The following is a 41,301-nucleotide window of genomic DNA, read 5'->3' as shown; positions in this document are numbered from 1 at the left end:
TGACTGCTACGAATCCTTCCGGTGCGTATACTTCGTGGAAGCGATAAGTGCCTGCCTCCAGATTGATGACTGTGCTTGTTTCTAAGCTATTCCACTGCTCGATTTTCGTATCGCCCTTGTAGATTTCGATGCGTGCGCCCGGCAGCTCCTCGCCACCAAGCTTCACCTTGCTGAATTCCACTTCATGCTTTTTCGCGTTGTCTGTTACGGTGATCTTGCCGTTTTCAGCTACAACAGTTTCTCCCTGGGCAATCGTGCCGAGGGTAACGCTGCCGTCTGCCTTTACGGTGAACTCAAAGTCCGTCACCGCGACAAATCCTTCCGGTGCGGCTTCTTCGTGGAAGCGGTAGGTGCCTGCTTCCAGGCTCAGCGTGTGGCTGTCGGTGGTGCTTTCCCAGCCGTCCACCTTGTCGGTGCCTTTGTAAATCTCAATCTTAGCACCTGGCAGTTCTTCGCCGCCCAGTTTCACCTTACTGAATTCTACTTCCACCTTTTCATCATCCGGAGTGGGCGGAGTAGTTTTCGCATTATCCGTTACGGTGATCTTGCCGTTTTCGGCTACAACAGTTTCTCCCTGGGCGATCGTGCCGAGAGTGACGCTGCCGTCTGCCTTTACGGTGAACTCAAAGTCCGTCACCGCGACGAATCCTTCCGGTGCGGCTTCTTCGTGGAAGCGGTAGGTGCCTGCTTCCAGGCTCAGCGTGTGGCTGTCGGTGGTGCTTTCCCAGCCGTCCACCTTGTCGGTGCCTTTGTAAATCTCAATCTTAGCACCTGGCAGTTCTTCGCCGCCAAGCTTCACCTTACTGAATTCTACTTCCACCTTTTCATCATCCGGAGTGGGCGGAGTCGTTTTCGCATTATCCGTTACGGTGATCTTGCCGTTTTCAGCTACAACAGTTTCTCCCTGGGCAATCGTGCCGAGGGTAACGCTGCCGTCTGCCTTTACGGTGAACTCAAAGTCTGTCACCGCGACGAATCCTTCCGGCGCGGCTTCTTCGTGGAAGCGGTAGGTGCCTGCTTCCAGGCTCAGCGTGTGGCTGTCAGTGGTGCTTTCCCAGCCGTCCACCTTGTCCGTGCCTTTGTAAATCTCAATCTTAGCGCCTGGCAGTTCCTCGCCGCCAAGCTTCACCTTGCTGAATTCTACTTCGTGCTTTTTCGCGTTGTCCGTTACGGTAATCTTGCCGTTTTCGGCTACGACGGTTTCTCCCTGGGCAATTGTGCCGAGGGTAATGCTGCCGTCTGCCTTTACGGTGAACTCAAAGTCCGTCACCGCGACGAATCCTTCCGGGGCGTATACTTCGTGGAAGCGATACGTGCCTGCCTCCAGATTGATGACTGTGCTTGTTTCTAAGCTATTCCACTGCTCGATTTTCGTATCGCCCTTGTAGATTTCAATACGTGCGCCCGGCAGCTCCTCGCCGCCCAGCTTCACCTTGCTGAATTCTACTTGATGCTTTTTCACATTGTCTGTTACGGTAATCTTGCCGTTTTCAGCTACGACGGTTTCTCCCTGGGCAATTGTGCCGAGGGTAACGCTGCCGTCTGCCTTTACGGTGAACTCAAAGTCCGTCACCGCGACGAATCCTTCCGGGGCGTATACTTCGTGGAAGCGATACGTGCCTGCCTCCAGATTGATGACTGTGCTTGTTTCTAAGCTATTCCACTGCTCGATTTTCGTATCGCCCTTGTAGATTTCGATGCGTGCGCCCGGCAGCTCCTCGCCACCAAGCTTCACCTTGCTGAATTCTACTTGATGCTTTTTCACGTTGTCTGTTACGGTGATCTTGCCGTTTTCAGCTACGACGGTTTCTCCCTGGGCAATCGTGCCGAGGGTAACGCTGCCGTCTGCCTCTACGGTGAACTCAAAGTCGGTGACTGCTACGAATCCTTCCGGTGCGTATACTTCATGGAAGCGATAAGTGCCTGCCTCCAGATTGATGACTGTGCTTGTTTCTAAGCTATTCCACTGCTCGATTTTCGTATCGCCCTTGTAGATTTCAATACGTGCGCCCGGCAGCTCCTCACCGCCCAGCTTCACCTTGCTGAATTCTACTTGATGCTTTTTCGCGTTGTCCGTTACGGTGATCTTGCCGTTTTCGGCTACAACAGTTTCTCCCTGGGCAATCGTGCCGAGGGTGACGCTGCCGTCTGCCTCTACGGTGAACTCAAAGTCCGTCACCGCGACGAATCCTTCCGGTGCGGCTTCTTCGTGGAAGCGGTAGGTGCCTGCTTCCAGGCTCAGCGTGTGGCTGTCGGTGGTGCTTTCCCAGCCGTCCACCTTGTCCGTGCCTTTGTAAATCTCAATCTTAGCGCCTGGCAGTTCCTCACCGCCAAGCTTCACTTTGCTGAACTCTACGCCGAATTCTTCTTCGTGGGGTTCTGCTTTGTCCGTTATGGTGATTTTTCTTCCTTCTAATTTAACCACATCTCCAGGAGCAATATCACCAAGCAAGATAACGCCGTCTGCTCCTAAAGTGAAGTTAAAGTCTTTCACTTTAATGTAACCACCCGGTGCATTCGTTTCAGAAACTACATAGAGTCCAGGTTTAAGAGTGAGAGTATGTACTTCAGCATTCGTATTCCATGTATATGTCTGAGCTGTGAGCTGATTCTTCACAGTCAGCGTCGCATGGGACAGAGGATTTCCACCTTCATCAACTTTCAGAAAACTTATTTCGTACTCAGAAAATTCCTGTGGCTTACTTTTGTCTGTTACGGTGATCTTGCCGCCTTCGGATTTCACAATATCTCCGTTCTTGATCTCGCCCAGTTCCACCTTGCCGTCGGCATCAACGGTGAAAGTAAAGTTGGTGACAGCGAGATAACCATCGGGAGCTGCTTCCTCATGGAAGGTATAGGTACCGGCTTCCAGCTGTAACTTGTGGGAGGTGTTGCCGCTTTCCCATTCCTTTACCATGGTGCCGGTTGTGTCGCTGCCCTTGAAAATCTGAATGGTTGCGCCGGGAAGTTCTATACCGCCGATCGTGGTTTTGCTGAAATCAATGGTATGGGTCTCTGTTTTATCGGTGATGGTGATTTCTCTTTCTTCTAATTGCACCTTATCTTCTGGAGAAATATAGCCTAAAGAGACAATGCCTTCTGCACTGAGTGTGAAAAGAAAGTCAGTCACTTTATCGTAACCATCCGGCGCTTTCGTTTCAGAAACCACATATAATCCTGGCGTAAGCGATAAAGTTTCTGCTTCCGTATCCGTATCCCACTCATACATCTCAGCTGTTAACTGGTTCTTCACAATAAGTGTCGCGTCAGACAACGGGTTTCCGGAGCCGTCAACTTTCCGGAAACGAATCTCGTATTCAGGATTATCTTCTTCCTCATCGACAGGATCCAACCACATCACTCGCTGTGTGAAAGTGCCGTCAGTAGAGGGTTTCCCAAGAAAGATATTAGCCCTAAGCAGGCCAAGAGCTTCTTCACCTGAGGCAGGGTCTTGATCAATCAGTTCGAAGAAGGCTTTATTAAGATTTTGATTCCACGGGACAGGGCCGGCATGGGTCTGATAAATCTCGTCAGTCCAAAAGTGGATGGCCATCTGCGTAGCAGCATACAATTCCCAATCGGAAAGATTATATTTGTCTTTCAAACCTAGCGTGTCGTGCGGGAAACCACGGTATAAGGCCTGAAACACCCCTTGCGCTGCGGAGAACCCGTTCTCACCTGTGTGAGGAGCTTGAAAATAATTATTTTGAATCCAAGCGCCGTCGTTTGCATCAAATAGATACACATCATAGGGATTGTCAGTACCATTTGGACCGTTATCAGGAGCTTTCTTTTTCGCATTGATGCAGTAAACCCAAGGACTGTCATAACCGGGGTCTTTATAACGAATCTTCAACGGATCAACATCGTTAAACTGTGCTTCTTGAAAAGTCAAGGCATAGTAAGGATACCAGGATGCTTGGTCGCCAATAAGGGAGCCAGCCGCTCCATTACGATCACGGTACTCTGTTAAAAGAGGTGCCGCCCGGAACATAAGTTCCGAAGGGGTAGCCACCGGCATTCCATTCTCTGGGACTTCTGTCTCTGACAGCTCCGGTTCTTCCGGTGCTGCTTCTTCCGGTGTTTCTTCCTTTTTTTCTGCCGTTTCGACCGCTTCTTCCGGTTGTTCCTCCGTTTCTGCCGTTTCGACAACTTCTTCCGGCTGTTCCTCTGTTTCTTCCGGCTCCTCACTTGGCTCCGCCTCACTTGGCGTAGCCAGGAGCGCTTCGTCCTCGGCCATTTCATTGGTCGTTTCTTCTGCCGATATGGCCGGGCCATCGGCGGTCTGCGCATAAACAGATGGCCCATTGCCAAGCAATGTCACCGCCATCAGCAGCGCAAGAAGAAACGATGTAACTCGTTTTTTCATTTTCATAGGATTCCTTATTCCATTCTGTAAATTTTTCTTAACTGATATATGCGTCCCAAATCGGCAGGTGCCCCAGTCTTTGCTAAAACACCTGCCGAAATAGGGGGAACGCAGGCTTCTGATTCGATGCTTACTTTAAATGCTCGCTGTGATAGCGCTCTTTCCGGCGCTTCCCGCTCATCATCAGCCCCCCAAGAGACAAAGCGGAGCATACAGCAAGAAGCACCCAAAGCCCCAGATTGCTGGCATCCTCTGTTTTGGGGACGTTATCCAGCGGACGGAGCGGCGCAGCCGGGGCCGGGGCCGTACCATTGACAGGCGACGGGGCATGGTCGCTTCCGCTGCTGTTTCCGCCACCGTTGTTTCCGCCACTGCTGCTTCCACCGCTGCTGCTTCCGCCGCTGCTGCTTCCGCCGCTGCTGCTTCCGCCGCTGCTGCTTCCGCCACTGCTGCTTCCGCCACTGCTGCTTCCGCCACTGCTGCTTCCGCCACTGCTGCTTCCACCGCTGCTGCTTCCGCCGCTGCTGCTTCCTCCACTGCTGCTTCCGCCGCTGCTGCTTCCACCGCTGCTGCTTCCACCGCTGCTGCTTCCACCGCTGCTGCTTCCACCGCTGCTACTTCCGCCGCTTCCAGAACCGCCCGTGTGGTTTTCAAGAGACTCTTTTGCTGCTTTCAGCTTGCTCAATGCTTCATCAATTTCCGCCTGTGTCGCATCCGCTTTTGCCAGCACGGCTTTTGCTTCTGTGATGGCATCATCATAAGCTTTCTGCTTATCGGCATCCGCTTTCGTGTAGGCGTCATCCTGCTTTACAAGGGACTCTTTATCCGCCTCCGCTTTCAGCTTTGACTTATCAGCTTCGATGGCCGCGATTCCTGCTTCTTTTGCAGTTTCTACCGTTTCTGGTGTCACTGCGTTTGTTACAGCTTCTAATGCCTTTTCCTTATCTGCTTCGATTTCTGCTTGGGCGTTCGCTTTTTCTGCCCCGGACAGTGTCGTATCTGCTTCCACTTTTTGAAGCTCTGCTTTTGCCGCCGCTTCGATAGCTGCTTCTGCTTGTTCTTTTATGTCCGGATTACCATCTTTATCTGTATCTCTTAGTACAATGACTTTTACAGTATCTTCAATCGTATCCGTATCTTTAATCAAGGCTTGCCCAGTAACTTTAAGTACTAATTCTCTTGATGTTTCACCATCTTTCCAATCGGTGATTGGATCGACATAGAGTTTTACTGCATCTTGATAGCCAGCTTGTGTTTTCAAGGTTAGACCATTATCATAAGCTGTAACTTTGAAATCTTTATTGCCATATACGATGATAAAGTTATTTTTAGCTCCATCGACAAATGCGCTTCCAGCTTCCGGATATTCATTTAGGGATGAATCATATTTTGTAAATTCTAACTCATCATAAACTTTCGGATTCTTATCTGCTTTATCCGGAGTTGTATATCCTGGATCTAAGATTCCATCATTGTCACCATCAGGATCTGATGAATCCGGGTCTCCGTCCTTATCTGTATCGATAAAGAATGCATCTTTTGCTTCTTGTAGTTTCAAAAGAGCACTATCAATTGCTTTTTGGTCGGCTTTGTCATCAGCTAACAAGGCTTTTGCTTCTGCTAAGACGGTATCATAGGCTTTCTTGTTAGTCTCGTCTGCATTTGTATAGTCGATTGAGCCTGTCACAGTTTTTTCTTTATCGACTTCTGCTTGAAGTAAGCTCTTATCAACTTCGATGGCTGCCAGTCCTGCATTCTTTGCGGTCTCTACACCCGCAGCATTGTCTGCCTGAGCAATGGCTTCCTTTGCCGCGGCTGCGTCGCTGTCCACTTCCGCCTTGGCCGCGTCCTTTTCAGCGTCGGTCATATCGCTGTTGTCGATTGCTTCTTTCTTTGCCTGAGCCGCATCGTCAATGGCTTTTTTCGCCTTCGCTTTGCTATCATCTACAAAATCACGAATAGGAAGGGTATCACTAGTTCCATCCTCATAAGTTATAGTCACATTTGAAGCATCTGCTGTAATGGTTGCAGAATTATACCATGGAGCATTTTCGTTTGCTTTCTTGACGGCTTCCTCAACAGCTTTGATATTCTCACTTGTTAAAGAAGCCGCATCGTTTACTACAACTTTAGTCGGTAAGCTTGGGGTATATGCCCCTGCTTGTGTTTTGACTACAAGGGTAAGCATAGATGGCTGTCCATCAGAACCGGTGGCATTTAAAATCTTTCCTGTTTTTCCTTCACCGTCATAGAGAGCAAGATATTTTGTCCATTTTCCCCCTTCTTCAGGAGTTACCTTGTCAGGGAAGTTACCATCAGCAAAATCTTTCGGAAGCTTAAATTTAACTTCTACATATTTGCCATTCGCGTCTTTACCCAATGTAATTTCTGTATTAGGGTTAAATGCATTATCCGGTTGATTCCCTCCGCCAACAAAGCCTGCGGATTTAACATGATTATTTCCATCTGTATAATAGAATTTTACGGTTTTTTCTACACCACGAACCAATTCTATATTTTCTGAGGTTGGCTGTATTTCGATACCGCCGTTCAATGCAGCTTTTGCTTCTTCCAAGTTATCAAGGGCTTTGTCGATGGCCTCTTGATTTGCTTGTGCATTAGCCAATACAGCTTCCGCTTCTGTTAAGGCTTGGTTGTAAGCTGTTTGCTTTTCCGTATCTGCCTCTGTATAGCCGTCGCCTGTCTGTACCTCATCTTTTTTGGCATACTCTGTCTCCAGCTTTGACTTATCCGCTTGGATAGACGCCAAACCCGCATTCTTTGCAGTCTCTACACCCGCTGCATTGTTTGCCTGAGCAATGGCTTCCTTGGCTGCGGCTGTGTCGCTGTCCACTTCCGCCTTGGCCGCGTTTTTTTCAGCGTCTGTCATATCGCTGTTGTCGATCGCTTCTTTCTTTGCCTTGGCAGCCTGGTCGATGGCTTCCGCTGCATTCTGTTGTGTTGTTTCTAACTTTTGAGGCTTAACCTTAACTGTAAACGCAACGTCTTTCGTCTGGCCCCAATCACTTGTTACTGTTACGGTAACTGTGTAGTCGGTATCGTTCGATAAATCTCTTTCCAGATTGTAAGTTTCACCCGTTAGTGGAACATTACTGTTGTCTCCGTCTTTTACAACAGATTTTATCTCTTTCTGTATTGTTCCTTCATAAGCTTTCTCAGTGTAATTATAGAATGATAAATTGACATTATCGAGGAGTTCTGTCTTTGTAACAGACGGATCATCATTTTCCTCTTTGGTGATTGTGGACTCTGCCGCGGACGGATTGTATACAACGATTCGATAGGTTTTTGAGTCCGCTGTATTATTATTAAAATCCGTAGCGATTAACGAGCGTCTGAGCAGGTTATTTTTACTCCAATCAACCTCTCCAGGATCAAGTTGCTGCGCAATACCATACCAGGCATAGGCGGTTTTAGAGTCGTTGCCATCAACTTCAAACCGAACCGTGGTGCCTTTGAAGTCTTGTATATTTGGCTTGTAACCAGAGTCATCCGGGAGGCGTTCATGCCCTAATCCGATAAGTTTAATTCCCGCATTGTCTGTAACCTTTATCTTGGCGCTTTCCTGCACCAAATCATCAACGACCGGTTGGCCTTCCATCAGAAAGATGGGCCCGTCATCGTTTGTAAAGACCGGCTTTTCCGAATCCGCTAAGTATCTAACTTTTACATAGACATCTTCAGATACTCCGCCGGGCAAGGTTACCTTTACAGTAGCATACCCATCGCCCGCTTGTGATGGATCGATAGAATTGATATACTCGTACTCAATCTCATCTTTAATGCTATCCGGCAAAGAATTCCCTGTGTCCACCAGTTTTTTCGCTTCTTCTACCAAAACATTTTCTGATACCGGAACCCCGACTATACTTTCTGTATAGTCAGTATCCTCATTCACAAATATGACCCACAGGGAGAACTGCTCAGAATATACATCCTCTTGATCCTTAGATACATGTATTCTGCGTGTATATCTGTCTGTTATCTTCTTCGGAAGATCAGGCACATTTCCGCTTAATAAAATCGTTCCGTCTTGAATAGATAAGTTTAATCCATCAACATTGTCACTGTAAGGATTATGACCGTGCCAAAATTCTATGTTGGCTCCGTCCCCATTTTCTACTGTTCCTATTTCCACATTATTGACTGTCTTTCCGGCGAAGCCTGCCACAATGTCAGTACCAAGATCCAGAGCTAAGCCTCCGGCATTCCTGGACATAGGTGCAATTTCCGACGGGGTAGACACGGGTATCCCATCCTCTGGCGCTTCTGTCTCTGGCAGCTCCGGTGCTTCCGCCGTTTCGGCAGGTTCTTCCGGCTGTTCCTCTGTTTCTTCCGGTTCCGCACTTGGCTCCGCCTCACTTGGCGTAGCCGGGAGTGCTTCGTCCTCGGCCTTTTCATTGGTCGTTTCTTCTGCCGGTATGGCCGAGCCATCGGCAGCGGCATAAACAGACGGCCCATTGCCAAGCAATGTCACTGCCATCAACAACGCAAGAAGAAACGATGTGATTCGTTTTTTCATAGTCATCCTCCTACTTGTATAAAATTGATTTATATCAACAGCATCTATGCGGCATTCAGAACTTACCCCTTGATGCTGGTGTTATCACAGAACATAACGCCGTTCGGACAGGGATTGAATCAACGCTTCCCGTGCATCCGACGCGCAAGGCTCCGGTGGCAGGCTGGTTAAATAATCCAGCGCATCATTCCATATTGACAGCGAAAAGGCTGCCGCTGGAATACGGGCGATCTCCCGAGAAAGGCGGAATTGCTCCCATTGGCTGAGATACCGCAAATCAGATAGATAAGTGCATCCGCTTTTCTGTGCCAAATATTCCAACAACCCGATTGTCCATTGCTCCATCACTTGCTCCACTTCCTCCCGCATTTTAATGAAAAGCCCCTGCCGTTTGTCAGAGCTTGGAATCACCGCAGAATAATGATTCTGTGGTATGCGTAGAAGGGTTTCTTTTATTTTGGCGTTGCTCAGGAACAGGAGCGGACGTTTTATAGACACAAAAAGTAGACCTGCGGCACAGATCACTGCGCAGGTCTGTTTGCGGTACTCTTTTGACTGCTGTTATGTAAGAAATAATTGATTTTCTGACCATTCAGCATTATAATAAATGCAAAGAAAGCTGGCCTTTTAACTGGAGCGGAAAACATAGCACCACAGAATCATTATTCTGCGGTTTTATGAGATCAGACGCATTCTCTGTAAGGTGCGCTCATGCTCTCGCGTGCCCATGGCAACATAGATCCGTGTGGTATCTACGGAGGCGTGCCCTAAGATATCCGCCAGATACGCCAGGTTCTTTTTGACCGCGTAGTAGCATTTTGCAAACAAGTGGCGCAAATTGTGGGGAAAGACCTTTCCAGAGGTCACACGCGCCGCCCGGCACAGCTTTTTCATATCATGACAAATATTGCTTCGGTCTAAGGGTTTTCCGGTGCGGGTACAGAACAGATACCCCGTTCGGATGCCTTTTTCTTTTGCATAGGCATTTAATTTCCGGCACAGCTCCTTTGTCAAGAGAATGGTGCGGGTTTTACCTTTCATGCGGATTTCTGCTTTCCCTTTTTGCAACGCTTCTACGGTCAGAAATGAAAGCTCACTGACACGGATTCCCGTTCCGCAGATGGCAAGCATCACATGATACAGGCGGCTGTCCTTTTTCCTCTTGGCAGCTTCTAACAGGCGGTGGTATTCCGCTTCGGTCAAATCCCTGCTGTCATCCATAAATACCGTGCGTTGGATTTTTAAAAACCGCACCTTGCAGGCTGCCAGCCCCAGGTAGTCCAGATACGAATGAATGGCGGACAGCTTGACGTTGACGGTACGGGCCTGGTGTTTTTCTTGCAGCCGTTCCCGGTATTCCAGCACCTTTGCTTTGGTCACTTCCTCTCCCTCTAAAAATTGAAGAAACCAAACCGTCTCACGGACATACTTCTGTATAGTTGCGTGAGATTTTTCATGTTCGGCCAAATATATGCGGTAGTCCCGCAGGATTTCATTGTAATCGTAGTTCATTGTGCTTCACCTCTGCTAACTTGATAATATAAAAGTAGTATGACAGAATCTTTTATACCGTATTCCCTGCAATGGTAAAACATAAAGAACAGGTGTATTTGAGGATGCAGACTACCAAGTGACCGTATCGGATTGTATGGCATCGGTTTAGCGTTTGTTGTATGGAGGCCAAGGGCCTCTTATTTTTTTGCTTTTAGAGATAAGACTGGCAAGCAATGCCGGTGTTAATACACCCGGCCCGCAGAGGGAAAAATCCTGCCGTGATTTTCCCCTCCGCTTTGCTTGTTGAGGGCAGCGCCCCCAAACCCCTTTGAACACAGAATTTCATTCTGTGGCTGCGCGTTCTGCGAACGCTTGGGACCATGACCGGCTCACCGCTGGCCGTGGTCTTTTTCCTGTTCTTTTTTCTGTTCCTCGTCCATTTTCAGAAGCCGATCCACATTGGCTTTGGCAGTCAAAAGCTCCCGCATTTTTTCACGGGAGCGACGGTACTCAGCGTAGGTTTTTTTCTTTTCCTCCAGCAGTTTGGCATACTCGGCTTGCAGGTCTTTGACCTTGGGCAGTTTCTTTACTCCCATCTCGTCAAAGGCGTTTTTCGCCGCCTGATGGAGCAGGATTTCCTGCTCATGTTCCTCCCGGAACTTTCGAGAATAACCGGCCTTGCGGTAGGCTACATAGGTCTCACGGGTCTTGGCATAGTTGACGATATGGGTACGCAGGACGGCGATTTCCGCCATGCGTTTCTCCGCCGCCTTGATCTGCGCCGACAGCTCGTTGTGGTGGGCGGTGGCTGCCGCCGCTTTTTCTGCCAGCTCCCCGTAGTCCAGCAGCTGATGTTCGGTGAGAAAATTTACAGTCTGCGCCATCTGCTTCAGGTTAAAAACCTTGGCCCAGCGCGCATACCCAGCGCCTTTCCCGGCCTGTAATTTTGCCTGAATGTCCACTAGCAGATTGACCTTGGGCGGCTCCGGCTGCACGGTGGATTTTTTACGGGGCGTGTGCTGTTTTTCTCCGGCCAGCACCGCACGGATTTCCGCTTCACTGTACCCGGCTCCCAGCTTATCATCCATGCGGGCTACATTCTTCCAGCCGGGTGCTCTGAGCCGGATTACTTTCCCGCGCCGGGATACCTCGCAGCCCATTTCCGAGAGCAGCTTCAGTAGCGCGTCAAAGTCTGCGGGTTTTTGCTCCAGCGCCCGGTCAATCATCATCCGCAGCTGCTCCCGATGGGAGGGCTTGGCCTGATCGCCCAGCCACTTGTTATAGCTTTTTCCATGGGGCTTGGGGTTCTCCACAATGGACAGTCCATTCTCGATACAAATGGTGTCGCTTAAACGCCGGACAGCTCTGGTGCTGCCCCAGAAGTTACGGAACTTCTGGTCACACTCTGTATTGACCGCCGACCAGATAATGTGATTATGAATGTGCGATTTGTCTATGTGAGTGCAGACCACAAAGGCATGATTGCCTTTGGTAAACCGCCTGGCAAATTCCACGCCCAGCCGGTTGGCTTCCTCCGGTGTGATCTCTCCAGGCCTGAATGACTGGCGCACATGGTAAGCGATCACATCGTCCGCACCGCGCACCCGCCCGGTGGCGGCGATGTACTGCCGCTTTGCTAACAGAAACTCCGCATCGGCGGTCCGGCTGTCACAGCCATAGCCGGCAATCAATTTTCCGTTGTTGGTCTTTTGCGGATTTGCCACATAATCAATAATGTCGCTGATTGCCTGACTCTCGGTGCGACCCTTGCCGATATGCAGGGGCATGATGCGTGTAGTTGCCATAGAGGGGACCTCCTTTCCAAAAAAGAAAAGGACAGCTGTGTGAGCTGTCCTTTGGTTAATCTGAATTTTCAACAGGCTACTGTGCTTTTAAAGCTGCAATCCGTTTGGTGTCCACAAAATGAGTTGCATACCATTTCTCAATTTCCGGGTTCCCGCTTTTGCTGAACCGCAGCGGAATCACCGGCTTGTGTCCCTGCCCATTTTTCTTTTTTACACCCCACTGCTTGTAGTAGCAGAAGGAGGGTTTTAAGCCAGTTTTCTGTGCGTACACCCGCATCTGGTGCATGATGAATGAGAGTTTGCGCAGATTGACGGTGCATACTCGTTCCATATAATCCACTCGCCCAAACCGCCAGTCCTCATATTTCTGTTTTGGCAGGACACCGACCTCCATCAGCACATCCACCGGAGCCGCATAACCACGGCGCTGGCATTGATGATAGACCGCTGAATGTACTTTTCCAATCAGTTCTTTTTCATTCATGACGGTTGTCCTTATTTTCGTGCCAGTTTTTCAAGACGGCCTCCACCTGAGCAATCAGCTGTTCCTTATCCGGCATATAGAGAACATACCGGGATGCGAAGATATTGTTGGACAGACCACCCAGGGCATATTCCGCCGCGATGCTGTCTTTTTCGGTACAGAGGATAATACCGATAGGCGGGTTGTCGTCCGGGTCGTTGACTTCCGCCGCATAGTAGTTTAAGTACATATTGAGCTGACCGGCAGCCTCTGGTGTCAGTTTTTTCGTTTTCAGTTCAATCAGCACATAAGCACGGAGAATTTTGTTGTAAAACACCATGTCCACATAGTAGTGGGTATTGTTCAGGGTCACGCGCTGCTGGGTTCCGACAAACATGAAGCCTCGCCCAAGTTCCAAAAGAAACTTTTCAATCTGTGCGACAAGAGCCTTTTCCAAATCGCTTTCCAACATGGGCTTGTTCTCCGGCACACCCAAAAACTCAAACACATAGGGATCACGGATGATGTCAGCTGGCTGGCTGATCTCAATCCCTTGCTGAGCCAGAGAAAGAACCTTTTCTTTATTCGCATCTCCGCTGGAAAGTAGCAGCCGTTCATACAGCGAGCTGTCAATCTGCCGTTTCAACTCCCGAACTGACCAGCCCGAATTGATAGACTCCTTCTCATAAAAGCTACGCTTGTTCTCATCGGTAATACTTAAAAGCTCGCAGTAATGGGACCAAGACAATTTGCCAGACACTGTCTGGCATTTTTCATAGGCAAGATAAAATGCCCGCATATTTTGTAGATTAGAACGAGAAAAACCTTTGCCGAATTCCCGTGTCAGTTCTTTGGAAAGTTCCCTTAAGGTTTGTTTTCCATAGTCTGCGCGAATCTGATTTTGCTGTTCATACTCCACGATAATCCGCCCAATGTTCCAGTAGGTTGTCAGTAGCTGGGAGTTGACCTGTTGTGCAACATTTTTTCTAGCGTTTTCCAGCAGTTCTCGGATTTCCAGAATCATGGAGCTGCCTGGCGTTAATTGATTTTCCATACACGCCCTCCTATCTAAAAACTATCCGCACTCAGCGGCAGAGTATTATTCCTATATAGTATATCCTATTTTTTGAGGAAAGTAAAATAGCACCAGCAGCGTATTTTATCCATAAATCAAATCCTGAATGGCAAATTTCAGGTCCTGTAACTTGCCCAGCAGCCAGATGGCGGCCAGCGGCAGACCATAGGGGGAGAGCAGGAACGCCAGAATCAGGACGATCACCCCGTTATGCCTGGGACCGACAATGAGCTGGAATACGCCCCAAAGGGCGCAGAGTGTACTGATAAGCCCCAACACCAGACCGGAGATATAGACGATTCCCACACAAATCCAGACGAACAGGGTCAGCGCCAGAATCACCGGAGCCATTAAAATCTTCAACAGCAGTTTCAACAAAAATGCCAATGCCCTCATTGTTATGCCTCCTCAAAATCACAATTCCTGATTCCATTATCCCTGTCTCACAGCCAAAAGGCAAGGATATGGCAAAAAGAAAAAGCGGAGGAAGGCGCGGCGAAAAGAACGCCGTTCCTCCCTCCGCAGATGGGGTAACTGTTCCTGTTACGAAAGTTTAGAGAGCCGTGTCAGTATCTCCTTAATGCCATCCCATAGCTGTTCCTGCCGCTGGGATATATCCTCCAGATCGACATCGTAAATCCGCCCGGTTTCATGCACCTTGCGGGTCAGCTGGTTTAAGTTGTTGCTGCTCCGGCGCAGCAGGGATACCAGTTCCTTCAGCTCCGGCAGGTCCAGCTGCACCACATAGCCGTCCACAGCCATTTTCCGCAGATAGGCGCTCAGGTTTTTTGTCCCAAACTGCGCCATTTTCTGCTGAATCAACTCCATTTCATCAGTGGATACCCAAAACAGGACCGGCACATCCCGCTTTCGTTTGGGGATGCTCATCGCTCCGGCTCCCGTTTCTTCGGGGCGGCAGGCTTGTGAACGAGTGGCTCCTGTTTGAGCTTTTCCCGCACCGAAGTCCGGGATGGCTGCGCCTTTTCGTGCTGTGTGTGGCTGCGCTGCTGTTCCTCACGAACCAAATCAATAAAGCCATTTAAGACAGCTGGGTGACTGTTTACGGCATAGCCGCACCGGACGGTATTGGAGTTGTAGTCAGGAATCGTCTTGGCCCATTCCTTGTTACGGGGAGAGTAGCGTCCATCCCAATCGTGGAGCTGGACGGTGTTGGCCAGAACCAGCGCAACACGGTCTATACCATAGGTCTCGATCACATCCCTGGCAGCATCGTGGCTGAGGTACATCCCATCGAAGTGTTCCCGTATCGCTGCTTCAATGGCCTCCTTGCATTGGAGATTGGCGTTGTTGGAGGCTCGGTACTGGTCCAGTTCGCCATGCTCTTTCGCATAGACAGCGGAATGAGGGTAGATGGCGGCTTTCCGCATCTCCGTCTGGACTTTGCAGGCATCATCCGCCAGGTTCTCAATGCTGTCCCGGATTACATCCATATAGCCGGTCTCCAGCTTTTCAAAGTAGCGGTACACATCGGCCAGCGGCGTGGGAGAATCCAAAAGTGCCTGAGCCTGTGCGTCGGTCAGCTCCAGCTGCTCCATCGCCATCACGATGTCCTCCCGGATAGTGTACTCATAGGCGTGGTTCAGGACAAATACCGGTGGCTGGCTTTTCAGCCAGTCCCGGTATTTGTCCTGTTCAGCGGCCATCTTCTCATAGAGGGCCATATTCAGATCGTTGGCATTCATATTATCGCACCTCCTCATGTTGTTTCGGTTTCTTTTCAGGGTTGCGGGGCGGCACCGGTCGCTTCAAGCTGTCCAGCACCGAAGGCCGCGCGCTTTTGGCAACCACAGTTTCCGGCTGAGCGTGGCCCTTGCCGTCAATGTTCAGCAGCGTGTCCAGTTCCACCAGACGGGAGGACTTGACTCGCAGATCATCCTCAAAGGGAAACGGCTTTCCGATTTCCTCTTTGGCTGCTGCCTGCTGCTGGTAAAGGTTGTCCAGCTGATTTTTGACGGCTTCCAAACGCTGAGGCATCTGAGCCAGTGCATTGTCGATACGGGTGAGGTTTCCGCGTGGGTCTGTGCCGAGGCTAGCCCGGTGGGTCATCTGGCCTTTCAACAGGAGCGTATATTCCTGTTTCCACGCTTCAAATTCCACCGACATAGTGAATCCCCGGTAACTTCCAATCTGCACCGGATCGGAGATTTTGACCTCCTTACAGGCATCCAGCAGGGCTGCACCGGCATTTTCTTTGTCGGTCAGCACATCGCCCCGGATTTCCATACCGGCAAAACTATCTTCCGGGTGAGGGTGGGCAGCCAGTGTTTCCAAATCGGCTTCAAAGCCCTGGATATACCCCTTGTTGGTTTCGATTTCCTGCGGGAAGTATTTGAGCAGCTGGTCCTCCAGACGGTACTGCTTACTCTGATGGTCGGCTTTCATCAGCTTTAGCTTGACAACCTCCACATCCAGGTCCATGCGCTCCTTGATACGGGGGTCTCCGGCGCACAGGGCCTTGATTTCGGCAAAACTGAGCGCCGTTTCGTCCACATCGTCGCAGGAGCGTACCGGGCTTTTGCTGGTCATAATCTGGCTGATGAATTTCTGCTTGTTTTCCACCGTCTGGTCGGGTAAGAGATGGACATTGCTGCCCATCCCTCCCCTAAGAACCGTACGTGAGAGTTTCCCCTCATACGGCTCAAGCCTTTCAAAAGGCCCCCTTATCGGGAACCCGGCTCAAAAGTAGTAATCAGGCTGTGGATTTCTTCATGACATTCCTTGTGTACCATGATTTTCTGGCTATTCTTGCCGACTGGGGTATGCACCTTGAAGCCGGTTTCTGATGTGATAAGCTCTCCGCAAACCGGGCAGCGGCGGTGTTGCCGTCTCCAGATTGTCAGCAATTTTTCTCGTCCCTTGGTGCTGTTGAGCAGCTTTTCGCCCTCTCGTTCCTCAAAATAGTCCGTCCAATATTCATCGAACGGATTTGCTTCCGCTACAATTTTCTTAAATCGAATGATTTTTGTATCGGTGGCATATTCGAGTTTACAGTAGAGCGGCTCACCCTCGGTACTCTGGTTCTCATAAGGAACAGAGAATGTCCACTGACGGGAGCCAATATGGTGCCAGTATTTCTGGGCAATCCATTTTCGGCCCTTTTTCTTGTGTCTGCGCTTCGCCCATTGCCACAGGCATTTGTATATCTCGTAGTCAACCCTACTGAACACCTTGGAGGACACAACATATTGCTGATTATTCATCCAGCCCCGGATAACGGGATTGAGCTTGCGTATCAGCGTTTCCTGTTTGGTGGATTTATTGCCCTTTATGATGCTCCGCACCTTTTCCAAGAACGACTTGACCGAAGTTTTGGACGGCTTGATGAGTAGTTTGCCGTTATATTTTCGGATGTTTTTGCCCAGGAAGTCAAAACCATCTTCAATATGAGTGATGACCGTCTTTTCTTCCGAGAGCTGCAACCCGCGTTCGGTCAGAAATTCTTTGACGACAGGCAACACCTTATCCCGCAGAAATTCCGGCGATTCTCCGGTGATAATAAAATCATCCGCATAACGCACGAAATTCAGCTTGTTAAAGTGTGTTCGTCCATTTACCTTCTGCCGGGTGGGAAGCCGTTCTTGAAGCAGCCGTTCCAGACCGTCCAGCGTCATGTTCATGAGTGTAGGGGAGATTGTGCCGCCCTGCGGCGCACCCTCGTCCGTTGGGAACAATTTGCGCGTTTCCACATATCCGCATTTCAGCCACTTTTCGAGTACTTGCGTGTCCATTGAAATATTTTCCAACAGCCATTCGTGGCTGATATGGTCGAAGCAGCCCTTGATGTCGCCCTCCAGTATCCATTCCGGGGATTTTCCTTTGTTCAGGTCGGTGAAGCACTGCTCGATTGCATCATGGGTGCTTCTACCGATTCTGAACCCGTAGGAATTAGGGTCGGCATAGGTTTCTGCTATCGGCTCCAGCGAAAATTTATAGAGTGTCTGCATGGCTCGGTCGGTCATAGTCGGGATGCCCAGCGGACGCATTTTCCCGTTTTTCTTAGGGATATAGTGCCGTCTGAGCGGTTGCGGGCGATAACCCCGCCGGTTGAGTTTTGAGATTGCGCTCCATTTTGCCTGCGGTGTCAGCCATAATTCATGGTCTACGCCGGATGTTCTTTTGCCTTGATTACTTGTCACTCGCTTCACTGCCAAGGCTTTGGCATAGAACGAATGTGTCAGCAGCCATTGCAGCGATTTTACCTTGCTGTAATGGCCTTCTTTTTGAGCCTTTACGATACGCACTTGCAGCTTTTTGACATACGCAAGTGCTTTCTGCCAGTCTATGGCTTCCCAGCACGTTGCAATGCCGGGGGATGCACACGGTTTCCCGTTCATTTGCAATTTCCTCCTTCAAAAGTTCTGTAAATTCTCTCGTAAAGAAAGACCGGATGGAAGTCTGCCCGCTTTCGCGTGAGATAATGTTGCAATCTCTATCCGTCCCCATTACAGGGGCGGCATTCGCTTTTTCCATCACTCCTTACCCGCATTTCCCATGGGCTTCCCTTACGGTCTGCTTTCCGGCTATGCCGGAGAAAATACGGGCTTACCACGTTTCACATAATGAACAGTGTGGGTTAGGTTCCGCCTCTCCGCCGACAGTCATAATGTCCATGTGCCCCCACTATGGAAGGGGACAACCGACTGCAACACCTTTTGGTTCAGGCTTATCAGCAACTTTAGCCTGTTCTGCTTTAACGACGTTTATTGGCGGTTTACATTACATTAACCATACCACACAGCCAAGCTCCCCAGCCGCATTGTTGCTTGCAGCTTGTCGCGTCCGCCTCGCGGCTTCCGCTTGACCCCTTTGGGGGAGGGCTACTCTTTCACATCAGGCTTCCTCACAGTCGTTGCCAACTGCTTTGGTGATGTTAGGCTACTGCCAATGGAATGGCAGGTTCGGTCATTGCCGAACAATTCAATTATGCGACTTCGTGTCGCACCCAGAGGTACGAATCAAATGTTCCTTCTGTAACATAACGGTACACATGGACAAGAGGGTTCTGGTTGCCCTGGCGCTCAATACGGCCCTTTCGCTGGGCAAGGTCTCCCGGCCGCCAGGGGCAATCCAAATCATGCAGTGCCACAAGGCGGTCCTGCACATTGGTGCCAGCGCCCATCTTGGCAGTGCTGCCTAAGAGGACGCGCACCTGCCCGGTGCGAACCTTGGAGAACAGCTCCTTTTTCCGCACTTCCGTGTTGGCTTCGTGGATAAAGGCGATCTGGTCGGCGGGTATCCCCTGGGCGATGAGCTTCTGGCGGATGTCCTCATAGATGGTAAAGGCAGGCTCCGGCGCATTCAGTGGAACTGCTTCCTCTAATGCGTGAAGCAGCGGATTGTCCAGCTGCTTGGCGGCTTTTCTGGCAGGTGTTGCCTGGGGCGTGGAAATATCGCAGAATACCAGCTGGGTCAGCTTATCCGCGTCCCCGTCCCGCCAGATCTGCATGATGTTGCCCACACACTGATTGACCTTGGTGCCGGGTTCATCCGGCAGCAGCTGGTTAATGATGCGCTGATCCAGTCCCAGCTTTCGGCCATCCGAAGTGATTTTGAGCATATTGTCCACCGATGGGTCAACCGTGCCGCTGTGTACTTTGGAGGCGCGCTCGGAGAGAGCCTGCACCATTTCTTTCTGCTGCTCGGTAGGCTGGGCCACAATGTTGTGGTACTCCACCTCCGGGGTGGGCAGGTTCAGCTGGTCGGCAGTCCTGATGTCCGCCACTTCTTTGAACAGGTTCATCAACTCCGGCAGGTTAAAGAACTTGGAAAACCGTGTTCTTGCCCGGTAGCCGGTTCCCTCTGGAGCCAATTCCAAAGCGGTCACTGTCTCACCGAAGCGGCTGGCCCAGCAGTCGAAGTGGGTCATGTTCAGTTCTTGCAGGCGGTCATACTGGAGATACCGCTGCATGGTGTAAAGTTCGGTCATGGAGTTGCTGACCGGGGTGCCTGTTGCAAAGATAACGCCACGCCCGCCGGTCAGTTCATCCATATAGCGACACTTGGCAAACATATCGCTGGACTTTTGGGCATCGCTGGTGGAGAGACCCGCCACATTCCGCATTTTGGTGTATAAAAACAGGTTCTTGTAGTTGTGTGCCTCGTCCACAAACAGCCGGTCCACACCCAGCTGCTCGAACGTCACCACATCGTCCTTACGGCTTTCCGCCTGCAACTTCTCCAGTCTGGCTTCCAGCGATTTTCGGGTGCGTTCCAACTGCTTGACCGTGAAACGCTCGCCGCCGCTGGCCTGTACCTCGGCAATGCCCTCGGTAATTTCGTCAATCTGCTCATTCAGAAGCCGTTCCTGACGCTCCCGGCTGATGGGGATTTTCTCAAACTGCGAATGTCCCATGATGATAGCATCATAGTCGCCGGTGGCAATCCGGGCACAGAACTTCTTGCGGTTGTGGGTTTCAAAGTCCTTTTTGGTGGTGACAAGGATGTTGGCGGAAGGATAGAGCCGCAGAAACTCCGAAGCCCATTGCTCAGTCAGGTGGTTCGGCACAACAAAAAGGGATTTCTGGCACAAGCCCAGGCGCTTACTCTCCATGGCGGCGGCCACCATTTCAAAGGTCTTGCCCGCGCCTACTTCGTGCGCCAGCAGCGTATTGCCGCCGTACATCACATGGGCGATGGCGTTCAGCTGATGCTCCCGCAGGGTAATGGACGGGTTCATGCCGCCAAAAACAATATGGCTGCCGTCATACTCGCGGGGGCGGGTGGAGTTCATTTCCTCGTTGTACTGGCGAACCAGAGCTTGACGGCGCTCTGGGTCTTTCCAAATCCAATCTTTGAAAGCATCCCGGATAGCCTGCTGCTTTTGTGCTGCCAGGGTGGTTTCCTTGGCGTTCAGCACACGGCGCTCCCTGCCGTCCGCATCCTCCACGGTGTCGTAGATACGGACATCCCGCAGGTTTAAGGAATCCTCCAAAATCTTGTAGGCATTGGCGCGGCTGGTTCCGTAGGTGGTATAAGCCGCCACATTGTTCTGGCTTACGGAGCTTTTGCCGGTGATCTGCCATTCCGCTGTAAACGGGGTGTAGTTGACCTCGATATTCCGCTGCATATAAAACGGGGTATCAAAGGTTTCGTACATAAACTGCTGGATGTACTCTTTGTCAATCCAGGTTGCACCCAGGCGTACCTCAATTTCCGAAGCGTCCAGGTCTTTGGGCTGGGCGGCGGTAAGGGCTTCCACATTGGCAGCAAAGGATGGGTCCTGCTGTGCTGCCCGCTGTGCCTGACGCAGCTTGCGGCGCACATTGCCGGACAGATATTCATCGGCGGTCACATAATGGGGAGTGCCGTCTTTTTCCACCTGTCCAGGTACACGGAAAATCACGCCTTGCAGTTCGGCAGCCAGTTCGTCCCCGGTTTTTCCGGTCAGCTCCGACATATACGCCATATCCACACAGGCTCTCTCTGCGATGGAGACGGCAAGGGCTTCACTGGCGGTATCCACAGTGTCCACCGCCTTGTGGGGCTTGATGGTACGCTTGGTGAACATATCTGCCTTGCGCTCCAACTTGCCATCCTCGTCAATGACTTCCAGCGCACAGAGCAGATAGTAGCTGGAATCATCGGCAAAAGCCAGCCGGTTCGCCCGGTCATTGATCAGGCCATATTTTGCAGAGAAACTGTCATGGAGCCGGTTCAGTTCGGCCTGTTTGTCCTGGATGGCGCTGTCCGGTGTGGCAGCGTCCATTTGCAAGTCAATGAGCTGCTGGACACATTCACGCAGGCCCACCAACCCTTTCACGCGGGCCTCAGCGGTGGCGTTCAGGTCAGGCCGCACCATACGGCTGTTTTCACGGTAATACACATCACCGTCCACAACGGTGTAGGAGTAGTTTTTTACGCTTGGGTCAGCAGGGATGGAGGTGTCGATGGCTTCGCCTTCGCCCAGCTCCGGCAGCTCGGCTTCCTGATAAGTGCCGCGAATGTACTTCACCGCATCGTGCAGCTGGTCAGAAAGCTCCAGCCCCTCGATGGGGTTCACAGTGTAGTCCATGCCATGGGCGGTGCTTTCCGGCTCCTGTCGGCCCAACACCATTTCTGGGTGGTCGATAAAATAACGATTGATGGCGAATCCATCCTCGGTCTGTCCGGTCTGCGTCCACTCAGGTACGATGTCCAGCGGACGATCCCGCTTTTGCAGGAAAATGATGTCTGAAACGACCTCGGTACCGGCGTTCTTTTTGAAAGCGTCATTGGGCAGACGGATGGCTCCCAGCAGCTCGGCGCGCTGGGCAAGATACCGGCGCACGGTGGAATCCTTGGCATCCATCGTGTAGCGGCTGGTGACAAAGGCCACCACGCCACCGGGCCGCACCTGGTCGAGTGCTTTGGCAAAAAAGTAGTTGTGGATGCTGAAATTCAGCTTGTCATAGGCTTTGTCCCGAACCTGATACTGGCCGAAAGGTACATTACCGATGGCGAGGTCATAGAAATCCCGCCTGTCGGTAGTTTCAAACCCATCCACGGTGATGTCGGCCTTGGGATAGAGCTGTTTTGCAATCCGCCCGCTGATGGAATCCAGCTCCACGCCGTACAGACGGCTGTTTTGCATTTCCTCCGGCAGCATACCAAAGAAATTTCCCACACCGCAGGACGGTTCCAGAATGTTTCCGGTCTCAAACCCCATGCGGCCCACAGCTTCATAAATTGCCTTGATGACCGTAGGGCTGGTGTAGTGGGCGTTTAAGGTGGAACCTCTGGCGGCGGCGTATTCCTCCGGGGTCAACAGTTCTTTCAGCTGGGTATATTCCGCAGCCCATGCGGACTTCTCCGGGTCAAAGGCATCGGCAAGACCGCCCCAGCCCACATACCGGGATAGGATTTCCTGCTGCTCCGGCGTTGCCTGTTCGGTGGTTTCCTCCAGATATTTCAGCAGCTTGATTGCCGCGATATTGTCCTGGAACTTGGCTTTCGGGCCGCCTTCGCCCAGGTGATCGTCGGTGATACGGAAATTCTCAGCGTTGCGGCGCAGATTGGCCTTGTATTCCTCATAAGAGGTTTCTTCGGCAGCTTTGACATTGGGGAAGGTCTTCCACTCGCCGTTTACCTGAATGGAAACAGGGTGTTCGTCCAGCACTTCATCCAAAGTCTTTTCCGGCTCGGCGGCAGGTGCAGGCGGCTCCGGCTCATTGGTTCGCAGGGTTTGGATAACCACATCATAGGGCAGATTATTCTTGTCACCCGGATAAACCGCCACCGGCTCAGTGGTAAATCTGGGCTGTGCAGGTTCCGGTTTCTGCTCCAAATGCTGACGAATTACCGAAATTGGCTCCACCCGGAAGATGGGGAATCCCACCGCATTTGCAAAGGTCACATCTTGCAGTTCCACCCGGCCAACATCCGGCTCCAGCTTGCTGACCCGGAAAGTGCGCCCATCCAACGCAAAGGTGGTCTCGCCGGGAATGAGGTTCTGACGAGCATACTCGGCATCGGACAGCGGCAACTGCGGCACAGTATGGGTAAAGCCATCCTGCTCCAGTGAATGCAGAGTACGCAGTACGGCAGCGGCTTCTTCCCAGCTCATTCCCAAACTTGTCTGAAACCTGTCATGGATATTGATTTCCAACCCACCGGCAGAACCGAAATAGTCCACTGTATCTCCTGTCTGAAGTTCCATACTTTCCGCTGTTCCGGTAAATGTCTCAGCCAGATAGCTGGCAATTTGGGCGTTGTCCTCACCGTCCCGGAAGCGCTGGGAGATAGCTGCTTTTTCCATATCGTCCAGCAGTCCGCCGTTGCCGGTCAGCACCTCGCGCAAATCTGCATGGATATGTTCAGATGGAGTGGCTTCAAATCGTTTTGCTTCGGTTTCCGCAGCGGCAATCTGCTCCACATCCGCCATAACACGCTGGATGAATGGGTCATTGTCCAGCTTTTCCTCGTCCACCAGCTCGCCATTCACAATGCCGCGCTCGGCCAGAGTCTCCCGGATGGCGATGGGGTCGATGTTGTCGAATCGGTCCTGTTCCGTTTCGGTGTGGAACCGATCCTCCTTGATAAGCTGGGCAATCCGGCGCTGTACCTTGGGCCAGGGTAGTTCAATCCCTTCGGGACTTCCGGCCCGGATGACAAACAGGCTCTTGCTGTCGCTGCCGCTGTACTCATGGGCCAGCCATGCGGCAGTATCTTTTTCCCGTCCATGCTTTTCCATGTAGCGGACAACGGCGTGTTTGCTCTGAATATCACCGTTCCATGCACGGATGGCATCATCAATGTCATCCTGTGAGAGAGGACGCAGCAGTTCGTGGAGCTTGGGATAGGTTTCGTCTGCTACTTCCCGGTTCAGCCGCTGACGAAACTCCGGCACATCAGAAAACAGGCGGATCAGCTCTATATCATGGGAATCGAGAATGGCGCGGCGCACAGCAGCATTACACTCGATCATAGCGTTTTCATAATCACTATGGCCGCAGGCATTGCGGTATCTGGTGTCCTGAGTAACAGCTTCCATCACGATAGGCTTGTATTGTTCATACTGTTCCCGAACCGTTGGGGCTGCGGCTTGGGTATCCCGGAACACTCTGGTTCCATCTGCACCGAACTCCGCTTCCTGAGAATTGATGTGCTGTTCCGCTTCATGGTCGATGGAGGGCATGGAATACTCCTGACGTTCCCTGCCGCCCTCCGAGACAGCGGAAATGGTCACATCATGCTGATCCCGCAGCTGTTCCACAACCTGCTCCAGCCGGTTTGCCGGAAAGCCGCACATTTCCACACGGCCACCACTGGGAATGGCGCGGGTTGTGAGGTTGAAGCCCAGCTCCGCAGCGGCAGTTTTGGCATCCTCGCCGTACAGCTCAAAGAAATCGCCCACCTGATACAGAACCAGGTCATCCGGGTGACGCTCCTTGACCCCGTTGTATTCCCACACAGCCGGGTCCGGTTGCTGAGCCTGCATGGCATCTTCTTCGGCCAGTGCTTTTTCCGCCTGGATTTTGTCATACTGCGCCTGTTCCTGTTCGGTGAGATAGCGTCCCTTCTGGATTAGGTCGGTAATCCGTTTGGCGACTTTCTCCCAGGTGAAATGCACATCCGGGCAACTGGCTTTTTTGTAACGCAGACCTTTTCCGTCGTGATCTTCCCAGCTTCCCCTGGCATTGGATAAAGCGTCAGAATGCCCTCCAAATCCATACTCGGATTTCAGAAAATCCACCTTTTCCTTATCCGTATGGGGATTCTGGAAAAAGGTGAAAATCCGGCCCTTACCACCCTCAAATCCGCTGCCTCTGGTCATGGCGGCATCAATCTCATCCTCAGAGATAAACTGCTTGACCGCAGGTACTTCCGTCAGCTGAGAGGTAAAGGTGGTGCGGGGCAGGGACAGGTCTTGCAGGCTTTCCCAAAGTTCTCTGGGCTTGTGGTAGTGGAACCGCAGCAAATCCCGATCCTGTTGGTGTGCCGTCCAGAACGCGGCGTATTCTTCCGCAAGGGTCTGACGGAACGCCGGGCGATTCAACTGCTCGGCAAGCCATGCGGTTTCTTCCGGGAACCCATTTCTCCGAATACTGGACAGGCAGGCAAGATACCCGGAATCTCTGGCTTCCTCGCTGAAATCGTGGTACAGATGCCAAAGTTTTTCAGCAAGGAGGGAGCGTTCATAGCCCGCCGCTTCCGCCAACTCCACGTTAGTTGCAAACTGACCGTCCTGCAAAAGCTGACCAATACGCTCGGCGGCATTCTCCCAGGAAATGATCTGGGCGGATGCGTCGTAACGGGCAGACGTTCCATGGGAAAGATGGATACCGTCCTCGGCATACCATGCGGTAACGCTACCGATCCCGTTGCCACCGTGATATAGCGTTTTCAGTATCTCGGCAATCTCAGCGGTGGTTTTCTGCTTTTCAAAGGCTGCAACCACACGCTCCCTCTGGCGGTCTGTATTGCCGCCCAGCCGCAGTACATGGTCGATGTCAGCCTGGGCAAAAGAAAAAGCAGAGGATGTTTTCACATTCTCTGCTTCATCTATAATTCGGATTTGTTCGTTTTCGGAGAGGAAGAAACTCAGCTGTGAATAAGCTCCGCCATCAGAATCTCCTCGGCCTGCGCTTTGCAGGTGTTCATCAGGCCCACCCAGCGCATCGGGTCGCTGGCTTTCAGCTGCTCCGTTGCGCCCGCGTCTTTCGCCAGTTGGGGCATCATCTGCTCCAGACGGCGCTGCGCCGTCTCGTCGATCTCCAGCAGGTGCGGGTACAGCTTCTCGCTCATCAGCAGCTGGTTGTAGAGGATGGGACGGTGTTCCTTGAGGTATGCTTTCCGCATTCTGCCGTACTTGCCCAGGGGTTTCGTCGGCTGCTCGCTCAGCTTCAGGTCGGGAATCAGATAATCGCCGTTCTGGATGTAGTTCATGGGATTTTTCATGTTGGGGTCTCCTTTCTTTGATGGCCTCGCGCTCGGCATTTCGGATGGTGACACCAATCTGCCGCAGCACCTGTTGATTGATCTGGCTGACCGCCGTTCCCAGCGCGCCGATGGTGGCCGGGGTGTTGAAGTCGAAAATCGCCATAAAGTCCTCATGGGTAAAATAGCGTTCCGGCTCCAATCCGCAACGGGACATCAGGGCGTAGGAAATGCTGACAGTGGCGGCTGCCTTAAACTGTACTTCGATGTTAAACTCATTATATTCCTCTAAAAAGGAATCGTCAACGATGTAAAGAAAGTCCTGACGATGCTCGTTCCAGTATTCGCCCGCCAGCTTTCCGGCCACTGCCTCCAGCTGCTGGGCAAGGTCATCGCCGCTGACCTCGTAGGTGCGCTCCAGCATGGCCGACACGGAATCCCTGTGCTGTTCCTCCAACTGCCACAGCCATGGGGTGCGGGAATGTTCGCGGGTGCCGGTATCGGAAATATCGAACACATAACGCAGGCGGGGGCTGTCGCCGGAATCGTCCACCAGAGCAATACCCTTGGAACCACGGCGCACATACCGCCCCATTTTTTCATTCCATAAATCATACTCCGCGCAGGCGGTAGCGTCGGGGCGCTGGGCATAAATCAAAAGCTGCTCGTGGAACGGATACTTGTAAAGGCGGGCAGCGGTGGTGAGAAATCCTGCCCATTCCTGCCAGCTGCCGGTGAGCTGGGTCGCCACATGGTCGGCCATCTGCCGGTAAAATTCTGTTTTGGATGGCATGGTTGTTGTCCTCCCTTCGTGTTAAATGGAAATGGGGCGGCATTTTGCGCCGCCCCATTGGGTGTTTATGAAGTGCTTATTCATCAAAATCCGGGTACAGTTCCAGCTGGGCAAACTCGGTATCGGTCATAGCCCGGAGCTTCATAAGGGCGCTGTCCGTCAATTCCCGCAGCTCCGTTTCCTCCGGCGAAAGCTCGCCGCGCATCTCGCTCAGAGCGTCAATCAGCCCGGTGCGGCTGCCGGTGTTGTAGATGCACACGAGGTTCATTTCTTCAAAAGTAAAGTTTCCCATATCAAATCTCCCTTTCCGCGCTCTTTTTGGGCGCTGCCTTTTTGTGTTCCGTTTTGGGCTGGCTTTTCAGCTGCTCCACAACGGATTTTTTCTTGTCCCGTTCCTCCCGGTGGGCGGCGGCAGCCAAATCCATGAGGGAAATCGGCTGACCACTGCGGGCCTGCTGTTCCAGCTGCGCCACTGTCGGCTCTTTGGGGCCGTTGTTGATGATGCCGTCGATCATGCCGTAGTCATCCTCCACAGCCATTTCCGCATTTTTCAGCGGATTGTCCGGCAGGAATCCGGGAATCTCGGTGAAACCAACGCTGTCGCAGTAATGACAGGATACCTTACCGTCCTGCTTAATGGCAACGATGTCGCTGACGCTCAGGGATGGGCTGTGAAAATCCACCGGCTTTTGCAGGTTGAACTGCTCATACAGCGTTTCCAGCTGCTCCATGGTGCTGCCGGAACGGTTCAGCGGGGCGGTATAGATCAGGTCATAGTTGCTCCGCTTCACGGACAGATTGTGCGATTGCAGCCAATCCAGATTCATAAAACGCACATTCTGCGGATTGTCCCGGCTCACCTGATAAATGGCAAAGCAGCGGCCCTCATGGGCGAGAAACGCCTGCTCCCGTTCCAGCTGCCGGTCCTGCCGTTCCAGCACCTTTTCATGGAACGCCGGACTTTGCTCCCATTCCTCGTGTTCCACGCCGAACAACCCGCCATGCTCCATGATTTCCTCGGTGTCAAACACCATGCTTTCCGTGTTATCTTCATGGAGGACATAGACGGTCAGCCCGGCAGCGTCCAGTTCCAGCGCCCGTTCTCTGGTAACAGGCAGCATCCCATCAGAAGGATAGCCATATTCCTGCATATCCGAGACAGATACCTCACTGTCGGGCATGGGGTACTCATCCAGCGCCTGCTCCTGAGCATCCGGCAGCTGGGTGGCGGCAGCTTCTGCGGTCTGCTGGCCGCCCTGTTCCTGCGTCTGCTGACAGGCAGCATCCTGCAAGGTCTCAACCATGGACAGTGGGGCATCCTGAACAGATGGGTTTTCCAGTTTCAGCCCCTCACAAATCTGCCAGACAGCGGCGGAACGTGACAGTTCCGGGACATCCAGCTGGCCGCCGTCCAATTCTTTCATGCTTTCCTTGTCATAAAGAGTGTAGTCCCAGCCGGTATCACACGGCTGGATGTGCAGATAGACGGCATCGTTCAGAAGAAACAAGGCTTCCTGCGATGTATCCGCCTGTTCCGGCTCCTGTTTGGCGGTCAGGTCAATGCCGCGCTCCTTGCAGATTTCCTTGTAGTGGCGCTCGATGTCGTTAATCAGTTCACAGGAAGTCTTGTTGATGGTCTCCAGACTGGCCCGCAGTTCCTTCAGCTCCTTGCCCTTGGACCAGGAAGCGATGTAGCCGAAGCTATTCTCGCCGGTCTGAATGCCAAAATACTGGCAGACCGCATAGGAAATGCTTTCTGCTTCTACTTCTTCTGTGTTCCGGTCTTTGGGTTTTGGCTGGTCGGCAGTATTGTCTCCGGCAGCGGAGGTTTCCTGCATCTTTTGCCGATTATGGAGCTTGCTGTGTGCGATTTCATGGACAGTGGCGGAAACGATCTGTACCTCGCTCATGCCTTCCCGGATGGCGATGCGCTGCCGGTCAGAAGAAAAATAACCGTCCATATCGGCAGACATCGGTTCAAACTCGATGGGAACCGGAGCAGAGCGCCGCAGGACTTCCAGAAACGCTTCGTAATGCGGCACAGTCCCGGACAGGCTGGATGCCAGCTCTGGCAGGGGCTTTCCGTCCGTCTGGCTCACGTCGAACACCTTGACCGGGCGGAACATAGGAATCTCGATTTCCTTTTCTTCCATGACTGCCTTGCCGTCTGCATCCAAAATGAGGGCATGGGTGTCCGGGTCGCGCTTCATTTCCTCGATTTTCTTTTTGTAGGGCGTGGGGGCGATGATGGTAATGCCATGCTCGCCCTTTTTCACATGGCGCGCAAACTGGTTTTTCCACTTGTTGAACCCAGCCACCAGCGTAGCCTCCGGTTTCTGCATATAGATGAGCATGGTGTTGTTGACCGAATAACGGTGAAACTTGGACATGACGGACAGGTAGCGCATATACTTTTCACTCTCAAACAGCTCCTTGATACCCTGTTCAATGCCCGCCGTGATTTCCTGCAACCGTTCCCGGTTGGTGGGCTTATCAGCCATGATGTTCACTCTCCTCTCTAAATCGGCGATTGTTGATTGATGTTCGGTAATCCACAGCTTTTGTTCCTCCGGGCTGTCCTCCAGAAAAAAGTCCAGCAGATAGCCCACATAGTCCTTTTTCTGAATTGCCTCCATGAAACGGGGGTGTGGATGTTCCTCCGGTGTTTTGGGTGTGTAGTCCGTTTCCCACTTCCTGAGCAGATGGAAGTAATCGGCCAGAACGCGAAAGGTGTGGTCCCGGTCCTCCTTGAACTTCTGCGCCTCGGTTTTCTGGCGGACATAGCGCCGGGGAGGAGCCTGACTGTCATAGATAAGGACAAAATCTTGGGCCAGCTTCTCGGCGGCTTCTTTGGGAGACAGGTTGTAGAGCCAGGCGGTCAGGTCGATCACATCGCCGGTGGCCCCACACCCGAAGCAGTAGAAATATTCCTCGTTCAACTTCATGCTGGGATTTTTGTCATCGTGAAAGGGGCAGCAGGCCATGCTGTTCCGTTTAATCTCAATCCCATACCGTTCTGCGGCTTCCCGGACGGTGACAGACTGCTTGACCGCCTCAAATACATTTGTGCCCATCGTCAATCGGTTTTCGGTTTGGGGATGGGCGGCCTGTACCCGGCAGCTTTGGCCCGTTCACTGGCAGCCTTGCGGCGTTCGGCGCTGTACGGCTCCCGGACCGACACACAGCGTTTGGGAACCGTAAAATTGTGCTTATCTTTTTTGCAAATCTGTTCCGGGTGCTTTTTGGAAAGGCGGGTCAGCTTCTCCATCAGTTTCCGGTCATGGGTATAGACCTCAGCGGTGTCCTCGGCCTGATTGTAGAGGATAATGGTTTCCTGTTCATAAAGGGAAAGTTTCATCGTTTGCCGCCTTCCTGCCGGTCAAATTCCAGCTTGAAACCCACGTACTGCCCATCGTCCTCCAGAACCACAGTGGCATCGTAGGTCTTTCCGGTCTTTTCGGAATAAAGGCCGGTTACACGGGCGCGGCCATCTTTGAGCAGCGCCGCCACCACAGCTTTGGTGGGCTGTTTTTTCTTGGCGGCCCACCATTTACTGTTTTTCCAGATGACAAATTTGCAGGATTCATTCTGACAAAAGAACCCTTTTTGCAGTTCAGCCACATCGCCGCAGCAGCGGGGGCATTTGCCTACCACCTCGCGGGGCGGGGAAAATAGGTACTCGGTCCCCTTGATGACCTGATAGGTTTCCACCAGCTCTTGGAGCATGGCGCTGATTCCTGCCATGAAGTCCTCCGGGGACAGCTCGCCGCGCTCGATCTCGCTTAAACGGTGTTCCCATTCAGCGGTCAGCAGGGGCGATTGCAGCTGTTCCGGCAGAACGGTGATAAGGGACACCGCATCATGGGAAGGCATAAGCTGTACGGTTTTTTTACTCTTTTTTCGCTCTAAAAAACCGGTGGACACCAGCTTTTCCAGAATACCGGCGCGAGTGGCCGGGGTCCCCAGACCCTTACGCTCGGCATCCTCCGGCATATCGGCTTTCCCGGCAGTTTCCATCGCAGAAAGCAGCGTGTCTTCGGTAAAGTGTTTGGGTGGGGTGGTTTTGCCCTCCTTGACAGCAGTACCGGAAAGGGGCAAGTTCTGTCCCTCGGTTAATTCAGGCAGGGATTTCTCCTCGGCTTCTTTGTCCGGCTCCGTACTTTTCAGCCCTGCGCGGTAGGCAGCGTCCAGCGCCAGCCAGCCGGGGCGCTTCACAGTTTTGCCTTTGGCGGTAAATTCTGTACCGGCACACTCCACCGTAACGGCGGTTTCCGCATAGGTATGAGGGTCTGCCACAGCGCACAGCAGGCGTTGTGCCACCAGCTCCAGCACCGCCTTTTCGCCCACCGGCAGGCCGGGCAGGTCTGCATTTTGGAGATTGCAGGTGGGAATCACCGCATGGTGGTCGGTCACTTTCTTGTCGTTGATGACCGCACCGGCATCACAGGAAATGGCGATTCCTTTGCGAAACGGCATGGCATTGGCAACCAGATTGACCAGCACCGGCAATCCCTCCGCCATATCTGAAGTCAGATAGCGGCTGTCCGTGCGGGGATAGGTGCAGAGCTTCTTTTCATACAGGTTTTGCAGATAGTCCAGAGTTTGCTGGGCCGTATATCCCAAAAGCCGGTTGGCATCCCGTTGTAAAGTAGTCAGATCATAGAGGGCGGGCGGCTTTTCGGACTTGTCCCTACGCTCCACCTTTTTGACCGTCACATCTGCACCCTGGCAGGCGGCTTTCAGCTGCTCGGCGGCGGCCTTGTCCGCCATGCGCTCCCCGGAAGCGGAAAAACCGGGCAGCTCCAACGTGACCGTGTAAAACGGAACCGGCTGGAAGGTGTTGATCTCGGCTTCCCGCTGGACGATGAGCGCCAGTGTTGGGGACATGACACGGCCAATATTCAAAGTGCGGTGGTACAGCACTGAAAACAGTCTTGTGGCGTTGATACCCACCAGCCAATCTGCCTTGGCGCGGCAGAGCGCTGCATCCCGCAGGCCATCATAGTCCGCACTTGGGCGCAGGTTAGCAAAGCCCTCCCGGATGGCGGAATCCTCCATACTGGAGATCCACAGCCGCTTCATGGGCTTTGTGCATCCCGCCAGCTCATATACGCTGCGGAAAATCAATTCACCCTCGCGTCCGGCATCGCAGGCGTTTACCACCTCGGTCACATTCGGGGCATTCATCAGCTGTTTCAGCACAGCAAACTGTTTCTTTTTATCTTTGCCCACCACCATCTGCCAGTGTTCCGGCAGGATAGGCAGATCGTCATAGCGCCACTTGGCGTAGTTGGGGTTATATACATCGGCATCCGCCAGCCCAGCCAGATGACCCACACACCAGCTGACCAGCCAGCCGTTGCCCTCTAAATAGCCGTCCTTACGGGTTGTTGCTCCAATCACGGCGGCCAGACTTTGGGCAACAGACGATTTTTCAGCAATCACAAGTTTCATCATCTTCATCCTCCCATGCTTCCCGCACAGGCGTGTGCAGTTTTTTCTCAATGCTGTTTTCCTCATCCAGCAGCAGGTCATAGCCGAACCGGTAGTCATAGCGGTACAGTTTCCCCAGCAGATCGTTGATAAGGATACGGCAGGCCAAAATGACACGGGTTTTATCCACCTGCATCAGCCGGTAGCGTTGATAATTGCTGTAATATTCCCCATAACGGTTCGTACGGCGTACCGTATTCTCAAACACAATATCCACCGGGTCCTGGCAGCCGTCCTCTTTTTCACCTTCCATGCACTTCAGAAGTTCCATCACCATGGGGAAGCTCCGTTCATCCATCGGGGCTTCTTCTGCCAGAAAACCTACCAGTGCGGATAAGAGCAGGCGGGCGGCTGTCTGTTCCCGGTCTGTCAAAACCTCCATTGTCTATGTAGCATCCGGTAGGAGCTTTTCTTCCACAAAATCCGCCGCGTCGCCGGAATAAAGCTGACGGATGGAATCTATGGATAACGGAACCGTCACGGAATCCGGGGAGAAATTAAAGGGTTCTTCCCGTGTGGGCTTTTTCCGAAATTTGCTCCACACAGTTGAGAGAATGTCGCTGCCAAAATACACGGCGATCACCAGCAGGTCAAAAAACGCAATCAGCTTGATAAATGTAATCAAAATACTCATTTTTTTCGTTTCCTTTCTTTGAGCCATCGTACCATCTCACGGTGGCAGGCCCCCACGCAGGGCTGAGCATAATTTCCGCAGCCATAGCAGGGGTGGCTTTTGGGTAAAGAGAGAGGACGGGAAGTTTCCTTCCCGCTCTCCAGCCTGCGTGTCATCATGCGTTCATAGAGGCTGTCGGTAAATCGGGTCATGGGGTATCATCCTCACTTTCCTCACCGCCGCCCCCGTCAGCGTCCAGTTCGTCCGATTCCTCGTCCTCCAGCTCGATTTCTTCCTCGTCCGGCATTTTCTCGCCGTCCTCATAGTCATAATCGTCTGGATTGCTACTGTTTTTATTGTTGGCCTGACCCTTAATAAATTTGAAGTAGGCAAAGACAGCTCCGCTCATCACAGCCAGCACCAGCAGCAGGACAGCTGGGTTTAGCCCTGCGGATTCTTTTTTCTCAGGCTCCGCAGGTTCCTCCGGTGTTTTCGGCTCTGGTTCCTTGCCAGTGCAGCCGGTCCTATCCGTAGCGCACACTGGGCAGTCTGTATTGACCGCACCTGCTTCGCATTTTTCCGTGCAGTTGCAGACAGCGAGCGGTTCCTCGGCAGACTGCCCATCCTCCATCAGCGCCATCAGGTCAGCCTCGTCCACCTGATTCAAGAAATGGACGGCGGTTTCATTGTCCTCGTTGGCCCGGTCAATGAGGATATAGAAGTAGTTGCCCGCCTTGGTGGTAACAGTGATGAGCTGCTTGTTACCGCCAAAATCGTCCACCAAAGCGGCGTTGCCTTCCAGTGTCAGGGCAGGGCTGTCCTCGGTTTCCTCCACCACCACATTTTCATCGTTGGTAGTATCCTCTGCCGGGGGCTGTTCCGTCCCCTGGGCAAAAGCGGTGACAGAAAAACCGCCCATCAGCACCAGGACGGCGCAGAGGGCGGAAAGGGTCTTAATAATTCTCTTATTCTTCATGGGCGGCATCCTCCTGTTCGTCAGCGGAACACCTCTCCCTGCCGGGAACCATGCCGCCGGACAGCATGGCGCTTAACTGCTCCGGGGTCATACGCAGTGCACGCACCATCTGGACGATCTCCAGATTTTCCGCTTCGGTTTTCTGCGCTTCCAGCGTTTTCAGCTTTTCCTGATACTCCGCGATTTTCTCACGGGTTTTCTGGATTTCCCGGTCAATGCGTTCGATTTTAGTAGCCATAATCAATCACTCCTATCAAAAGATTTATCACCAGTTCATCAGGCCGTAGCCCTTGATGCACTCGTAGTTCACATCGTAGCTTCTGATTTTGCAGGCATCGCCGCTGTTTCCCTCTACGGTATAAACACGGCTGCCGTCTGTGCCGATGACAATGCCAACATGGTCGGCACTGCCGTCCCGGTCCCAATCGAAAAAGATGGCATCGCCGGGGGCGAGGTTGTCATAGCCCCGCGCACCCCATTGTCCATGGGACTGGAACCACGGGATACCCTGGGACTGGCAGGCGGCAAAGAGCGGCTCGGACAAACCGGTCTGCCCATAGCACCAGGACACGAAGCAAGCGCACCATTCCACACGGGAATTGAAGCCGTACCAGCTCCAATAGGGCTGACCGCCCACATTGCCCACCTGCCGTTTGGCCAGTTCCACCAGTTCCGGGTTGCCGGGGCGTGTGCCGTTTATAAACTCCACACCCTCCAAACTCTCGGAATCACTGGTGTTTGTGGAACCGCCGCCGAAGATCAGCGGCTTGTTGCCCAGCGTCTGCCGGTATACCTGATACATTTCCAGCTGTTCCGGGGGCAGCAGTTCCGAAGCCAGGTCGGAGATCGGTTTTCTGGTGAGCTTCACATTCAGGATGTAGTAGTTGTAGGGAACCTCAACGGTGTAGCTGTTGCCCTCGCTGTCAGTTCGGGTTTCCGTCCGGTAGCACACCTCGATTTCCTCGGTGAACGTCAGCTGATACTGCGCGTTGAATACGCGCTCCAACTCCGCCTGGGCGCTCTGCCAGGTGTAGCCCTGCAACACAGCGGACAGATAAGCCGCCAGCTCATGGGGGTCATGCCCGATCATATCCAGGTCATAGCGGTATTCGTCATATCCCGGATGGCTGCTTTCGATGTTGTCTATCTCGGCTTGCAATTCCGCTTCCTTGGCGGCATAGTCCGATTCTACTGCCAGAAGTTCCGGGTCATCGGACGGATAGGTAGAGCCGGAAATGGCAGAACCGATGCTCTGTGCCATCATGGAACAGGAGGACATGGTGTTGAGCAGCAGGCAGATGAGCAAAAAAATTGCGCCCACAAGCAAGAAGCCTTTTTTGTGGCGCATAACAAATGCTCCGGCCTGCTGTGCCTTTTCCTTGACCGTCTTGGCGGCCTTGCCGGTCTTTTTTGCGGTGCTGGCGGTATTCCCGGCAGTCTGACCGGCGCGTTTGGCGGCGGCGTATTCCTTTTTGATGCCCTGTTTTTGCTGCCAGCGGGAGATGGGATTGCTGGCAAGCTGGGGATTTTCCCGCAAAGACTTCTGATACAGGGCGTTTACATTGGCCTTTTCCAGCTTTTGCTCGGCCTGAGCTGCCTTGCGGTAAGGTTTCAGCTTGTGACTGCGGTAGCCCTCCCGCACAAGCCTAACGCCAGTCTCGGCAGCTTCCTCGGACTTGTGGGCGCTCTCCACGCCCACATTGTCCTGCTCCGTTTCTCGGATTTCCTTGTGGAGTTTCCCCAGCACCGCGTTTCCCGGAGCATCCCGTACTGCATGGGACAGCTTGGAGGGCGGCTTTTTCTTGTCCTCCAGCACCAGTTTGGTGGTCACTTTGCCGGTCTCCGGATCGATGGAGATTCGCCGCACCTGCTTTTTGGGGATTTTCGCCTGCGCCCTGTCTGCTTTGGCGGCGGCCCGGTCTGCTTTGCGGATGGGCTTTTCCAGCGCCGGGTCAGAGCGTTCCTCGTCTGTAAAGCGCAGGCGCGGTTCCTTACGCATACCAGCCACCCGCCATCAGGTCATTCAGCAGTACACAGGTTTCCGCATATACCGGAATCTGAATGGTTTCTGCCGGAAAGACCGTTGTGGACAGGAAAAGCGCCATCAGGGTTCCGCTTGCCATGTCCCGATCCTGAATCGGGCTGCCAATAAACAGCTTGGGAACATCCGCTATGCCCTCTGTCCAGATATGGTGAATCCGGGTAAATCCGGCATAGCCCTTGGGTGTGAGATTTTTTGCTGTCTTTTCCTGCTCATAGCAGTAATGAACGGCGGCGCGAAGCAGTTCCACCATCTGCTCACATCCGCTGACAGCGGCCAGAAGCAGACCTGCGCCTTTTTCAATTTCTTTCTTTGTCATGCTGCTCATCCTCCTTTTGCAAGTCCAACGGTTTGGTGGTCATAATGCGGTACAGTTCGGTGTTCTTTGGGAAGTGGTCCACGAAAGGCAGGATGGTGGAGCCGTAGAACAGCAGCCCTTCACCCTCGCCGGAGTGGGTCACATAGGAAAGCTGGTGCGGGGAAATGCCCAGCTGCTTGGCGAGAATCTGCCGGTCGCCGCCCGCCTGGTTGAGCATATACACGAAGTCGGAGTTTTCAAAGATGTTCTCCACCTCGCGGCTGCTCAAAAGGTCTTTGACGTTCTGCGTAATACCTGTCGGGATGCCGCCCCATTTACGGAATCGCTTCCAGATCTCCACAGTATAGGCGGCGGTCTGTTCCTCCTTCAAAAGCAGATGCATCTCGTCGATGTAGTAGCGGGTGGACTTGTGGGCGGCACGGTTGATGGTGACGCGGTTCCACACCTGATCCTGTACCACCAGCATCCCGATTTTCTTCAGCCGCTTGCCCAGCTCCTTGATGTCATAGCAGACAATGCGGTTGTTGATGTCCACATTGGTTCGGTGGTTGAACACATTGAGGGAGCCGGTCACATAGATTTCCAGTGCCGTGGCGATGTACTGCGCTTCCTTTTCGTCCTGCGCCCGCAAGAGGTTATACAAATCCTCCAGAATGGGCATATTCTCCGGGCGCGGATCGTTCAGATAGTCCTGATAGACCAGCCGCACACAGCGGTCGATGATGGTTTTCTGCACCGGCTGCAAACCCTCCTTGCCGCCTACGATCAGCTCGCACAGGGACAAAATGAAGTCGGACTTGAGAGACAGTGGGCTTTCATCGTCCGAATAGTCCAGGTTCAGGTCCATAGGGTTGATGTAGTTGGTGGAGGTAGGCGAAATCTTGATGACCTGCCCATGCAGGCGTTCTACCAGGGGCGCGTACTCTGCCTCCGGGTCACAGATGATGACATCATCACTGGTAAGCAGAAAACAGTTGGCGATCTCACGCTTGGCGCTGAAGGACTTACCAGAACCCGGTGTGCCAAGAATCAGTCCATTGGGGTTTTTCAGCAACTTGCGGTCCACCATGATGAGGTTGTTGGACAGGGCATTGATGCCGTAGTACAGGGCCTCACTGCCGGACTGGAACAGCTCCTGGGTGGTGAACGGCACAAAGATAGCCGTAGAGCTGGTGGTCAGCCCGCGCTGAATCTCGATCTGGTTCAGACCCAGGGGCAGGCAGCTCATCATGCCTTCTTCCTGCTGGAAGTCCAGCCTTGTCAGCTGACAGTTGTACTTCTGCGCGATGGAGCTTGCCTGGAACACATTGTTATCCAGCTGGCGGGGATTGTCCGCTGTGTTCAGCACCAGAAATGTCACAAGGAACATACGCTCGTTGCGGCTCTGTAAATCCTGCAACAGTTTTTTCGCTTCGCTGCCGTATGTGGCAAGGTCGGAAGGAATGATGTCCATATCGTACCCTGCTCTGACGGCTTTTTTCTGTTCCTCGATTTTGCTGCGGTCCAAATCGGTGATTTTCCGCTTGACCGTCTTGATTGCCTTGATCTGATCCACCGACTGGATATGCAGGCTGACAATGAGCGAGCTTTCCATATCCAGAAAATCAGCCAGCATCCGGTCATTCAGCTCCGGCGCTAAAATCTGCAAAAAAGAAACAGCCCCGTACTTTTTACCCATACGGAACTGCCTGCCGGTGCGGAACTCAAAGGAGCTGGGGGCGATAAAGTCCTTGGTGGACAGGCCGCTGGAGGGGAGCCAGTCCCACTCAAACCGGAACGGCAGCTGCTCATCCATGTGGAAGATGCCATGCAGCTGGGCAAGCCGCGCCTTTCCGTCCAGCGTTTCCGCTGCCACGCCCAGCCGCTTGAAGTTATTGAGAATATCGGTCTCAATGCGCTCCAGACGGGGCTTGGCCGCCTTGATGCTGTCTGCGTCAATACCAAAGGTCAGGTACTTGGTCTTGATCAGGCCGTTGTTGCCTCTGGCCAGTTGGTTTTGCAGCATGGTAGTGTACTCGATACGGATGCTGTCAAAATCGTCCCTTTGGAGAGGGATGGAGATGGCGCGGGCAAAGGTTTCCTCCGATGCCGCAAGGTTCAAGAAAGACAGCTCAAACTGAATCGAGCTGTCGAAGTAGTTGAGGAAATCGCACCAGCCCTCGAAGATCGCAGTCTTGTCCTCATTTTGGGAGAGCTGATAGTTGATGTCCTGAAATTGAATGGTTTTTGTGTAGTGGCCGTCTGATACCCGGCAGATACCGTCCGGCCACATCCGTTCATAGGGGATACTGTCCTGAGCGGATTTTTCCTTTTTGTCCGTGCGGTTGGCGCGAGCAATGGCAGCTTCAATCTGCTTTCTGTCGGTGCGGGACAGCTTTTTCTTTGTTTTGACCGGCTGCACAGCTTTTTCCTCGTTTTTTCCGAACAGCCGGTGCAGCCAGTTTTTGATTGCTGTAAACAATGTGTGACACCTCCTCGTCGAGATTTTCCTGCCGTTCCAGAATGGCATAGAAGTTATTGGTGCGGTAGGGGCGCTGCCTGGGGCGGATCACCGTGACGCGGATGATATTGCCCACGATCTTTTCCAACGGCTGTCCGTGCTTTTCGTACATCGCCAGCAGGAAGAAGGGCAGCATAACGAACATCATGCACAGGGCTGCCGTACTGTTCCCGGCAGAGCCACGGAGCAAAAAGAACAGCGGTACGCCCAAAAGCGTCCCTCCGCCGAAGCAGACCAACTGCCGCTTGGTTAAGTTGAAGGCAACCTTGGTTTTGACTTTGGTTAAGTCTTTGGGTACAGGTACATAGGCCATAGAAACTCTCTCCTCCTTAATGAGCCTGGAACAGGGCTTTTGCAAGGCTTCCGGTCTTAAAGAGCGTAAAGCACAAGAGGACCGTATAGCCCACACAGCTCCAGATTGCCATAATCACATCTTCCTCCGTAGCGATGCCTTGCACCAGTACAGCATAAATCGCCACACAGACAATAATGAGAAATGCCTGGAATCCCAGCGCCAGCAGGGAGCGCAGATAGTTCTGGCCCATGCCGCCCCATTCCCTGCCCATCATGGCAGCCATGGGGATGGGCGCAACGGATGTCACAAGGTAAATTTCAATCATACGGCCATAAATGACGATAAAGATGCAGATATACAGCGCCCACATGGTAACGCTGATAAACATACTCTGGAACCAAAGCCCGAACAGCGGACCCAAATCCATTTCCATCAGCCGGGGTTCCATGTCCGTAAGGACAGAGGAAATATCAATGGCTGCATCCGAAGAAATGATGCCGGATGCCTGTGCCACTACGCTCTGCGCCATATCGAACACACCCATGACGATATTCCATGTATTCGTGACAAGGAGTATGGCTGCGGCAGATTTGAACACCCACTTGAAAATCATCCAGGTGTCCACATCATGCAGGTTATTCTTGTCAGTAATCATCTGGATTAGCTCCAACGTCATCACGATAGCCAGAATCACGCCAGCAATCGGCACCATGATGGAGTTGGATAGGTTCTGGATCATGTTGAAAATGCCGCCGTTCCAGCCCTGCGGCGTTTGCCCAACCTGCACGGATATATCTCCGACCTGCTGATTTACAGAATCGAACATCCCCGATAAGTTTCCCATGATGCCGCCCACCAGCATTTCTTTCAGCCAAATTGTCAGGGCTTCGAGTAAGAAATCCATACGGTGTCAACCTCCTTTCCGCCGCCCCCGCAAAGCTGCGGGAGCGGCAAGGTTCATGCAGAGACGCTTAGACAGAGAACAGCCCGGAGAGCAGAGGTACAAGGACCATGCCGACTACGGCTACACCAGCGCCGGCCATGAGCTGCTTCATGCCCTGGCTTTTTGCACCAGGGTTGTCGTTGCCGTAACCTTCGAGGAGGTTGATGACACCCCAGATGCCGAGACCAGCGCCCAGAGCGATAACAAGGGTCTGAAGAACGGTGATTGCCTGTTCAAAAAATGCCATATAGTTTGTTAGCCGGAATCTGATTAAAAAATAGGTTTGTCTTGTTTCATAGGCATACAAAAGCCGGAACAATCTGCCGCCCGGTTCCCGGGGGCATGATTCCGGCTGTCCTCCTTTTTTCATTATTTTTTGATGATTGTCCGCTTTGTACGCCAATGGCCCGTAGAGGGCAGGTGCGGCGAATAGATAAGATCACTCCCTTCAAAAGCGAACAGTATTAAGCTCCCTTTGTGTCTACTTCATATACATCGCAGACCTCATTGGGCTTGAGTTTCAGCCTTGCGGACAGGAATGCTTCAATGTCAAAAGCGTTCTTATCGTCCGCGTCGGCAGTGTACTTGAAATTGGGGTGCTTGGTAATGTCGTATTTATCCGAAAGGAAAGGTCGCACACCGCGCAGCTGGAGGATGCACTTGCCGCCGTCCATGACGGCAATTTCGTCCTGGCTCATCAGCTCTTTCCCCAATTTTTGATAATTGAGTGAGTGGGAAGTTTCCCGCCCACGGCTCTCGCCGGTGTTGTAGGTGTCGATGGTCTCTTTCCCAAGTACAGCAGCCAGTTCCTTGAGGGTGGTCGGCTCCTTGCCGCCCAGGAAAATAGAGGTATCCATGTTTCCGATAATGGTATCGGCATTGTCCTTGTAGATGGCTTTCAGCTGGGACTGTGCCTGCAAGACCAGGCAGGCGGAGATCTCACGGCTGCGGATAGTGGCAACCAGCTTTTCCAGCTTGGGAATCTGCCCGATGTTGGCGGCTTCATCAATGAGACAGCGTACATGAACCGGCAGCCGCCCACCGTATACATCGTCGGCCTTTTCGCACAGGAGGTTGAAAAGCTGGGTGTAGCACATGGAGATCAGGAAGTTAAAGCTATCGTCCGTGTCACTCATAATGAGGAACAGGGCGGTTTTCCGGTCTCCCAGGGTGTCCAGTTCCAGCTCATCATAGGCTGTGACCT

Annotated in this window: 26 protein-coding genes and 5 pseudogenes (1 of these 31 cut by a window edge); 1 reads left to right on the top strand and 30 read right to left on the bottom strand. The window is 52.6% G+C overall.

Features of this window, described 5'->3' with window-relative positions:
• The 15 genes and pseudogenes from FYJ39_RS15015 to FYJ39_RS20995 form a co-directional block, all read right to left on the bottom strand.
• Positions 1–4,369 (bottom strand): SpaA isopeptide-forming pilin-related protein (locus FYJ39_RS15015; RefSeq protein ID WP_195840454.1); only part of this gene is annotated, 4,369 nt, incomplete at its 3' end.
• Positions 4,370–4,499: 130 nt separating this feature from the next.
• Positions 4,500–8,912: a DUF1542 domain-containing protein gene (locus FYJ39_RS15010; protein WP_195840453.1), complete on the bottom strand. Its 4,413-nt coding sequence runs from the start codon at positions 8,910–8,912 to the stop codon at positions 4,500–4,502.
• A gap of 84 nt (positions 8,913–8,996) precedes the next feature.
• Positions 8,997–9,410: a hypothetical protein gene (locus FYJ39_RS15005; protein WP_235919854.1), complete on the bottom strand. Its 414-nt coding sequence runs from the start codon at positions 9,408–9,410 to the stop codon at positions 8,997–8,999.
• Positions 9,411–9,587: 177 nt separating this feature from the next.
• A complete protein-coding gene (locus FYJ39_RS15000) occupies positions 9,588–10,424 on the bottom strand; it encodes a tyrosine-type recombinase/integrase (protein WP_154473265.1) in 837 nt (278 codons plus the stop codon).
• Positions 10,425–10,795: 371 nt separating this feature from the next.
• Complete coding sequence (locus tag FYJ39_RS14995; RefSeq protein ID WP_154473264.1) at positions 10,796–12,211, bottom strand: relaxase/mobilization nuclease domain-containing protein; 1,416 nt, start codon at positions 12,209–12,211, stop codon at positions 10,796–10,798.
• A gap of 76 nt (positions 12,212–12,287) precedes the next feature.
• Positions 12,288–12,695 carry a hypothetical protein gene (locus FYJ39_RS14990; protein ID WP_154473263.1) on the bottom strand — a complete coding sequence of 136 codons (408 nt, stop codon included), beginning with the start codon at positions 12,693–12,695 and terminating at the stop codon, positions 12,288–12,290.
• On the bottom strand, positions 12,688–13,728 hold the full coding sequence (locus tag FYJ39_RS14985) for a PDDEXK nuclease domain-containing protein (RefSeq protein ID WP_154473262.1): 1,041 nt from the start codon (positions 13,726–13,728) through the stop codon (positions 12,688–12,690). The genes FYJ39_RS14990 and FYJ39_RS14985 overlap by 8 nt, the downstream gene beginning before the upstream one ends.
• Positions 13,729–13,833: 105 nt before the next feature.
• Complete coding sequence (locus FYJ39_RS14980; protein ID WP_154473261.1) at positions 13,834–14,145, bottom strand: CD1845 family protein; 312 nt, start codon at positions 14,143–14,145, stop codon at positions 13,834–13,836.
• A 147-nt stretch (positions 14,146–14,292) separates the two neighbouring features.
• Complete coding sequence (locus tag FYJ39_RS14975; protein WP_154473260.1) at positions 14,293–14,637, bottom strand: plasmid mobilization protein; 345 nt, start codon at positions 14,635–14,637, stop codon at positions 14,293–14,295.
• The gene (locus FYJ39_RS14970) at positions 14,634–15,452 is read right to left on the bottom strand and encodes a DUF3849 domain-containing protein (protein WP_154473259.1); all 819 of its coding nucleotides are present in this window, start codon (positions 15,450–15,452) and stop codon (positions 14,634–14,636) included. The genes FYJ39_RS14975 and FYJ39_RS14970 overlap by 4 nt, the downstream gene beginning before the upstream one ends.
• A gap of 1 nt (position 15,453) precedes the next feature.
• Positions 15,454–16,335 (bottom strand): annotated as a pseudogene (locus tag FYJ39_RS14965) (SNF2-related protein); the annotation flags it as partial.
• A gap of 95 nt (positions 16,336–16,430) precedes the next feature.
• Positions 16,431–18,104 (bottom strand): group II intron reverse transcriptase/maturase, encoded by a 1,674-nt coding sequence (gene ltrA, locus FYJ39_RS14960; RefSeq protein WP_154473258.1) that lies wholly within the window; start codon positions 18,102–18,104, stop codon positions 16,431–16,433.
• A 608-nt stretch (positions 18,105–18,712) separates the two neighbouring features.
• A pseudogene (locus FYJ39_RS14955) lies at positions 18,713–24,262 on the bottom strand (SNF2-related protein); the annotation flags it as partial.
• Between the two features lie 174 nt (positions 24,263–24,436).
• Positions 24,437–24,685: pseudogene (locus FYJ39_RS21705) on the bottom strand (MutS N-terminal domain-containing protein); the annotation flags it as partial.
• A 1,103-nt stretch (positions 24,686–25,788) separates the two neighbouring features.
• Positions 25,789–26,145 carry a TnpV protein gene (locus tag FYJ39_RS20995; protein ID WP_235919853.1) on the bottom strand — a complete coding sequence of 119 codons (357 nt, stop codon included), beginning with the start codon at positions 26,143–26,145 and terminating at the stop codon, positions 25,789–25,791.
• Between FYJ39_RS20995 and FYJ39_RS20990 the strand changes: the two genes are divergently transcribed.
• Positions 26,132–26,416, top strand: a complete 285-nt coding sequence (locus tag FYJ39_RS20990) for a hypothetical protein (protein ID WP_235919852.1) — start codon at positions 26,132–26,134, stop codon at positions 26,414–26,416. The genes FYJ39_RS20995 and FYJ39_RS20990 overlap by 14 nt on opposite strands.
• Before the next feature lie 577 nt (positions 26,417–26,993).
• On the opposite strand, the gene FYJ39_RS14950 is transcribed toward FYJ39_RS20990, so the two are convergent.
• From FYJ39_RS14950 to FYJ39_RS14880, 15 genes and pseudogenes are all read right to left on the bottom strand, one after another.
• Positions 26,994–27,209, bottom strand: a complete 216-nt coding sequence (locus FYJ39_RS14950) for a transposon-transfer assisting family protein (RefSeq protein ID WP_154473257.1) — start codon at positions 27,207–27,209, stop codon at positions 26,994–26,996.
• A 1-nt stretch (position 27,210) separates the two neighbouring features.
• Complete coding sequence (locus FYJ39_RS14945; protein WP_195840452.1) at positions 27,211–29,991, bottom strand: YodL domain-containing protein; 2,781 nt, start codon at positions 29,989–29,991, stop codon at positions 27,211–27,213.
• 2 nt (positions 29,992–29,993) lie between these two features.
• Entirely contained in the window at positions 29,994–30,275 is a 282-nt protein-coding gene (locus FYJ39_RS14940; protein ID WP_154473255.1) for an immunoglobulin, read from the bottom strand.
• Positions 30,272–32,380, bottom strand: a complete 2,109-nt coding sequence (locus FYJ39_RS14935) for a DNA topoisomerase 3 (RefSeq protein WP_456236691.1) — start codon at positions 32,378–32,380, stop codon at positions 30,272–30,274. Before FYJ39_RS14935 ends, FYJ39_RS14940 begins: the two co-directional genes overlap by 4 nt.
• Positions 32,352–33,044, bottom strand: a pseudogene (locus FYJ39_RS14930) (conjugal transfer protein TraG). Before FYJ39_RS14930 ends, FYJ39_RS14935 begins: the two are co-directional and overlap by 29 nt.
• Positions 33,041–33,235 (bottom strand): hypothetical protein, encoded by a 195-nt coding sequence (locus FYJ39_RS14925; RefSeq protein ID WP_154473254.1) that lies wholly within the window; start codon positions 33,233–33,235, stop codon positions 33,041–33,043. The pseudogene FYJ39_RS14930 and the gene FYJ39_RS14925 overlap by 4 nt, the downstream one beginning before the upstream one ends.
• Positions 33,232–33,999, bottom strand: a complete 768-nt coding sequence (locus tag FYJ39_RS14920; RefSeq protein ID WP_154473253.1) for a DUF4366 domain-containing protein — start codon at positions 33,997–33,999, stop codon at positions 33,232–33,234. The genes FYJ39_RS14925 and FYJ39_RS14920 overlap by 4 nt, the downstream gene beginning before the upstream one ends.
• A complete protein-coding gene (locus FYJ39_RS14915; protein WP_328597559.1) occupies positions 33,989–34,240 on the bottom strand; it encodes a DUF4315 family protein in 252 nt (83 codons plus the stop codon). Before FYJ39_RS14915 ends, FYJ39_RS14920 begins: the two co-directional genes overlap by 11 nt.
• 24 nt (positions 34,241–34,264) lie before the next feature.
• Positions 34,265–35,998 (bottom strand): C40 family peptidase, encoded by a 1,734-nt coding sequence (locus FYJ39_RS14910; protein WP_154473251.1) that lies wholly within the window; start codon positions 35,996–35,998, stop codon positions 34,265–34,267.
• Positions 35,991–36,359, bottom strand: coding sequence for a hypothetical protein (locus FYJ39_RS14905; protein ID WP_154473250.1), 369 nt, complete (start codon positions 36,357–36,359; stop codon positions 35,991–35,993). The genes FYJ39_RS14910 and FYJ39_RS14905 overlap by 8 nt, the downstream gene beginning before the upstream one ends.
• Positions 36,340–38,760 carry a VirB4-like conjugal transfer ATPase, CD1110 family gene (locus FYJ39_RS14900; RefSeq protein WP_328597558.1) on the bottom strand — a complete coding sequence of 807 codons (2,421 nt, stop codon included), beginning with the start codon at positions 38,758–38,760 and terminating at the stop codon, positions 36,340–36,342. The genes FYJ39_RS14905 and FYJ39_RS14900 overlap by 20 nt, the downstream gene beginning before the upstream one ends.
• Positions 38,705–39,172, bottom strand: a complete 468-nt coding sequence (locus FYJ39_RS14895) for a PrgI family protein (RefSeq protein ID WP_154473249.1) — start codon at positions 39,170–39,172, stop codon at positions 38,705–38,707. Before FYJ39_RS14895 ends, FYJ39_RS14900 begins: the two co-directional genes overlap by 56 nt.
• A gap of 16 nt (positions 39,173–39,188) precedes the next feature.
• A complete protein-coding gene (locus FYJ39_RS14890) occupies positions 39,189–40,058 on the bottom strand; it encodes a VirB6/TrbL-like conjugal transfer protein, CD1112 family (RefSeq protein ID WP_154473248.1) in 870 nt (289 codons plus the stop codon).
• A gap of 67 nt (positions 40,059–40,125) precedes the next feature.
• Complete coding sequence (locus FYJ39_RS14885; protein WP_003525154.1) at positions 40,126–40,344, bottom strand: Maff2 family mobile element protein; 219 nt, start codon at positions 40,342–40,344, stop codon at positions 40,126–40,128.
• Between the two features lie 217 nt (positions 40,345–40,561).
• Positions 40,562–41,301 (bottom strand): annotated as a pseudogene (locus FYJ39_RS14880) (VirD4-like conjugal transfer protein, CD1115 family); its annotated part runs 76 nt beyond the window's last position; the annotation flags it as partial.

Origin of the sequence: Clostridium porci (assembly GCF_009696375.1) — a bacterium.
Classification (GTDB): Bacteria; Bacillota; Clostridia; order Lachnospirales; family Lachnospiraceae; genus Enterocloster; species Enterocloster porci.
This window is presented reverse-complemented; position numbering and strand designations above follow the sequence as displayed.

Coding starts and splice junctions, on each gene's coding strand:
- FYJ39_RS14890 (WP_154473248.1), bottom strand. CDS start 40,058: ATGGATTTCTTACTCGAAGCCCTGACAATTTGGCTGAAAGAAATGCTG.
- FYJ39_RS14995 (WP_154473264.1), bottom strand. CDS start 12,211: ATGGCAACTACACGCATCATGCCCCTGCATATCGGCAAGGGTCGCACC.
- FYJ39_RS14950 (WP_154473257.1), bottom strand. CDS start 27,209: ATGGGAAACTTTACTTTTGAAGAAATGAACCTCGTGTGCATCTACAAC.
- FYJ39_RS14975 (WP_154473260.1), bottom strand. CDS start 14,637: ATGAGCATCCCCAAACGAAAGCGGGATGTGCCGGTCCTGTTTTGGGTA.
- FYJ39_RS20995 (WP_235919853.1), bottom strand. CDS start 26,145: ATGAAAAATCCCATGAACTACATCCAGAACGGCGATTATCTGATTCCC.
- ltrA (WP_154473258.1), bottom strand. CDS start 18,104: ATGAACGGGAAACCGTGTGCATCCCCCGGCATTGCAACGTGCTGGGAA.
- FYJ39_RS14935 (WP_456236691.1), bottom strand. CDS start 32,380: ATGAAGATGATGAAACTTGTGATTGCTGAAAAATCGTCTGTTGCCCAA.
- FYJ39_RS15000 (WP_154473265.1), bottom strand. CDS start 10,424: ATGAACTACGATTACAATGAAATCCTGCGGGACTACCGCATATATTTG.
- FYJ39_RS14990 (WP_154473263.1), bottom strand. CDS start 12,695: ATGAATGAAAAAGAACTGATTGGAAAAGTACATTCAGCGGTCTATCAT.
- FYJ39_RS14905 (WP_154473250.1), bottom strand. CDS start 36,359: ATGACAAAGAAAGAAATTGAAAAAGGCGCAGGTCTGCTTCTGGCCGCT.
- FYJ39_RS14940 (WP_154473255.1), bottom strand. CDS start 30,275: ATGAAACTTTCCCTTTATGAACAGGAAACCATTATCCTCTACAATCAG.
- FYJ39_RS14980 (WP_154473261.1), bottom strand. CDS start 14,145: ATGAGGGCATTGGCATTTTTGTTGAAACTGCTGTTGAAGATTTTAATG.
- FYJ39_RS14910 (WP_154473251.1), bottom strand. CDS start 35,998: ATGCGTAAGGAACCGCGCCTGCGCTTTACAGACGAGGAACGCTCTGAC.
- FYJ39_RS14895 (WP_154473249.1), bottom strand. CDS start 39,172: ATGGCCTATGTACCTGTACCCAAAGACTTAACCAAAGTCAAAACCAAG.
- FYJ39_RS14885 (WP_003525154.1), bottom strand. CDS start 40,344: ATGGCATTTTTTGAACAGGCAATCACCGTTCTTCAGACCCTTGTTATC.
- FYJ39_RS14945 (WP_195840452.1), bottom strand. CDS start 29,991: ATGGGCACAAATGTATTTGAGGCGGTCAAGCAGTCTGTCACCGTCCGG.
- FYJ39_RS14985 (WP_154473262.1), bottom strand. CDS start 13,728: ATGGAAAATCAATTAACGCCAGGCAGCTCCATGATTCTGGAAATCCGA.
- FYJ39_RS15010 (WP_195840453.1), bottom strand. CDS start 8,912: ATGAAAAAACGAATCACATCGTTTCTTCTTGCGTTGTTGATGGCAGTG.
- FYJ39_RS20990 (WP_235919852.1), top strand. CDS start 26,132: ATGGGATTTTTCATGTTGGGGTCTCCTTTCTTTGATGGCCTCGCGCTC.
- FYJ39_RS14920 (WP_154473253.1), bottom strand. CDS start 33,999: ATGAAGAATAAGAGAATTATTAAGACCCTTTCCGCCCTCTGCGCCGTC.
- FYJ39_RS14970 (WP_154473259.1), bottom strand. CDS start 15,452: ATGAATGCCAACGATCTGAATATGGCCCTCTATGAGAAGATGGCCGCT.
- FYJ39_RS14925 (WP_154473254.1), bottom strand. CDS start 33,235: ATGACCCGATTTACCGACAGCCTCTATGAACGCATGATGACACGCAGG.